56 protein-coding genes and 4 tRNA genes (2 of these 60 cut by a window edge) are annotated in these 57,531 nt (G+C 42.3%); 35 read left to right on the top strand and 25 right to left on the bottom strand.

What is annotated here, in order from left to right:
• A protein-coding gene (uvrA, locus tag WA352_RS01675) for an excinuclease ABC subunit UvrA (RefSeq protein ID WP_005201547.1) crosses the window boundary here: on the bottom strand, positions 1-2,331 show its 5' portion. Its footprint begins 501 nt before the window's first position; the window shows 2,331 of its 2,832 coding nt (coding positions 1-2,331); its start codon is at positions 2,329-2,331; its stop codon lies beyond the left edge, outside the window.
• Positions 2,332-2,575: 244 nt separating this feature from the next.
• Here uvrA and WA352_RS01670 point away from each other — a divergent pair, with 244 nt between their 5' ends.
• The 3 genes from WA352_RS01670 to WA352_RS01660 all read left to right on the top strand — a co-directional run bounded on the left by WA352_RS01670 (position 2,576) and on the right by WA352_RS01660 (position 4,584).
• Positions 2,576-3,178: a TetR/AcrR family transcriptional regulator gene (locus tag WA352_RS01670; RefSeq protein ID WP_004803684.1), complete on the top strand. Its 603-nt coding sequence runs from the start codon at positions 2,576-2,578 to the stop codon at positions 3,176-3,178.
• Positions 3,179-3,181: 3 nt separating this feature from the next.
• Positions 3,182-4,165 carry a zinc-binding dehydrogenase gene (locus WA352_RS01665; RefSeq protein ID WP_005317429.1) on the top strand — a complete coding sequence of 328 codons (984 nt, stop codon included), beginning with the start codon at positions 3,182-3,184 and terminating at the stop codon, positions 4,163-4,165.
• Positions 4,166-4,230: 65 nt separating this feature from the next.
• Complete coding sequence (locus tag WA352_RS01660) at positions 4,231-4,584, top strand: DUF1304 domain-containing protein (RefSeq protein ID WP_005317432.1); 354 nt, start codon at positions 4,231-4,233, stop codon at positions 4,582-4,584.
• A 158-nt stretch (positions 4,585-4,742) separates the two neighbouring features.
• On the opposite strand, the gene tenA is transcribed toward WA352_RS01660, so the two are convergent.
• A complete protein-coding gene (tenA, locus tag WA352_RS01655) occupies positions 4,743-5,417 on the bottom strand; it encodes a thiaminase II (RefSeq protein WP_005201544.1) in 675 nt (224 codons plus the stop codon).
• Positions 5,418-5,586: 169 nt separating this feature from the next.
• Here tenA and WA352_RS01650 point away from each other — a divergent pair, with 169 nt between their 5' ends.
• From WA352_RS01650 to ssb, 3 genes are all read left to right on the top strand, one after another.
• Positions 5,587-6,669, top strand: coding sequence for a DUF475 domain-containing protein (locus WA352_RS01650; protein WP_004657231.1), 1,083 nt, complete (start codon positions 5,587-5,589; stop codon positions 6,667-6,669).
• Between the two features lie 158 nt (positions 6,670-6,827).
• Positions 6,828-8,189, top strand: a complete 1,362-nt coding sequence (locus WA352_RS01645) for an MFS transporter (protein WP_005317435.1) — start codon at positions 6,828-6,830, stop codon at positions 8,187-8,189.
• Positions 8,190-8,240: 51 nt separating this feature from the next.
• Positions 8,241-8,813: a single-stranded DNA-binding protein gene (gene ssb, locus WA352_RS01640; protein WP_005317438.1), complete on the top strand. Its 573-nt coding sequence runs from the start codon at positions 8,241-8,243 to the stop codon at positions 8,811-8,813.
• A 66-nt stretch (positions 8,814-8,879) separates the two neighbouring features.
• Here ssb and WA352_RS01635 read toward each other — a convergent pair whose 3' ends face one another.
• A complete protein-coding gene (locus tag WA352_RS01635; RefSeq protein WP_005317441.1) occupies positions 8,880-9,557 on the bottom strand; it encodes a hydrolase in 678 nt (225 codons plus the stop codon).
• Positions 9,558-9,693: 136 nt separating this feature from the next.
• Between WA352_RS01635 and WA352_RS01630 the strand changes: the two genes are divergently transcribed.
• Entirely contained in the window at positions 9,694-10,614 is a 921-nt protein-coding gene (locus WA352_RS01630) for a LysR substrate-binding domain-containing protein (RefSeq protein WP_032859490.1), read from the top strand.
• Positions 10,615-10,621: 7 nt separating this feature from the next.
• On the opposite strand, the gene WA352_RS01625 is transcribed toward WA352_RS01630, so the two are convergent.
• Positions 10,622-11,548 (bottom strand): LysR substrate-binding domain-containing protein, encoded by a 927-nt coding sequence (locus tag WA352_RS01625; RefSeq protein WP_004803710.1) that lies wholly within the window; start codon positions 11,546-11,548, stop codon positions 10,622-10,624.
• A 337-nt stretch (positions 11,549-11,885) separates the two neighbouring features.
• A complete protein-coding gene (gene ycaC / locus WA352_RS01620) occupies positions 11,886-12,512 on the bottom strand; it encodes an isochorismate family cysteine hydrolase YcaC (RefSeq protein WP_004657244.1) in 627 nt (208 codons plus the stop codon).
• A gap of 285 nt (positions 12,513-12,797) precedes the next feature.
• Here ycaC and WA352_RS01615 point away from each other — a divergent pair, with 285 nt between their 5' ends.
• From WA352_RS01615 to WA352_RS01600, 4 genes are all read left to right on the top strand, one after another.
• Entirely contained in the window at positions 12,798-13,664 is an 867-nt protein-coding gene (locus WA352_RS01615; RefSeq protein WP_005317449.1) for a pirin family protein, read from the top strand.
• A gap of 432 nt (positions 13,665-14,096) precedes the next feature.
• Positions 14,097-15,395, top strand: coding sequence for an FAD-dependent oxidoreductase (locus WA352_RS01610; protein WP_004803715.1), 1,299 nt, complete (start codon positions 14,097-14,099; stop codon positions 15,393-15,395).
• Positions 15,396-15,397: 2 nt separating this feature from the next.
• Complete coding sequence (locus WA352_RS01605) at positions 15,398-16,225, top strand: SAM-dependent methyltransferase (RefSeq protein WP_005317452.1); 828 nt, start codon at positions 15,398-15,400, stop codon at positions 16,223-16,225.
• Positions 16,226-16,232: 7 nt separating this feature from the next.
• Positions 16,233-16,655, top strand: a complete 423-nt coding sequence (locus WA352_RS01600; RefSeq protein ID WP_005317455.1) for a GFA family protein — start codon at positions 16,233-16,235, stop codon at positions 16,653-16,655.
• Positions 16,656-16,664: 9 nt separating this feature from the next.
• On the opposite strand, the gene WA352_RS01595 is transcribed toward WA352_RS01600, so the two are convergent.
• A tRNA-Thr gene (locus WA352_RS01595) sits at positions 16,665-16,740 on the bottom strand.
• Between the two features lie 100 nt (positions 16,741-16,840).
• Positions 16,841-17,167, bottom strand: a complete 327-nt coding sequence (locus WA352_RS01590) for a gamma-glutamylcyclotransferase family protein (protein ID WP_005317459.1) — start codon at positions 17,165-17,167, stop codon at positions 16,841-16,843.
• Between the two features lie 386 nt (positions 17,168-17,553).
• On the opposite strand from WA352_RS01590, the gene salA reads away from it, so the two are divergent.
• From salA to WA352_RS01575, 3 genes are all read left to right on the top strand, one after another.
• Complete coding sequence (salA, locus tag WA352_RS01585) at positions 17,554-18,831, top strand: salicylate 1-monooxygenase (protein ID WP_005317461.1); 1,278 nt, start codon at positions 17,554-17,556, stop codon at positions 18,829-18,831.
• A gap of 42 nt (positions 18,832-18,873) precedes the next feature.
• Complete coding sequence (locus tag WA352_RS01580) at positions 18,874-20,229, top strand: MFS transporter (protein ID WP_005317464.1); 1,356 nt, start codon at positions 18,874-18,876, stop codon at positions 20,227-20,229.
• An 89-nt stretch (positions 20,230-20,318) separates the two neighbouring features.
• Positions 20,319-21,209: a LysR family transcriptional regulator gene (locus tag WA352_RS01575; protein ID WP_005317472.1), complete on the top strand. Its 891-nt coding sequence runs from the start codon at positions 20,319-20,321 to the stop codon at positions 21,207-21,209.
• Positions 21,210-21,322: 113 nt separating this feature from the next.
• Here the strand turns inward: WA352_RS01575 and WA352_RS01570 are convergent.
• A tRNA-Ser gene (locus tag WA352_RS01570) sits at positions 21,323-21,409 on the bottom strand.
• 125 nt (positions 21,410-21,534) lie between these two features.
• Here WA352_RS01570 and WA352_RS01565 point away from each other — a divergent pair.
• The 3 genes from WA352_RS01565 to WA352_RS01555 all read left to right on the top strand — a co-directional run bounded on the left by WA352_RS01565 (position 21,535) and on the right by WA352_RS01555 (position 24,962).
• Entirely contained in the window at positions 21,535-23,415 is a 1,881-nt protein-coding gene (locus WA352_RS01565) for a potassium transporter Kup (RefSeq protein WP_004657295.1), read from the top strand.
• Positions 23,416-23,573: 158 nt separating this feature from the next.
• The gene (locus WA352_RS01560; protein ID WP_005317525.1) at positions 23,574-24,647 is read left to right on the top strand and encodes a DNA/RNA non-specific endonuclease; all 1,074 of its coding nucleotides are present in this window, start codon (positions 23,574-23,576) and stop codon (positions 24,645-24,647) included.
• Positions 24,648-24,719: 72 nt separating this feature from the next.
• The gene (locus WA352_RS01555; RefSeq protein ID WP_005317528.1) at positions 24,720-24,962 is read left to right on the top strand and encodes a hypothetical protein; all 243 of its coding nucleotides are present in this window, start codon (positions 24,720-24,722) and stop codon (positions 24,960-24,962) included.
• Between the two features lie 48 nt (positions 24,963-25,010).
• Here WA352_RS01555 and aqpZ read toward each other — a convergent pair whose 3' ends face one another.
• Both aqpZ and WA352_RS01545 read right to left on the bottom strand, forming a co-directional pair.
• On the bottom strand, positions 25,011-25,700 hold the full coding sequence (gene aqpZ, locus WA352_RS01550; protein ID WP_005317531.1) for an aquaporin Z: 690 nt from the start codon (positions 25,698-25,700) through the stop codon (positions 25,011-25,013).
• Positions 25,701-25,876: 176 nt separating this feature from the next.
• Positions 25,877-26,884, bottom strand: a complete 1,008-nt coding sequence (locus WA352_RS01545; RefSeq protein ID WP_005317534.1) for an AraC family transcriptional regulator — start codon at positions 26,882-26,884, stop codon at positions 25,877-25,879.
• Positions 26,885-26,999: 115 nt separating this feature from the next.
• Here WA352_RS01545 and WA352_RS01540 point away from each other — a divergent pair, with 115 nt between their 5' ends.
• Positions 27,000-27,653, top strand: coding sequence for a sterol desaturase family protein (locus tag WA352_RS01540; RefSeq protein ID WP_005185684.1), 654 nt, complete (start codon positions 27,000-27,002; stop codon positions 27,651-27,653).
• A 306-nt stretch (positions 27,654-27,959) separates the two neighbouring features.
• Here the strand turns inward: WA352_RS01540 and hisF are convergent, their stop codons facing one another.
• Positions 27,960-28,718, bottom strand: coding sequence for an imidazole glycerol phosphate synthase subunit HisF (hisF, locus tag WA352_RS01535; RefSeq protein ID WP_004659983.1), 759 nt, complete (start codon positions 28,716-28,718; stop codon positions 27,960-27,962).
• Positions 28,719-28,819: 101 nt separating this feature from the next.
• Here hisF and WA352_RS01530 point away from each other — a divergent pair, with 101 nt between their 5' ends.
• From WA352_RS01530 to WA352_RS01520, 3 genes are read left to right on the top strand one after another with little or no spacing between them, the layout of a single operon-like run.
• Entirely contained in the window at positions 28,820-29,770 is a 951-nt protein-coding gene (locus WA352_RS01530) for a homoserine kinase (RefSeq protein ID WP_005317537.1), read from the top strand.
• 9 nt (positions 29,771-29,779) lie between these two features.
• Positions 29,780-30,397 carry a DUF1294 domain-containing protein gene (locus WA352_RS01525; RefSeq protein ID WP_005317540.1) on the top strand — a complete coding sequence of 206 codons (618 nt, stop codon included), beginning with the start codon at positions 29,780-29,782 and terminating at the stop codon, positions 30,395-30,397.
• 33 nt (positions 30,398-30,430) lie between these two features.
• The gene (locus WA352_RS01520; RefSeq protein ID WP_005185677.1) at positions 30,431-30,826 is read left to right on the top strand and encodes a DUF4870 family protein; all 396 of its coding nucleotides are present in this window, start codon (positions 30,431-30,433) and stop codon (positions 30,824-30,826) included.
• A 33-nt stretch (positions 30,827-30,859) separates the two neighbouring features.
• Here the strand turns inward: WA352_RS01520 and WA352_RS01515 are convergent, their stop codons facing one another.
• The gene (locus tag WA352_RS01515; protein ID WP_005317543.1) at positions 30,860-32,260 is read right to left on the bottom strand and encodes an LLM class flavin-dependent oxidoreductase; all 1,401 of its coding nucleotides are present in this window, start codon (positions 32,258-32,260) and stop codon (positions 30,860-30,862) included.
• A 352-nt stretch (positions 32,261-32,612) separates the two neighbouring features.
• On the opposite strand from WA352_RS01515, the gene WA352_RS01510 reads away from it, so the two are divergent.
• On the top strand, positions 32,613-33,863 hold the full coding sequence (locus WA352_RS01510) for an SfnB family sulfur acquisition oxidoreductase (protein WP_005317546.1): 1,251 nt from the start codon (positions 32,613-32,615) through the stop codon (positions 33,861-33,863).
• Between the two features lie 12 nt (positions 33,864-33,875).
• Positions 33,876-35,135 carry a hypothetical protein gene (locus tag WA352_RS01505; RefSeq protein WP_005317548.1) on the top strand — a complete coding sequence of 420 codons (1,260 nt, stop codon included), beginning with the start codon at positions 33,876-33,878 and terminating at the stop codon, positions 35,133-35,135.
• Between the two features lie 56 nt (positions 35,136-35,191).
• Here WA352_RS01505 and WA352_RS01500 read toward each other — a convergent pair whose 3' ends face one another.
• Positions 35,192-36,097: a DMT family transporter gene (locus tag WA352_RS01500; protein WP_005317551.1), complete on the bottom strand. Its 906-nt coding sequence runs from the start codon at positions 36,095-36,097 to the stop codon at positions 35,192-35,194.
• Between the two features lie 96 nt (positions 36,098-36,193).
• On the opposite strand from WA352_RS01500, the gene WA352_RS01495 reads away from it, so the two are divergent.
• Entirely contained in the window at positions 36,194-36,745 is a 552-nt protein-coding gene (locus WA352_RS01495) for a helix-turn-helix domain-containing protein (RefSeq protein WP_005317554.1), read from the top strand.
• A 66-nt stretch (positions 36,746-36,811) separates the two neighbouring features.
• Here WA352_RS01495 and WA352_RS01490 read toward each other — a convergent pair whose 3' ends face one another.
• The 6 genes from WA352_RS01490 to hisB form a co-directional block, all read right to left on the bottom strand.
• Positions 36,812-38,269, bottom strand: coding sequence for a SulP family inorganic anion transporter (locus WA352_RS01490; protein ID WP_005317556.1), 1,458 nt, complete (start codon positions 38,267-38,269; stop codon positions 36,812-36,814).
• 227 nt (positions 38,270-38,496) lie between these two features.
• Positions 38,497-39,228, bottom strand: a complete 732-nt coding sequence (hisA, locus tag WA352_RS01485; RefSeq protein WP_005317559.1) for a 1-(5-phosphoribosyl)-5-[(5-phosphoribosylamino)methylideneamino]imidazole-4-carboxamide isomerase — start codon at positions 39,226-39,228, stop codon at positions 38,497-38,499.
• Between the two features lie 66 nt (positions 39,229-39,294).
• A complete protein-coding gene (locus WA352_RS01480) occupies positions 39,295-39,963 on the bottom strand; it encodes a 3'-5' exonuclease (protein WP_005317562.1) in 669 nt (222 codons plus the stop codon).
• Positions 39,964-40,054: 91 nt separating this feature from the next.
• Positions 40,055-40,597, bottom strand: a complete 543-nt coding sequence (locus tag WA352_RS01475; protein WP_004803811.1) for a DUF805 domain-containing protein — start codon at positions 40,595-40,597, stop codon at positions 40,055-40,057.
• A 153-nt stretch (positions 40,598-40,750) separates the two neighbouring features.
• The gene (hisH, locus tag WA352_RS01470) at positions 40,751-41,368 is read right to left on the bottom strand and encodes an imidazole glycerol phosphate synthase subunit HisH (RefSeq protein WP_004803814.1); all 618 of its coding nucleotides are present in this window, start codon (positions 41,366-41,368) and stop codon (positions 40,751-40,753) included.
• The gene (gene hisB / locus WA352_RS01465) at positions 41,368-41,961 is read right to left on the bottom strand and encodes an imidazoleglycerol-phosphate dehydratase HisB (RefSeq protein ID WP_004803817.1); all 594 of its coding nucleotides are present in this window, start codon (positions 41,959-41,961) and stop codon (positions 41,368-41,370) included. The genes hisH and hisB overlap by 1 nt, the downstream gene beginning before the upstream one ends.
• Before the next feature lie 104 nt (positions 41,962-42,065).
• On the opposite strand from hisB, the gene WA352_RS01460 reads away from it, so the two are divergent.
• From WA352_RS01460 to WA352_RS01435, 6 genes are all read left to right on the top strand, one after another.
• Positions 42,066-42,443: a GNAT family N-acetyltransferase gene (locus tag WA352_RS01460; RefSeq protein WP_004657331.1), complete on the top strand. Its 378-nt coding sequence runs from the start codon at positions 42,066-42,068 to the stop codon at positions 42,441-42,443.
• Positions 42,444-42,543: 100 nt separating this feature from the next.
• A tRNA-Phe gene (locus WA352_RS01455) sits at positions 42,544-42,619 on the top strand.
• Positions 42,620-42,759: 140 nt separating this feature from the next.
• A tRNA-Phe gene (locus WA352_RS01450) sits at positions 42,760-42,835 on the top strand.
• 184 nt (positions 42,836-43,019) lie between these two features.
• Positions 43,020-43,472, top strand: coding sequence for a hypothetical protein (locus WA352_RS01445; RefSeq protein WP_005317565.1), 453 nt, complete (start codon positions 43,020-43,022; stop codon positions 43,470-43,472).
• A 39-nt stretch (positions 43,473-43,511) separates the two neighbouring features.
• Positions 43,512-44,264: a hypothetical protein gene (locus WA352_RS01440; protein WP_005317569.1), complete on the top strand. Its 753-nt coding sequence runs from the start codon at positions 43,512-43,514 to the stop codon at positions 44,262-44,264.
• A gap of 80 nt (positions 44,265-44,344) precedes the next feature.
• The gene (locus WA352_RS01435) at positions 44,345-45,082 is read left to right on the top strand and encodes a class I SAM-dependent methyltransferase (protein WP_005317574.1); all 738 of its coding nucleotides are present in this window, start codon (positions 44,345-44,347) and stop codon (positions 45,080-45,082) included.
• Between the two features lie 31 nt (positions 45,083-45,113).
• Here WA352_RS01435 and WA352_RS01430 read toward each other — a convergent pair whose 3' ends face one another.
• The 4 genes from WA352_RS01430 to ompR form a co-directional block, all read right to left on the bottom strand.
• Positions 45,114-46,316, bottom strand: coding sequence for a hypothetical protein (locus WA352_RS01430; RefSeq protein WP_005317575.1), 1,203 nt, complete (start codon positions 46,314-46,316; stop codon positions 45,114-45,116).
• 158 nt (positions 46,317-46,474) lie between these two features.
• Positions 46,475-47,989: an acetyl-CoA hydrolase/transferase family protein gene (locus WA352_RS01425; protein ID WP_005317576.1), complete on the bottom strand. Its 1,515-nt coding sequence runs from the start codon at positions 47,987-47,989 to the stop codon at positions 46,475-46,477.
• A 301-nt stretch (positions 47,990-48,290) separates the two neighbouring features.
• Positions 48,291-49,745, bottom strand: a complete 1,455-nt coding sequence (locus WA352_RS01420; RefSeq protein WP_005317579.1) for an ATP-binding protein — start codon at positions 49,743-49,745, stop codon at positions 48,291-48,293.
• A 17-nt stretch (positions 49,746-49,762) separates the two neighbouring features.
• Positions 49,763-50,527 (bottom strand): osmolarity response regulator transcription factor OmpR, encoded by a 765-nt coding sequence (gene ompR / locus WA352_RS01415; protein WP_004657337.1) that lies wholly within the window; start codon positions 50,525-50,527, stop codon positions 49,763-49,765.
• A gap of 339 nt (positions 50,528-50,866) precedes the next feature.
• Between ompR and WA352_RS01410 the strand changes: the two genes are divergently transcribed.
• From WA352_RS01410 to WA352_RS01395, 4 genes are all read left to right on the top strand, one after another.
• Positions 50,867-53,221 (top strand): Tex family protein, encoded by a 2,355-nt coding sequence (locus tag WA352_RS01410; RefSeq protein ID WP_005317581.1) that lies wholly within the window; start codon positions 50,867-50,869, stop codon positions 53,219-53,221.
• A gap of 228 nt (positions 53,222-53,449) precedes the next feature.
• Positions 53,450-54,280 carry an AraC family transcriptional regulator gene (locus WA352_RS01405; protein ID WP_336141023.1) on the top strand — a complete coding sequence of 277 codons (831 nt, stop codon included), beginning with the start codon at positions 53,450-53,452 and terminating at the stop codon, positions 54,278-54,280.
• 77 nt (positions 54,281-54,357) lie between these two features.
• Complete coding sequence (locus WA352_RS01400) at positions 54,358-55,071, top strand: AzlC family ABC transporter permease (protein ID WP_032859502.1); 714 nt, start codon at positions 54,358-54,360, stop codon at positions 55,069-55,071.
• Entirely contained in the window at positions 55,068-55,385 is a 318-nt protein-coding gene (locus WA352_RS01395; protein ID WP_005317589.1) for an AzlD domain-containing protein, read from the top strand. The genes WA352_RS01400 and WA352_RS01395 overlap by 4 nt, the downstream gene beginning before the upstream one ends.
• Before the next feature lie 49 nt (positions 55,386-55,434).
• Here the strand turns inward: WA352_RS01395 and WA352_RS01390 are convergent, their stop codons facing one another.
• A complete protein-coding gene (locus WA352_RS01390; protein WP_005317592.1) occupies positions 55,435-56,190 on the bottom strand; it encodes an SDR family oxidoreductase in 756 nt (251 codons plus the stop codon).
• A gap of 106 nt (positions 56,191-56,296) precedes the next feature.
• On the opposite strand from WA352_RS01390, the gene WA352_RS01385 reads away from it, so the two are divergent.
• Positions 56,297-57,181 carry a LysR family transcriptional regulator gene (locus tag WA352_RS01385; RefSeq protein WP_005317594.1) on the top strand — a complete coding sequence of 295 codons (885 nt, stop codon included), beginning with the start codon at positions 56,297-56,299 and terminating at the stop codon, positions 57,179-57,181.
• Between the two features lie 90 nt (positions 57,182-57,271).
• On the opposite strand, the gene WA352_RS01380 is transcribed toward WA352_RS01385, so the two are convergent.
• A protein-coding gene (locus tag WA352_RS01380) for a CitMHS family transporter (RefSeq protein WP_005317596.1) crosses the window boundary here: on the bottom strand, positions 57,272-57,531 show its 3' end. 1,048 nt of this gene lie beyond the right edge of the window; 260 of the gene's 1,308 nt are visible here — the last part of the coding sequence; its start codon lies off the right edge, out of view; it ends in the stop codon at positions 57,272-57,274.

Below are 57,531 nucleotides of genomic sequence, written 5' to 3'. Positions count from 1 at the left end.
GGTTTCGCGGTTATAACGCTTGCCATGACAGGCATCGCATGGCACATACATATCAGGTAGGAAGTGCATCGCGACCTTGATCATACCGTCGCCTTCACAGGCTTCACAACGCCCACCTTTCACGTTAAACGAGAAACGACCTGCGCTATAACCACGCGCTTTGGCTTCAGGCGTTTGCGCAAATAATTCACGAATCGGCGTGAATAAACCCGTATAAGTTGCAGGGTTTGAACGAGGGGTACGCCCAATTGGACTTTGGTCAATATCGACCACTTTATCCAAATGTTGTAAGCCATCAATCGAATCAAACTTTTCCGCAGTCAGCGTGGTTGCACCATTCAGCTGAGTCGCAGCCAAAGGTAATAAGGTACGGTTAATCAGCGTTGATTTACCTGAACCTGAAACCCCTGTGACACAGGTCATGATGCCTAATGGAATGGTCAAATCCACATTCTGCAAGTTATGCCCGCTTGCACCAGACAACTTGATGACTTCATCTGGACGTGGCGATTGAGTACGTTGTTTTGGTACTTCAATCTTCAATTTACCAGACAGATATTGACCTGTGAGAGAGTCAGGATGATTGGCCAACTCATCATAAGTACCTTCAGCAATCACGGCACCGCCATGAATACCCGCACCTGGTCCGATATCAATAATATGGTCAGCAGCACGAATCGCATCTTCATCATGCTCAACCACAAGCACGGTATTACCCAAATCGCGTAGGCGAATTAGGGTTTGTAATAAGCGATCATTATCACGTTGATGTAGACCAATCGATGGTTCATCCAGTACGTACATCACGCCCATGAGGCCTGCACCGATTTGTGAGGCCAGACGGATACGTTGTGCTTCACCCCCTGAAAGGGTTTCAGCTGAACGTGCCAAGCTGAGATAGTTCAGACCAACACTGACCAAGAAGTGTAAACGCTCACGAATCTCTTTAAAGATTTTATCGGCGATTTCACCTTTGGCGCCTTCGAGGTTCAGGTCTTGATAATAGTTTTCCGCATCGCCAATTGACATCTTAGTGATTTGGGCAATGGTTTTGTCTTTGACCCGCACATGGCGAGAAATTTCATTCAGACGTGACCCACCACAGGCATCACATGCTGCATTGGATAAGTATTGCGCTAAATCATCACGTACATAATTCGATTCAGTTTCGCGGTAGCGGCGTTCCAAATGCGGCAAAATCCCTTCAAAGGCTTGCACACGGCTGTGTTTACGACCACGTTCATCGATATAGCTCAGATCGATTTTCTCTTTGCCTGAGCCTTGTAAGAATTTTTTCTGGGTGTCTTTATCTAATGTGTTCCACGGTTGATCGAGGTCAATATTGAAATGATCAGCCACTTTTTGCAGCATGGTGTAGTAATACGGGCGCTGTCTGTCCCAGCCGCGAATTGCACCTTGGCTGATTGAAACTTCAGGATTTGGAATCAGTTTATCAGCACTGAAATGGCTACGCGTTCCTAAACCATCGCAGACAGGGCAGGCACCGAATGGGTTGTTGAATGAGAACAGACGTGGTTCAAGTTCAGCCACGGCACGATCGCACTCAGGGCAAGAATGTTTTGCTGAGAAGACACGCTCGGGATGCTCGCCGTTCATCCACGATAACACCGCAATATCACCACCTAGACGTAATGCGGTCTCAAACGATTCTGCAATACGGTTACCGAGATCATCACGTACTTTAAATCGATCCACCACCACTTCAATGGTATGTTTTTTCTTCTTGTCCAGCTCAGGTGGAGTATCGATATCAATGATTTCACCATCGACACGCGCACGCACAAAGCCTTGACCTTGCAGCTGTTCAAACAGTTGGGTGTATTCACCCTTACGCTCACGTACCACAGGAGCGAGCAACATCAGGGCTGTACCTTCTTCAAGGCTTTTTACTGCATCGACCATTTCTGAAATGGTTTGTGCCACCATCGGCAGATCATGTTCAGGGCAGTAAGGTGTACCGACACGGGCATAGAGCAAACGTAAATAGTCGTAAATTTCAGTAATGGTACCGACGGTTGAACGTGGGTTATGACTAGTCGACTTTTGCTCAATCGCAATTGCAGGCGATAAACCTTCAATCGAATCGACTTCTGGTTTTTCCATTTGTGACAGGAATTGGCGCGCATAAGCCGAAAGCGATTCGACATAGCGACGTTGACCTTCGGCATACAAGGTATCAAAGGCCAATGATGATTTACCAGAGCCAGAAAGTCCCGTAATCACCACAAACTTGTCACGTGGAATATCGAGTGACACATTTTTTAAATTATGGGTACGTGCGCCTCGAATACGGATATGACTTTGACTCATAAATACATCTCAATAAGCTGAATATGAAAACGTGTATATGATAGCGATTTAAAATCGTTCAAGTGGTATAAAAATAATTAAAACGACAAATTGTGACGGTTAATGAACTGGTTCACATTTATCGCACGCTAAGCGCCTAGTATTTTTAGCATTCAATGCCTCAGATTACCATGTAAAAATTGATCACTTATTAAAATACATAATTTACTAGACGACTGGTCTAATATTGATTTATAGTGTGACGATGAAACGATCAAATAAAAGTGAAGCCACGCGACAACATATTTTGGATACCAGCTTTGAATTGGTATTACGTAAAGGTTTTGTTGGTGTTGGCTTGCAAGAGATTCTCAAAGCCTGTGATGTCCCGAAAGGGTCGTTCTACCATTATTTTGCTTCTAAAGAGGCATTTGGTTGTGCCTTACTGGAACAATACATGGCGGATTATAAAATCCGTGTCGAGCAGCTTTGGCAGCAGACCGAACAAAGTGCTTATGCGCGTTTGATGGCGTTATGGCAGGCGTGGATTGATGACCCTGTTCATGGTAGTTGGGCAGAGAATTGTTTGATTGTGAAATTGGCCGCAGAGGTTTCAGATTTATCTGAAGACATGCGCCAAATTCTCAACCTCGGTGTGCATCGATTAACACAACGTGTGGCGTTGTTATTACAAGAAGGGCAACAACAAGGCTCGATTCCTACCCATCTTGACCCACTCAAAACGGCCCAAGTGATGTATCAACTGTGGCTGGGTGCCGCCTTGATGACCAAGTTGGCTCAAGACAAAGCACCACTACATTTAGCTTTAGAAACCACTCAACAACTGCTCCAGCCGATTAAGGAATAAAACATGCAAAGTATTATCCATCACAGTTTTGGTGAACCCGTCGATGTGTTGCAGTTGGGTGATATGCCTCAGCCTGAGCCGAAAGCAGGTGAAGTTCGTATTAAAACCATCATGTCTCCTATGCATAATCATGATGTTTGGACCGTACGTGGTAGCTATGGTTATAAGCCAACCTTGCCTGCGATTGGTGGCAGTGAAGCGGTGGGTATTGTCGATGCAGTGGGTGACGGTGTCGATGCAAGTAAATTAGGACAGCGCGTTGCGGTCGCAGGGGTACATGGCAGTTGGGCAGAATATTTTATCGCACCAGCAGCAAGTATCATCCCTTTAAATGATGCGATTGATGATCAGACCGCAGCACAGCTAATTGGGATGCCGATCAGTGCTTTGATGTTGCTCGATTTTGTTAATGTACAAGCAGGTCAATGGCTGATTCAAAATACGGCTAATGGTGCGGTAGGGAAAACGGTTGCCATGATTGCTCAAGCACGTGGACTACAAGTGATTAATTTGGTTCGTCGTAGCGATGCGATTGCGGAAATGCAGGCCTTGGGGATTCAGCATGTGGTTGCGACGGATAAGCCAGATTGGAAACGACAAGTAAAAGCGATTCATGCGGATCAGCCATTAATTGCTGGGGTGGATTCAATTGGTGGCAGTGCCAGCGGGGAAATGTTGAATTTACTCAGTGAAAATAGTCTATTGGTTTCGTTTGGTAGTATGACTGGCGAGACTATGCAGATCTCATCGGGTGATCTGATTTTTAAACAAGCCACGGTTAAGGGTTTCTGGGCCAGTGTGGTCAATAAAGAAATGCCAGCAGAGCGTAAAAAGGCTTTGTTTGTAGAACTACTGACACTTGCGACGCAGAAAAAACTGATTTTACCTGTTGAAGGCATTTTTAGTTTCGATCAGATTGAAACGGCGGCATTGAAAGCAACTCAAGGCGCGCGTCAAGGTAAAGTGTTGTTAACACCATCATTGTAAAAATACGGGGTCAGTTTTGCGACTGATCCAATTAAATTCAAACACAATAAAAAGGAAAAAATCGCATGTTGGGACAAGTATTGATCGGGCTAATTGCAGTATTGCATGTTTATATTTTGGTGCTGGAAATGTTTTTATGGGACAAGCCCTATGGTTTAAAGGCCTTTGGCAATAGTCTGGAAAAAGCACAACTGACCAAAGTGTTGGCACAAAATCAGGGGTTGTATAATGGTTTCCTTGCAGCAGGCCTCTTTTGGTCATTACTAGCACCTGTAACATATGCCATTGCGATTGCCAATTTCTTTTTAGGTTGTGTCTTGATTGCCGGGATCTACGGTGGGCTCACCGCGAGTAAAAAGATTATTTATATTCAGGCTGTACCTGCATTGATTGCTTTAATCGTGGTGAATGTTTTTTAACCCAGCAATAAAAGTAGGCATTTAAACTGATTTATGCTTTAATGCACTCAGTTTGAGATGAGCCTCATACAGTATATCGGACGATACGATATACGACTAAGCCCCTTAATTGGGGCTTTTTTATGTCTGGATAAAATACGACTCAGGGTGCTAGGTGTTTAGGCTTGATCCAGACCTAACCATTGACGTTGTTGATAGGCACTGTCCCAGAACAACCACTCCAGTTTTGCACCCATGCTATAGGCTGCATGCATTTTGGCTAAGGTATCTTCATCACAACGGGCTGCCACTTTATCAACCGTCGCAATCACATTACGTACCGCGGTATTAAATTCCTCTCCTGCATAGGTATCGATCCATGCTTGGTAAGGATTGTTGGCAACGGATTGACTGACGATATCTTTACCCACTTCGGCATAAATCCAGAAACATGGCAGTAAGGCCGCCAAAATCACAGGATAGCTTTCTGACCATGCCGTTGCCGTCAAGAATGAGGTGTAATGATGGCAGGCCAAAGTCAGCGGTGTGCTTTCAAACTCGGTTTTGCTGATCTCAAATTCCTGCATAAAATCACTGTGCAAGCTGCGTTCCACAATAATGGCGATTTTTGCTGCTTCAGAAAATTGAATCACATCATCAGCTTCATAAGCTTTTGCGGCAGCCACAGCAAGGGCACGTCCATAGGCCAATAAGTAATGTGCATCTTGAATCACATAATGACAAAAGGCTGAACGATCGAGTGTGCCCGCTGCAAGTTCTTGATTAAACGGAAGCGCTAATATTTTTTGATATAAATCTTGATTACGTTGCCAAACTTCTTGAGAAAACGTCATGGATTTGAACCTGTTTAAAACACGAAAATAAATCTGTTCGTACTATAGCAGAGTCTGGTCTGGATGGTTTTTTTGCCAAACAAGTCCAACAATCTTTTCTCTTTTTGGGGCAAAACTCGCCTACAATAAGCACATTTTTATCACTCTACATTTGGATAAAAGGCTGCTCATGAAGCATTTCCGTTTCTCAATATTTTTTACGATTGTGTGTTTAGCACTTTCGGCTTACTGGGGCTATACGCATGGCCCTGAAGCGGGTGTTGCCACCATGCTAAAAGCACTGACCATTACTGCCATTTTAGCGGTGATGGAAGTGTCTCTTTCTTTCGATAATGCGGTGGTGAATGCCTCAGTGCTGCGTGGTTGGGATCATTTTTGGAAAATGATCTTCTTGACCGTGGGTATCCTGATTGCCGTATTTGGGATGCGTTTAATCTTCCCAGTGGTGATTGTCGCGGTAACCGCCGATATGGGCATGGTTGAAGTTGCTAAAATGGCTCTGAATGATCCGAAGACTTATTCAGAGCGTTTGATGGCCCATCATGCTGAAATTTCAGCCTTTGGGGGTACCTTCTTGTTGATGGTGTTCTTAAACTTCTTCTTTGACGATGGTAAAGAAACCCATTGGTTTAAATGGTTGGAAGCAAAATTAGCCCATTTGGCTAACGTGCCTGCCATGTCGGTATTCTTGGCCTTGATCGCGATGATCATCATGGCGGCGAATGTCGATGAGTCTGCTCGTTTGGCTGTGACCATGGCCGGAATCTGGGGCATCGTGGTGTATATCGGGGTACAGGTCTTGAGTCATTTATTGGGTGGTGAGCCTGAGATTGATGAAAATGGCAATGCTATTGGCCATGACTCAAGTGGTGCAGCTTCGGGGGTGGTAAAAGCTGGTTTTGGTGGTTTCCTCTACCTTGAAGTGCTAGATGCATCGTTCAGTTTTGATGGTGTGATCGGTGCATTTGCGATTACCAGTGATGTGGTGATCATCATGCTGGGTCTAGCAATTGGTGCGATCTTTGTCCGTTCAATGACCATTTATCTGGTGGAAAAAGGCACTTTGGATGCGTATATCTACTTAGAGCATGGTGCACATTATGCGATTGGTGCACTGGCATTTATTATGATTGCCAGCGGTACAGGCTTACATGTACCTGAAGTGGTTACGGGGTTGATCGGTGTAGCCTTTATTGTATGGGCGGTGTTGGCTTCGATTCAGTATAGCAAGCGAGAACAACAAGCCTCTTAAGCTTGTTTTCAGCTTGATCAGCTAGTGTAAATAAAGGAGCGAACATCGCTCCTTTATTTTTTCTCTGCAGAAAGATTGTGTTTTTCATGATCTAACTTACAACCTTTGTAGGCGAATGGCTTATAATTCGCTGAGCCAGTTATAGTGTCTTATCAACAATGAATGCTTTAGAACGTCGTTCAACCTTTGCCTTAAGTAGCATTTTTGCCTTGCGCATGTTGGGCTTGTTCATGATTATTCCTGTGTTTTCAGTCGCAGGACAATCCTATCAATATGCCACACCTACCTTAATTGGTCTTGCGGTTGGGGTATATGGCTTAACCCAAGCAATTTTACAGATTCCGTTTAGCTTATTGGCCGATCGCTTTAGCCGTAAGCCTTTGGTTGTTTTGGGCTTATTGTTATTTGCAATTGGTGGTGCAATCGCAGGTTTATCCGACACGATTTATGGCGTGATTATTGGTCGTGCGATTGCAGGCGCAGGTGCGGTATCTGCGGTGGTGATGGCATTACTGGCCGATGTCACCCGTGAAGAACAGCGAACCAAGGCCATGGCTGTAATGGGCATGAGTATTGGTTTATCTTTTGTGGTGGCCTTTAGTTTAGGGCCGTGGCTGACCAGTTTAGTCGGCATTTCGGGCTTATTTTTTGTGACCACGATTATGGGCTTGGCTGCGATTGCAATGCTCTTGCTGGTCCCTAAAGTTACGCGACACCATCGCAACTATCAGCAAGGTTATCTGAATCAGCTCAAGCAAGTCATCCAAATGGGCGAGTTAAATCGTCTGCATGTCTCGGTCTTTGCACTGCATTTATTGTTGACTGCGATGTTTATTTATGTGCCTTCACAGCTGATCGAATATGCAGGAATTCCTTTAGCAAAGCATGGCTTAGTCTATTTACCATTATTGGTAATCAGCCTGTTTTTTGCCTTCCCAAGCATTATCATTGCGGAAAAATATCGCAAAATGCGCGGTATTTTTCTTACTGCGATTGCAGGGCTTATCGGCGGTTTGCTGATTCTAATCTTTGGTTATGAGTCTAAATATGTATTGCTGGCAGGACTCGGTTTATTCTTTGTCGCCTTCAATGTCATGGAAGCATTATTACCCTCTTGGTTATCCAAAGCAGCTCCGATCCAATCCAAAGCCACTGCGATGGGCGTCAATGCCAGTAGCCAGTTCTTGGGTGCCTTCTTTGGCGGGACCTTGGGTGGGCAGCTTTTGATGTTACAGAATACTGCACTCGGGTGGAGTGTGCTGACGGGGATTGCTATAATATGGCTGCTGATTAGTTTTGGTCTGGCTCAGCCGAGATATTTGTCTTCTATTGTGTTGCCTTTACCTCAGGCAATACAAACAGATGAATGGACTTCAAAACTGTTGGCGATTCGTGGTATTGAAGAAGTCGTGGTGATGCCAGAACAGCAAGTTGCGTATATTAAAGTCGATAAACAGTGCATTGATGATGCTGGGCGACAAGATTTAACGCACTTGATTGGCAAAGAGGTAGCCATTTAATCATAACTCTTATAAAGTAAAACATAGAAATATATAGGATGAAGACAGCTAATGCGTGGTGTGAATAAAGTTATTTTAGTAGGTACTTTAGGTAAAGATCCAGAAACTAAAACCTTTCCAAATGGTGGATCATTAACTCAATTCTCGATTGCAACCAGTGAATCGTGGATGGATAAAAGTACGGGTGAGCGTAAAGAGCAAACAGAATGGCACCGTATCGTGTTGCACAACCGTTTAGGTGAAATTGCACAACAGTATCTCCGTAAAGGTTCAAAAGTATATATCGAAGGTTCATTACGTACTCGTCAATGGACAGACCAAAATGGTCAAGAGCGTTACAGCACTGAAATTCGTGGCGATCAAATGCAGATGCTGGATAGCCGTCAACAAGGCGAGCAGAGCGGTGGCGACTTTAACCAACCACGTTTTAACAACAATAATAACCAAGGTGGTGGTTACCAAAATACTGGTTATAACAATAACAACAACCAAGGTGGTTATGGTCAAGCTGGTGGCAATTATGCAGGTAGCCCTCAAGCAGGTAATGGTTTTAATACACCAAAAGCAGCACCACAACCAGCTGCGGCAGCACCTGCTGATTTAGACGATGATTTACCGTTTTAGATCGAAGTAACAGACATAAAAAAGGCATAAAACTGAGTTTTATGCCTTTTTTGTTGGGGAAATTTTTTATCGTGCAGAGTCCAAGGTTTCGTGGTTGGTCACCACTTCTTGGGCTTTACTATAGCTTTCAATCAGAAGCTGATAAGCTGGGAAAATCTGGGTATAGATCTGCGCCCATTCCAATGCATCGTCACGGTTCCACGTGCGCTGGATTTCTGATGCCACTGCTGCGGTATCCATCGGGACCACACCGGCTTGCACCACACGGGCTAGGGTAATTTCTTCTGCCATTTTGCTATAGGTTCCAGAAGCATCAATCACGGCAAAGACTTTATAGCCTTCCGCAACAGCACTGATGGCTGGGAAGGCCATACACACGCTGGTAATGGTTCCTGCAATAATCAGGGTGTTTCGGCCTGTCGCTTTAACTGCATTGACAAAGTCTTGGTTATGCCATGCATTGATTTCACCTTTACGTGGCACATATTGGGCATGAGGTGCATTGGCATGGATTTCTGGAATTAAAGGGCCATTGGGGCCTTGTGGTACAGACGCGGTGGTAATCACAGGAATGTTGGCTAAACTGGCAATCTTAGCCAAGGCTGCTGCGCGTTGACGTAATTCAGGCATTGGCATATCGCCGACGGTTTGGAATAAACCACTTTGGTGGTCAATCAATAACATCACGGCATCATTGACATCGATAACAGGTGCTTGACCATTGAAGTTTGCTGGCATTGTCATTGTTGTATCCTCATCTTGTCTTAGGGGGTATAATTGATAATATAGACAGGACGATGGCTGAAAAATATCTGAAATAGGATATATTGTCATGTCAAAAGAACAATTATGGTTATCATTGACGGGTCGAGCAAATAACATGAAAGATTTAAATGACTTATATTTTTTTGTGAAAGTGATCGATAGTGGTGGCTTTTCAGCAGCCAGCCAAGAATTAATGGTGACCAAGTCTTTACTGAGCCGTCGTATTGCCGAATTGGAAGATCGACTCGGGGTGAAGCTGATCAATCGAACCACCCGACAGGTGTCGATTACCGAGGTGGGTAAAATCTATTATCAGCATTGCAAGGCCATGTTGATTGAAGCTGAAGCTGCCGAAGAAGCAATCGAATTTTTAACGGCCGAGCCGCGTGGATTGATCAAGCTGTCTTGCCCGACCAATTTGTTGCATATCAATATCAGTCAAATGTTGAATGAGTTTTTACGGCTGTATCCGAAAATCAGTCTGCATGTCGAAGCGACCAATCGCCGTGTGGATTTAATTAATGAACGATTTGATTTGGCTGTGCGGATTCGTCCTTTACCTTTGCCGGACAGCGATTTAATTGTGCGCGAGTTGGCTTTGGCACGGCAGTTTATTGTTGCAAGTCCAGACCTATTACATCAGTTTTATTCAATTAGCGAGCCGCAACAACTGATCCAATTTCCCGTGCTCATGATGGAATCCTTTGCGCCTGAATATTATTGGCAATTATTTTCAAAGGATCAGCAAGAACAAAAAGTCCAGTGCCATCCGCGTCTCACCACCACGGATTTAACCGCACTCAGAGAAGCCACGCTGCAAGGTTTGGGCGTGTCAAAATTACCAGAGTTGCTGGTGGCTGAAGACATTAAACAAGGGCGTTTGATTCATGTATTGCCTGAATGGCAGCCTAAACCCGAGCTGATTCACTTGGTCTATACCTCTAGACGTGGATTGTTGCCATCAATGAAATTATTGATCGATTTTCTGGTGCAAAAATTTGCCAAAGTGAAACAGCACAATTCGGTGCTTTACTAATACTGCACTATAAAGAATAACCACTGTCAGTTTTTGCCAACTCTCTCAGGCCTTCCATCAGGGTCTCGATCAGCTTTTCCACCACCAAGCGTTGACCTTTGCGCGAGGCATAGACTAACTGTACGGTGCCCCGATTGGACTTCCATTCGGGTAATAAGTGAATGAGTTTACCTTTTTGGATATCTGCTTGCACCGTGAGATAAGGTAGATCTGCAATGCCTAAACCATCATGGACCGCATAATAAACCCCAGCCAAATCATTGCTTTTGACCCGCGGTTGATAAGGTACATCCACGCTTTCATCACTGTGGACATGACATAAATGCCAATAATATTGATGTTTTTGAATACCCAAGGCCACGCTCGGATAGTGCTGTAATTCTGAATAATGCTGAATGGTTCTGTCTTGTAGTAATTCTGGTGCCGCCACCAGACAATGCTCGGTTCGAATCACATCGCGGACAATGAGACTGGAATCTTGATTCGGTTCAAAACTGGTACGGATCGCGATATCAATATCATCATGTAGCACATCGACACGACGGCTGGTCAATTCTAAAGAGATTTCAACTTTGGGATAGGCTTTTAAAAACTGATTGAGTAATTTCCGAATTTGGAAATGCATCATTAACGGTGGGCAGCTGATTTTGACCATACCTTGTGGTTCATTTTTCTGCTTGAGCAGGACATTCTCGGCACATTCGACTTGTGCAATCACTTTGCAGCATTCTTCATAAAACTCTTGACCTAAATCCGTGACTTTAAAATGACGGGTGGTGCGTTGGATCAGGCTGACATTAAATTTATGTTCAAGTTCAATGATGCGACGGCTAAGTTTGGATTTACTGATATTCTCAGCTTCGCTAGCCGCACTAAATCCGCCGTGTTTCACCACCAAATAGAAATAATGAAAGTCATCAAATGAGTTGATCAAGGCAAAGCGAATCCGATAAATATGACAAGATTAGAATAGCATTAACTAGGGGGCTGTTGACATTTCACAGATGCTTGCGACAGAAGACATTTTTTAGACGATACAAGGCATGCCTTATGAGATTTAGTTATTCTAAATGAATAAGGCATAACACAGTAGCGGCAAAAAGTGTCTCTGTCCCGTAGGGTTATAGCTAAAACTTCCCTAAACTGCGTTATGAAACTTGGTAAGGGGAAGACCATTACCTGCATTTCATGCCTTGTTTATGTCGTTTTAGCTGATAACGCAAGACATGGCGGAAATATCAACAGACCCCTGCTAATCTTGATATGACGGTTTATTTTTCTGCAGTGTTGGTGAAATAACTGGTCATCAAGTTGCGATAATCAGGAATATGATTCGAGAATAAAGCACCTAAGCCTTCGATATCATTGCGCCAATCACGGTGCAGTTCACAGGCCATACCAAACCAGGTCATCAGTTGTGCACCTGCTTGTGACATACGATCCCACGCCGCATCGCGAGTGAGCGCATTAAAGGTACCTGACGCATCGGTAATCACAAATACTTCAAAGTCTTCTGCCAGTGCAGATAAGGCTGGGAATGCGACACAGACTTCCGTGACCACACCGGCAATAATCAATTGTTTTTTACCTGTAGCTTTGACCGCTTTAACAAAGTCTTCATTGTCCCACGCATTGATTTGGCCTGGACGAGCAATATAAGGGGCATCTGGGAACAGTTCTTTCAGTTCAGGAACCAGTGGACCATTTGGGCCATTTTCAAAGCTGGTGGTGAGAATTGTAGGTAAGTTGAAGTATTTTGCGGCATCTGCCAATGCCAAAACATTGTTTTTAAATTTGTCTGGATCAATATCCCGAACCAATGAAAGGAGGCCAGCTTGGTGGTCGACCAAAAGTACGGCTGCGTTGTCTTTGTCTAGGCGAATATAATCTTTAGCCATTGTTGTATCCTCGTGTTTTTGTAAAAAGAATACGGAAAAGAAAGTGAATTTCCGTAGTGCTTGAAATTATGCTAGTTAAATTTTTCATGTAGATGAAGCGCAAAAAATGAGATAAACAATATCAAAAATAGGATGATTGATAAGGTTTAGGGATTGATTCACTTTTTAATTTTCAATTGTCCTATATGTAGAATAATGTGTTGCCATTCTGAGGCTATAAGCACACCTGCTTGAGGCGTAAAATAGATCCCAAGAACAGAACTTCTACTCTATAGGAGAAACCAAATGAAAAGAATTCTGGGTGTGTATCAAAATAAACACATGCACTGGGTCGGTGATGGTTTCCCAGTGTATAACTTGTTTTCCTATGACCGTTTAGGCCAAAGCCTCAGCCCATTCCTCTTGTTGGACTATGCTGCACCATACCGTTTTGATCCAACCACAGCACAACATGGAGTCGGTTCGCATCCACATCGTGGCTTTGAGACCGTGACCATTGCTTATCAAGGTGAAGTGACGCATAAAGACTCAAGTGGCGGTGGTGGAACCATCAAAGCTGGTGATGTGCAATGGATGACTGCAGGTGGTGGTATCTTGCATCAAGAGTTCCATTCGCCTGAGTTTGCCCATGAAGGTGGTTTGTTTGAAATGGTTCAGTTGTGGGTTAATTTGCCAGCGCATTCCAAAATGACGCCAGCAAAATATCAAGCCATTGAAGCCGATCAAATTCAGCACATTAAATTGGATGATGCGGGTAGTGAGATGCGAGTGATTGCAGGTCAATACCAAGACACCGCAGGTGCAGCAACTACCTTTAGTCCAGTCAATGTCTGGGATGGTACGATTGTAAAAGATCAGGAACATAGCTTTTATGCGACCGAAGGCCATACCGCATTGTTGGTATTGCTCTCTGGTCAGGTGGTCTTAAATGAGAACCAAAGCATAGAAGCACCGAGTTTGGTGGTGCTGAGCCGTGAAGAAATTGACTTTAGCATCAAGGCCGAACAGGACAGTAAATTCCTGATTTTGACTGGTCAGCCACTGAATGAACCGATTGAAGGTTATGGACCTTTTGTCATGAATAGCAAAGCGGAAATCGTTGAGGCTGTTCGTGATTTCAATAGCGGTAAATTTGGTTCAATGCAAGCTTAATTGCAATTTAAATCAGTTGCTTATATAAGAAAGCCTATCACTCCGTTAAAGTGATAGGCTTTCGCTGTAAGGATCCTCTATTGATTTTTTTAATATTATGTCACTTATAATTATTCAGCTTGTTATGTGACTTTGTTCTCGTTATTGTTTAATAAAAATAGCACTAATATTGGGCTTTGCAAAGGCTATAAAGCGCTGAAAATGAAAAAATATAGAATGTTCTGTATGTTTTTATGTCCTAAAATGTAATAAGTCTAATTTTTTCATTATGTTAAGATACAAACGCAATTTGTGATAAAATGTAACAAGAATCCAACAACGATATTACGACAAAAGTCTGGCAGAAGCCTTCAATCTGGTATTTTTTAATACCGCGTTTCGCTTAACTATCGGTCATAATCAAGAAAAATCATCAACTGATGGGACATAATTTTGGATATTGCAATTATTGGCAGTGGAATGGCAGGACTTGCCTCAGCCAGAATCCTACATGATGCAGGGCATAAGGTAACTATATTCGAAGCACTCGCAGGGCGAGGCATGGATAGTCATAGTATTGATTTTGATGGTGGTATTATTGATGCCCCACTACGCGTAATGAATCCAAAGCTTTGGCAAAATACTTTAAGTTTGGCAAGCTACTTGGGCATAGAAACTTTCCCTGTCCGTACTTTTATGGCTTGCAGTTGGTTGTTTGAAGATAAAACAGATACATGGCTCACCACTTCACGTAGCCGTATCGGCAATTTCCCGATTATTAATAACCGCAAAGGCATTCAGCAATATGGCTGGCGCTTGGTCAAAGGCATGTTGCAACTGAAGACTGCGGTACATCAATTCTTTAAATCGGATAATCAAGACATCACACTAGCTGAATTCATGAATCAATATCATATTGAGGAAGTGTTTTGGCATGGCACAGTAATGCCAGTGCTGTATACCATTTGTACTTGCCATCCTAAAACCATTGGTGAATGGCCAGCCAAACCTTTATTGGAATTTATTCGTCAGTTGACGGAAGGTGAAGCCTTATTACGAATGAAAGGTGGAACGCCTGCACTGGTCAATCGCTTGATTGAAGGCATTGAAATTCATAGTGGTTCGCCTGTTCAAAAAGTTGAAGAGCAGGGCGAAAAAGTTTTGGTGGAAAATGCACAGGGTGAAAGCCAATTATTTGACCGTGTGGTGATTGCGACACCAACCCCAGTGATTGAAGATTTTCTCAAGCAGCCGCAATTTGCCGATGATATTGCCTTACTGAAAAAATTCCGCTTTGAACAGGGCGATTTGGTGATTCATACCGATCCAATTGTGATGCCACAACGCCGTAAAGATTGGGCAGTATTGAGCTATATGATGGATCGTAAATTTACCCGTCAGCAATTTACCGTGTGGATCAATGCGATTGAACCAAGCTTGGTGGGTAAAAATGCCGTGTTCCAGACGTGGTGTCCGGTGATTGATATCGATCCGAAGAAAATCATTTCTAAAGTCAAACTCACCCGTGCGGTGGTTGACTCAGAAACGGTCGCTCTGAATAAACAAATTCAGCAACGTCATTTGGATTTAAACCGTAAAGTATTCTATTGCGGTTCATGGTCGTGTGATGGTTTGCCGATCTTAGAATCTGCTGTGACCTCTGCGATGCATATTTCTGAAATCTTAGGTGCAGCCGTTCCATTTGTTGGATTAAAACCAAAAGTCAAAGTTGCACCTGAACTCGGTTATTAAGCATGGCCACCTTCAAGCAAGCGCTGATCGAGAAAGTCATAGGGCATAAATATGCGATTGATGCTAAAAGACTCGGTGATGATGCATGGCTTGCTTGGAGTAATTTAGGTTTTTGGCAAGGCCAACATGATCATTATCCACAGGCCTGCCAAAGTCTGGCCGATCAAATTGCGCAATCGATTCAACTGAAATCCACAGATCATGTTTTAGATCTAGGCTGTGGACAAGGTGCCAGTTTGTTGCACTGGACCCAGCATTATCAGATTCAACAACTCAGTGCAGTTGAGTTGCAGCCTGATTGTGTCAAACGAATTCAAAAACAATTACCGCAGGTTCAAATTCATTGTGGCTCTTTTTTGAATTTAAAAGCACTGCAACTTTTGAATTCATTTGATGTGGTGCTGTGTATAGATGCGGCTTATCACAGTGATTTGAATTCATTTCTCAATTCAGCATCTGCAGTTTTGAATTCAAAAGGTCGGATCGCGTTTCACACCCTGATGTGGTCGGATAATTGGCAGCAGTGTTCTGTTCTACAAAAACAAAAATATCGCTATCTGTTAAAAAGTGCCGATGTGAATTGGCAGCATGTGATGGATCAGCAGCAGCTGGGGCAGACTTTAGCGCAGCATGGTTTTACTGATATTCAAATTCAGGATTTTTCTGAGCCGGTGTTGAATGGTTTTGCGGAATATATCGAAACACGAAAAATTGAAAAATCAGCATTTGATTTGGCTCAACTCAAAATAAATATGACTGCCAAGTTGTGCCGAAAACTCTACCAAGATGGATTAGTACGTTATATTCAAATCAGTGCAGTAAAAAAGTGAGAACAAGATGCCAAATGAATATAAAGGTTCATGCCTGTGTGGGGCAGTGAGCTATCAGGCGGAAGTTGCGCCACGTTATCGTTTTAATTGCCATTGTCGTGATTGTCAAAAAGCCACAGGCAGTGCTTATGCACCGATTGCCTTCTTTCACCAATCTGAACTTAAAATCGAAGGTGAATTAAAATATTTTGAGTCTTTGGGTTTATCAGGCAAGCCGATCCGCCGTGCATTTTGCCCAAACTGTGGTTCGCAAATGTTTGGCCTACCAGAACTCGTGCCTGAGATGATTTCAATCCGTGCAGGAACATTGGATGATCCAAATTTGTATCAACCGCAAGCAGAATGTTTTGTGAGCCATGCAAATGAATGGGATTTATTAAATCCGGATATTTCGCATTTTGAAAAAATGATGGGGAAAAAACGAGAGTAAAGCGAGAAATGGTGCCGGCACACGGATTCGAACTGTGGACCTACTGATTACAAGTCAGTTGCTCTACCAACTGAGCTATGCCGGCAACGTGGCGAGAATTCTACAGAATCTAATTAAAAAAACAAGCGAAAAAATGAGCAATCAGATAAATTTAATTTGATTGTCGAATTTTCGCCAATTTCAGCTTAAGTATTGAGTGCATAGACAAAGGAATCAATCACTTCACCTGTGTTTAAGTGTGCTTTAACAGGGACACGTTGATAACCTGTACCTTCGAATTCATCCAGTGCTTGCCAGTGTTGTTCTAGGTTATCTGAGAAAAAGACAAAGCCAGATACCTTTTGATCTGTTTGATCGAGCACAATGCCCGGAAAGCCGAGTTCAGCTCCCCAGCCTTGTTGTTTGAGTGTGCCAAATACATGTGCTTCTGCCCACATACCACCAATATTTTCCATGATATGGGCATTGGGACGGTTGGGCCCTAGAGTCCCGTAAACAAATAAACTGAGCATAGTGAAAAGTAGGAATGTAAAAGAGGTAGGGTAGCAGATATAACGGGCTAATCGTAAATACTGCGAGCTAAGCAGCGAAAATCGTTATTTGTTTAATTGATTATTCTTCTTGAGAGCAATTCCTTGGAAATAAAAAATCTATTTAAATAAATACTTGGAGTAAATGGAAAATTAGTGAATATTAACTGATAGAGGATGAAGTCATTTTTACCATTAATATAAAAAGTAAGAGGATTACAATCGATTTCTAACATAACTTTCTTATGAAAGAAGGGCGTTATTTAATTTTTAAATAATTGAACAAAAAAAATACTAATTGGACTTTATAAGCTAACTTCTCAAAAATGAATATGTGAAAACGATAATGATGTTTAAGGAACAAACACATGAATACACATATTCGAGTTGCCGTGGTTGGTGGTGGTATTGCTGGTCTGGCTTTAGCAAGTAATTTAAGTAAATACGCTCATTTAGATGTCCAGATGTTTGAATCAGCACCTCAGTTTTCTGAAATTGGGGCTGGGATTTCTTTTGGTGCCAATGCAGTCAAAGCGATTGAACTGCTAGGTTTAGCCAACGAATATCACGCAATTGCAGATAAGGTATCGCCACCCTTTCAAGATGTTTGGTTTCAATGGCGCAATGGCTATACCGATGAATATTTATCTGCATCTATCGCGACAGGTGTAGGGCAGTCATCTGTTCATCGTGCTGACTTCCTTGATGCCATTATTCCTCACATGCCTACGCAAAATGTTCACTTTTCTAAACGCCTTGAGGCGATTGAAGAACAAAATGATCAGGTGATTTTGCACTTTAATGATGGCAGTCAGCATGCATGTGATTATTTAATCGGGGCTGATGGTATCCGCTCTGTGGCTCGCCAATATGTTTTAGCTACTCACGATTTACCATCAGTTCATCCACGTTTTTCAGGAACTTGGGCATATCGTGGCATTATTTCTCACGCTACATTTAAAGAAGCTTTGCAGCAAATAAATGGCGATACAGAGTTAGCAGATATTCCGCAAATGTTATTGGGCAAAGAAAAACATATTTTAACGTTCCCTATTCGTAAGGGGGAGCAAATTAATATCGTTGCTTTCTGTTCAAACCGTGAAGATACGATGTTACCAGCCGATACACCGTGGACTAAGCCTGTCGATACAGCTCAAATGCTTTCCGATTTTTCAGACTGGAGTGAAAGCTGCCAGACATTACTCGGTTTAATTGAACAGCCCACCATTTGGGCCTTACATGAAATTGAAGAACTTTCGACTTATCAAAGTACCTCTGGTCATGTCATTGTCATGGGTGACGCTGCACATGCCATGTTACCTCACCAAGGAGCAGGGGCAGGGCAAGGTCTTGAAGATGCATTAATCCTTGCTGCCTTATTGTCGACAAAAAACTTACAAACAGATCAGTTAACTGATGTGTCTTCAGTTTATGAAAAGCTCCGTTTAAAACGTGCTTGTCGTGTTCAGCAAACTTCTCGTGAGTCTGGCGAAATTTATGAGTGCTATTCGAATCAGTACCCCACATTTGCCGAAATTGGTGAACATCTTGAACATCGTTTTGACTGGTTATGGCAACACGATCTAGAACAGGATGTTGCAGATGCAAAGCAACAACTACATCAATTAGTAATGGCGATCATTTAAATAAGTTTTTGTTTTACACACAATTTGCTAAGGAAAGCAATTATGGAAAAACTAAATGCAAATCAATTGATTGATGATGCAAGATTAACACCCTTGCATTGGCGTGTAATCTTGCTGAGTGCACTGATTATTATTTTTGATGGCTATGATTTAGTCATTTATGGCGTTGCATTACCCAAGCTTATGCAACATTGGCAGTTAGATAGTATGACTGCTGGATTGCTGGGCAGTGTTGCATTATTTGGCATGATGTTTGGTGCCATGATTTTCGGTAGCCTGGCCGACAAATTAGAGTCCTATGGTTTTAGTCGTAAGCGTTTAATTATGCTTTGTGTTCTCATTTTTAGTGGTTTTACCGTGTTATGTGGCTTTGCCAATAGCCCTAAAGAGTTTGCCATTTATCGTTTTATTGCGGGCCTTGGTTTAGGCGGCGTAATGCCAAATGTTATTGCTTTAATGACTGAGTTTGCCCCAAAGAAATTACGTTCAACTTTGGTATCGCTCATGTTTAGTGGCTATGCAATTGGTGGTATGAGCTCAGCGCTTTTAGGCATGTGGTTGGTTCCTAAATTTGGTTGGCAAATCATGTTTGTTTTGGCGGGTATTCCACTCATTTCATTACCTATTATTTGGAAATTTTTACCCGAATCAATTGATTATCTGATTCGCCAAAAAAAATGGGAAGAGGTCCGTAATTTACTTCAACAGTTAGCACCAGAACACAACATAACTGATCATACGAGCATCGTCTTACACCAAGAAAATCAACAAACAGCCGCTCGACCTCTGGTTGCTCTATTTACCGAGAATCGTGCTTTAGTCACTGTATTTTTCTGGCTGAGTGTATTTATGGCTTTACTCATGGTTTACGCGCTCGGTAACTGGATACCAAAACTCATGGTTGAGGCTGGATATGATTTATCAACCAGTCTAGTCTTTTTACTAGCGCTAAACTTGGGTGGGATGCTGGGTGCCATCGGTGGTGGTTACTTTGCTGATCGTTTTCATCTGGGCAAGGTCATTTGTTTACTCTTCTTGGCGGGTGCAATTTCACTTTACTTGCTGAGCTATGCTTTACCCATGGTCATTTTATATCTCTGTATTGCCATTGCAGGAGCCGCGTCTATTGGTGGGCAAATTTTATTGCTAGCTTATATGGCTCAGTTTTATCCTTCACCAATTCGCAGTACGGGGATTGGTATGGCTCTAGGTATAGGTCGTATTGGGGCGATTTTAGGCCCAATCTTATGCGGCTGGCTTTTAAGTTTGCATTTACCCATCGAGTATAATTTCATCGCGCTCGCCATTCCTTGTGTGCTAGCAACCTTAAGTGTTATTGCCATCGGTATTTGTAATCGAACTAAAGGTGTAATGCTAAATTCAAGTATATCTTCATAAGAATTAAGCATTTTTATTCCTATAAAAGGAACTAAACGCTAAACAAAGCAGTTAAAGTTTTTGTTTAGTATATTTAAAGGATCAGAACCATGGATTTAGGTTTGATTAAAGTTTTTGTCTGTATTTATGAGTCTCGTCATATTAGTAAGGCTGCTGATAAATTAAATTTGAGTCAGCCTTCTGTAACGTATAATTTGAACCGTTTACGCCGTCAGTTAAATGATGAATTGTTTACTCGAAGCCGAAGTGGGGTCGAACCGACAAAAGTTGCGCATGAGCTTTATCCGATTTTTCATCAAGCAATTTTTAATATTGAGTCAGCGATTGCTCAAGCACAGGAATTTCATCCCGAAAATTCAAATAAAACGTTCAGAATTGGGCTGTCTGATGCAGGGGAGATTTGTCTTTTACCAAGTCTTATGGCTTTTTTGCAGAAAACAGCGCCCTATATTCAAATTGAGATTGAAGAGATTCAGTCGTCTAAAGTCGAACAGTGGCTTATTGATGGCTTTTTAGATCTGGCCGTATTTAATAGTACGCAGACCATAATGCCTAAAATAGAAACACGTACTTTATTTGAAGAAAGATATGTATGTATTGCGAGAGCTGACCATCCAAGGCTACAGCAGCAACTAACGTTAGAACAATATTTGCAGGAAGATCATGTTGCCATTAAATCATCAACAGGGCATATCCAGGTTGAGCAGTATTTAAAAACAATGAATTTAAAGCGACGCATTCGTTTAGAGGTTCCACACTTTAGTGTTTTACAAGGCGTTTTGCAGAGTTCAGATATGTTGGTGACATTACCATCGCGAGCAGCTCGGCACTATCTAGCGCATGGTAATGTCCAAATGTTTGAATTACCTTTTGCCATTGACTCTTTTAAAGTGAGCTTGAACTGGTTTAAGCGTAGTGATGATATAGTGGCTAGGAAATGGTTAGTTAGCTCTGTTAAAGCTATATTTCAACAGTTATAGGAGGATGATGCTTTTTATTTCAGGCTATATCAAAAGAGATATAATGTAAAAAAAAAGCCTAAACCCTTCGATTTAAGCTTTCTCATTTCATGCAATCACATGAATAAAAATTCTGGCGAGAGAGGGATTCGAACCCTCGATACGCGCAAACGTATACACACTTTCCAGGCGTGCTCCTTCAGCCACTCGGACACCTCACCAAGGTGTGCGATAGTACCCAAAAAAATGCACGCTGCCAAGTTGTAGTCGAACAGATTTGCAGAAAAACTTTTTGGCTAGTGATAATATTGCGCCATATAACGTTCAATTTTGAAGACAACATCATATGCAAAGTACTGCAAAAAAAGCCGCATTGCCCGCGATGACGCTGGCAGCATTAGGGGTGGTATTTGGGGATATTGGAACAAGCCCACTCTATGCAATACGGCAATGCTTTGTCACAGGACATGTTGATATCAGTGAAGGTTCGATTTTAGGTATTCTTTCACTGATCTTCTGGTGTATGAACCTAACGATTAGTTTTAAGTATGTCTCAATGATCATGCGTGCGGACAACAATGGCGAAGGCGGGATCATGTCACTGCTCGCACTCAACCTGCGTTCCTCGGTTTTTAGTAATAAAAATAAAATCTTTCTGATTGCATTGGGCTTTATCGGAGCATCACTGTTCTTTGGTGATGGGATCATTACCCCCGCAATTTCAGTACTGTCTGCGATTGAAGGTTTGAGTCTGGTGACGCCTGCTTTAGATCGTTGGTTGGTTCCGATTGCTTTAGGTATCCTCACGGCATTATTTATGGTGCAGCGGCATGGTACCGCCACTATGGGGAAATTCTTTGGTCCGATTACACTGTTATGGTTTGCATCTATTGGTCTGATTGGCCTCTGGAGCATTATCCAGACGCCTTATGTCTTGATGATGGTCAATCCGTATTGGGCGTTCCATTTTGTCTTTGATCAACCGACAGTTGCTTTTATCACGATGGGTGCGGTGATTCTGACCATGACCGGTGGTGAGGCGTTGTATGCAGACATGGGACATTTTGGGCGCGTGCCAATTAAACTGGCGTGGTTCTTGGTGGTGTTACCATGTTTATTGCTGAATTATGCAGGTCAAGGTGCATTGCTATTACGCGATGCCAAAGCCATTGAAAACCCGTTCTATTTATTAGTACCAGATTGGGCTTTATTCCCAATGATTGGCTTGGCAACTGCAGCAGCAGTGATTGCCTCGCAAGCAGTAATCACAGGTGTATTTTCGATGGCGAATCAAGCCATTCAATTACGCTATTTACCGCGCTTAACCGTGCACCATACCTCGGATGTAGAACAAGGTCAGATTTATTTGCCTTTTATTAACTGGGTGCTGTTTATCTCGGTAGTGATCTTGATTTTACTGTTTGAAAGCAGTGCAGAATTGGCAAGTGCTTACGGTGTAGCGGTAACGATGACCATGCTCTGCGGAACGATTTTAATCTCGACTTTGGCCTATGGGGTGTGGCGTTGGCCATTGTGGAAAGTGGCGTTATTTGCGGTGCCATTCCTGATTATTGATTTAATTTTTGTGGGTTCAACCTCATTGAAAATCCTCTCAGGCGGTTGGGTGCCGATCTTGATTGGTGTGGTGGTATATACCATTTTGATGACGTGGAAGCGTGGTCGAGAAATTGTCTATAATCGTATGGAAACCAATGCTTTGCCAATTGAATTGTTTATCAAAAGTATTGGTATGAGCAAAGAAACCCATTTCGTACCAGGCGAAGCGATTTTCTTAACAGGTACACCGAATATTGTGCCGCATGCGATGTTACACAACATCAAGCACAATAAAGTGCTGCATGAACGTAATGTGATGGTCACGGTCTATACTCAAGATATTCCGTATGTAGCTGAAGCAGATCGCTTAAAAGTTGAAAAACTGGATGAGCATTTTTATCGAATTTATATGTACTACGGATTTAAAGATCAGCCGAATGTACCAAATGCATTAGAACAAGCCTATAAGGAGCTTGGTTTTGAATTCGATATGATGCAAATGAGTTTCTTCATTTCACGTGATCGTATTGTGCATACCGTGGGTGATGGCATGTCACCATGGCGTGAAAAGTTATTCATCTCGATGCAGCGTAATACCAGTCCTGTCAGTGACTTCTATCAGATTCCAACCAACCGTGTGGTGGAGTTAGGCAGTCAGATCGAAATTTAAGAAAAACGTATAAAAAAGGCACCTGAGCGTGCCTTTTTTATTGTCTGTAGATCAAGTGTACAGATTTGCGACATAAAGTGTCGCTCTGGGCTGAAACTCAATATACACAGGGCTTTTGAGTTGTTAAGCTGCGCGTTCATATTGATTTTGATGTAGTTATGGCAAAGAGACCAACTCGAAAGAGTAAAACACCATTTGCTTTTTTGAGCCAAAATATTGGAAAGATGGTGTTGGCTTTGGTCGCGACAGGAAGTTTTGCGATCGCATTTGGTAGTGAAAAAATTTCGAAGTTGATGCCATTTCAATCCAGTAATGGTGCTTGTTTAAAGCAATTTTATCGTGATGTTCCACCGTTATTAAGCAAAGACAGCTTAAAAAAAGACAGCTATGCCTTGTGTTTTAATGATTTTAATGTGATGTATTCAGGTATTTCCAAGACACCACTTTGGTCGGCAGAATATCTGACACCTGAACGTTTAAGTATCAAGATTAAACGTGAAGATAATTTTCATGAAGAAACACGAGTAAAGCCCGCTCATCGTGCTTTGTTGTCTGACTATCGCGGTTCGGGCTATGACCGTGGGCATATGGCACCCAATGGTGATATGAATAATACTGCGGCACAGTACGACAGCTTTTCTTTAGCCAATATGGTTCCGCAAGCACCTAAAAATAATCAGGAAGTTTGGCGTAAGTTAGAAGAAGCGGTACGTTCAATTGTGACCAAACAACATAAAGATGCCTATGTACTGACAGGGCCAGTATTTGAAGGTAAACGCCTGAAAACTATTGGTAAGGGCGTGATTGTGCCGACTGCGGTATATAAAGCGGTGTATTTACCCAAGCAAGGGATTATTGGTGCTTACTATGCGCCAAATAATAATTCTCAGCAGGTCAAAGTGGTCAGTGTTTGCTATTTGGAAGAGAAACTTGGCATCAACTTGTTCCCTCAATTGACGGAACAACAGAAGCGTAATGTTTATCAATTGCCACTTTCTGCAGTGCAAGTGAAGCCGAATAAAGACATCAGTTATTCGCATTGGGATGGACAGAGTCAGTGTGTGGAAGAAGCTAACACGGATGCCATTCAAGTGCAGCAACGTGAATTTACTTCACAGCAAACTGAGGCCGCTGAAAGCAAATTCCCACAAATTGATGAAGAGACCAAACAAGCCTTGATCAATCAATTGGTAAATGCATTGCTGCAGTATTTCTTACAAATGTTGAGATAATGTAGAACATCTTGCAAAGTCATCCTGCATGGATCATGTTGTGGGATAGACAACAACAATGAGAGAAAAAAGATGTTTAAGCCTTTTGAACAGGGTGATGAATCTTCAGCAATTTATGATCTGACTTTGGAAAATCAGGTCGATTGCGTGAGCTTATATGGCAATTTACAGATTACCAAAGATCAGGCAGGGCTGAAAACGGCAAAGGCATTGCAAAGCTTTATTAATGATGTGGTTTCCGCTTTGGAGAAAGAACAACTTCCTGAACAAATTGACAGAAAGCCTGAGCAGGACATTGAAAATCCGTTTCTATAAATAAAAAACCAGCCGTTAGAGGCTGGTTTTTTTTGGGGATGTATGCGCTTAGTCTTTCTCGCTGCCCACGAATTTGTAGATCACTGCACCAATGATGGCACCGATGATTGGTGCAACCCAGAACAACCAAAGTTGGCTGATTGCTGCAGTCTCAGCAAATAACGCAACTGCCGTACTACGTGCAGGGTTAACAGATGTGTTGGTGACTGGAATACTGATCAAGTGGATCAATGTTAAAGCTAAACCGATTGCAATTGGCGCAAAACCAGCAGGTGCACGACGATCCGTTGCTCCCATAATCACGATTAAGAAGAACGCAGTTAAAACAACCTCAATCAGGAATGCTGACGCAACAGAGAAATGGTTTGGAGAGAGTTCGCCATAACCATTGGTTGCGAAACCGCCTGTACCTGCAAAGCCTGCTTGACCTTGTACGATGATATACAGCACGAATGCTGCAAGCGCACCACCAATCACTTGAGACACGATATAAGGAACTAAGTCTTTTGAGTTAAAACGTCCACCCACCCATAAACCTACACTGACAGCAGGGTTAAAGTGACCACCAGAAATATGACCGAAAGCGTAAGCACCTGTTAAAACAGTTAAACCAAATGCCAATGCAACACCTAAGAAACCAATGCCAAGTTCAGGGTATGCAGCTGCAAGCACAGCACTACCACAACCACCAAAAACAAGCCAAAAGGTCCCGAGAAATTCTGCTAAATATTTGTTCATTGTTATCACCACATCAGTTATAAAAAATAAAAAAAGCAAACATCCAAAATTTATTATGGATATGTTTAACCCTCGTGAAAAAATTGTGAACTAATTCACATAGGTATATAGGCTCTTATATAAAACGGGCAAAAAAATCGGTCAGTTGCGAAACCGTTAGTTCGTCAGTATTTTTATTACGAATTGTAAGTTATGTTGTTGTTTCGCCACTGTTGCGGGGTTTGCCCCGTCCAAATCTTAAAAGCTCGCTGAAAAGCACTTTGTTCAGAATAACAGAGCAGTAGCGCAATTTCTTGCAAACTCAGATGAGGATCTTTTAAATATTCGGTCGCCAGCATAAAACGTACTTGCTGCACCCGCTCCTGAAAGGTGGTGTTTTGTTGTTGTAAATGTCGCTGTAATTGGCGTACGGACAGACCCAGTTTTTCGGCGATAAAATCGATTTGATATTGGTTTTTTTGTAGGCCTGTCAAAATGGCATGTTGTAGCCGCTGATCCAATTGGGTTGAATTGGGCAATTTATCTAGCAAGGCTTGGGCTTGCTGTAACAACAGTTGTTGTAAGGTGTGATCACCTGTTTTAAGTGGCTTAAAAGCTTCGCTGACGGGCAATAATAATTGGGTTTTGGGCTGTTCAAAACGGACTTTACAGTGAAAATATTGCTCATAAATGCTGATGTTTTTGGGTGCGGCATTGACGAAATGCACTTCATGCAGATGAATCGTGTCACCCGACATAAACAGTTTCAGGAACTGCACCATCAAGGCAATCGCGATTTCATCGGTCAACTGGGTCGGATGTGGTTCAGGGGCTTCCCAACGAATCGATGCATAAGGGTGATTAAATTCAACCACCAAAGGGCTGCCATCATAAATCAGGCGATGGAAGTCATGGTAGCGTGCCAAAGCTTCACCTAGATTTTCACAAGATAAAGCCAAATAGGCAATGATGCCTAAGTGTTTGGGTTGTACATAGGCTGCGATTTCCAAGCCTAGACCACTATTTGGATGTAGTCGATTTAGATCTTCTAACAGATCCCGCCAAATCACATAATCAAAGCGCTCTAGGTTTTGAACCTGTTGTAATTGTTCAGGAATATGGATGTTCTCTGCTTCACAATAGGCTTTTAATAAATGCCCCAAACCACCAAAAACAGAGCCTGTATAGTTCTTGAGTTGAGACATCCTGTCCACTCCTGATATTGTCGTGTTTTGTCAATATAAATATATCGTATCGTCAATACTTCGCCTACAAAAATTTATATCTTTAATAAAAATAAGGAAACATTTGGAGAAAACCATGATTAAGGGTTTTATCGCAGGTTTGGCTGTTGCAAATGCCTTTGAATGGTTTGCACATAAATACATTTTGCATGGGGTACATCGTCCGGGGCAGCCACGTTATAGCCCTGTGCCGAAAAGCATGGAATCGCACTGGGCGCACCATCGTGAAGTACGTAAACAGCAGTTTTCGGATGATTGCTATGTTGAGGGTGTGGAGCATTGGCGTACCCGTAATGAAATCATGTCCTTAGCTGTCGTGGCAGGCGTTGCCAGTGTGGCGTTTTATCCAATTTCAAAAGGCATGTCTTTGGCGGCGCTGTATAGTGCAGGCAACTATTATTATGTACATCGTCGTGCGCATTTAGAGCCTGATTGGGCAAAACGAACCATTCCTTGGCATTATGATCATCATATGAATTCAAACCAAGATGCCAACTGGTGTGTGACGCGTCCATGGTTTGATTATGTGATGGGTACTCGTGTGGTGTCTTCTGCGGATTTAAAAGAGGCAAATCCATTAGGTATTGCTTTGCCAGCAGCTTTGTCTAAAGCATTGACGCAAGCGATTGAATCCGTTTTTCCTGCAAAATGGGTCGAGCAAAAACCAAAATTGGTGGAAGCACCTGTAGCTGAGCAACCGCAAAAACAATCGCAAGAATCGGTGGCTTAAATTCGATTGATCTAGTGGGCTGAGCAGGCTTTTATTGACAAATCATGACGACAAAAATAGGGGTATGTCGTGAATTGTCAATAAAATTGGTTTTTAATGTCAATATCTTTGCACATTTTCTCGCTAATTTAGCTCAAGCATTTTAAATGCTCAGAATTTGTTCAAAATGATGATATTGTGCTTACCCTCTAGCGTTGTATAACGCAGTTTCCATACCTTGCTCAGCAAGGTATTTTTTTATCTGTATACAGCTATTTTTAAATAAAAAAACCTCTCGCTTGAGAGGTTTTTTTATGGCTCATCTAATTAAAGACGCATCTCAATGCCTTGTTCAGCAAGATATTGTTTTGCTTCTGGAATGGTGTGTTGACCAAAGTGGAAAATAGAAGCAGCAAGTACTGCATCTGCACCGCCTTTTAAGATGCCATCGGCCAAATGCTGTAAGTTACCTACGCCACCCGAAGCGATGGTCGGGATATTGACGCGATCATTGATCTGACGCATTAAGGCAATGTCATAACCTGCTTTAGTACCATCGGCATCCATACTGGTAATCAGCAGTTCGCCTGCACCGAAGTCGGCCATTTTCACCGCCCATTCAATCGCATCGATGCCTGTTGGTTTACGACCGCCGTGGGTAAAAATTTCCCACTTGTTCTCACCGGTTTTTTTCGCATCAATCGCAACCACGATACATTGTGCACCAAAGCGTTGTGAAGCTTCTTGGACAAACTCAGGAGTAAACACGGCAGCCGAGTTGATACTGACTTTATCGGCACCTGCATTCAACAATAAACGGATATCTTCAACTTTACGGACACCACCACCCACAGTTAAGGGCACAAAAACGCTTTCGGCCATGCGTTCTACGGTACGGTAAGTAGTGTCGCGTCCATGATGGGTAGCAGTAATATCTAAAAAGGTAATTTCATCGGCGCCTTGTTCGTTATAACGACGGGCGACTTCAACAGGGTCACCTGCGTCACGAATATCAAGGAATTGAACGCCTTTGACGACTCGACCATTATCAACATCTAAGCAAGGGATAATACGTTTTGCGAGCATAAAATTTTCCAAAAAATCGCCAATAAAGAAAGGGGTGCTACACCTTCATGGAGGGAACAGGTATTCTATCAAACTTCACAGCTATTTTTTGCAGGTTTTCCATGTCGGTTTATACCCCGTTGAGTTTAGAAGAAGTTCAAGCCTTTGCTGAGCCTTATGGTTTAGCGGTGATTGACCTGATTCCAATCCAAGGCGGTATTCAAAACACCAATTATTTTTTGGTGGATCAATCACAGAAACAATATGTTTTAACGGTTTTTGAAGAATTAGATGCTGAAGGCGCAGGTGAGTTGGTACCTGTACTGGATTGTTTGGGTGAGGCAGGTGTGCCTGTGGCGGTGCCTTTAAAGCATAGTGGTCAGGCCATTCATAGTATTGCAGATAAACCTGCGCAAATTGCGCCGCGCTTGATGGGTGAGCATCCGGAAGACGCCAGCATTATCCAAATTCAGGCGATTGCACAAGCACAGGCAAAATTGCATTTGGCCTTACAAGGCTTTCCTTTAGAACGTGATTTTAATCGTAATCATCAATATTGGTCAGATGTCGCTGAGCAACTTAAGCCACAAATGAATGCGCAAGATCAGGAATTATTAGCTCAGGTGTTTCAGCAGTTTGCGGCAATTACCCAACAGCATCCAGACCGTCCTACGGGCTTTATTCATTCAGATTTATTCAGAGATAACACCTTGTTTGAAGGCGATCAACTACAGGGTATTCTTGATTTTTATGAATTGAATCAAGATGAATGGTTATTTGATATTGCGATTAGTATCAATGATTTCTGTACTGCCTATCCACAAGCGCATTTAGATTCAGCCAAGGCCGATGCCTTTCTTGCAGCTTATCAAAGCATTCGTCAACTGACCGTTGATGAGTTAGCTTGTTTAAATATCTTCTTGGCGATGGCGGCGTGCCGTTTCTGGAGTATGCGTTTACAAGTGGCGCAGAAAAATGCCGAGCAAGGGCGCACAGGTGATGATATTTTGCAAAAAGATCCGCTGGAAATGCGCATGATGTTACAAGACCGTTTACAACGAATCACAGCTTAGGAAACAGACATGCGAGATCAAGGTCGTTTAGTTGAGTGGTTTGATGATAAAGGCTATGGCTTTATCCAACCCAATGACACAGCAAAAGATCGTGTCTTTATCCATATCAAAGACTTTGCTCGCACAGGGCCGCGACCCTTGGTCGGTTGTGCCTTGGAATATGTGGTGATTCTGGATGAGCGCGGCCGTTATCGCGCTCAACAGGCGACGTATTTAAAAGCATCGCAGGTGATTGAACATCGTGCTCGTCCGAGTCAGCCTCAACCGTCGAAACTCTGGTCTGCGATGCAGATTGGTATCGTGATTTATATTGTCTTTATGCTGATCGCAAGCTTTAGTAAATTGCTGCCGCCGTATACTTTATTATTTGTTAGCTTGATGAATGTATTGAGTTATTGGCTCTATGCACAAGATAAAGAAGCAGCTCAGTTGGGCAATCGACGTATTCCAGAGCAGACTTTGCATATCGTGGATTCTTTGGGTGGATGGTGCGGTGGTTGGCTTGCTCAGCAAAAACTGAGACATAAAACACAAAAACAACCGTTTCGTAAGATTTATTTCTGTACCATAGTCTTCCATATACTATTGATATGTTGGTTAATTTCTCCGCTCAATGTGTTTTATTGATTGAGGGAGTTTGTTTCTGGAGATTAAATAAAAATGAATTATTCCGTTGATCAAGATCCAAATCGTACTTTGACTTTGGTGCTGTATGTACTTTATATCATTGCGATTTTTACTGGTGGTCTGTTGGCAATTATTGCCTTGATCATTAACTATGTAAAACGCAGTGATGTACAGGGTTCGATTTTTGAAAGCCACTTTACTTGGCAAATCCGCACTTTCTGGTGGTATTTGGCTTGGAATATTATTGCCTTTATTCCGTTTTCGTTCCTGTTCTTTACCGGTGATAACGGCACGGCTTTTGCCGGCGTTGCGGTTTCTGCAACCACTTTTGCCTTTGCGGTAATTTTTGGTGCATGGATCTGGATTGTTTATCGTGCCATCCGTGGTTTGATTGCCTTAAATGACAATAAGCCGATGTATCAAGACTAAGGCCGGCCAGAACTCGCTGGGTGGTGTATTAACCTAAGCGAGTTCTCTATTGTTATTGGTTTTCGCTGTTGCATGATAGCGATAGCTTGCTCCTCGATGCTGTTCTGTCAGCAATGGACCTTGTCCAAATAGTTTCTCACGCAACGTCCCTTCGGTATATTCAGTTGGATACACGCCACGTTGCTGTAGTTCCGGCACCAGATATTCCACCACATCCTCAAAAGTCTGATGCGCCAAAATATAGGCCAGGTTAAAGCCGTCAATATCGGTTTCTTCCGTCCATGCCTGTAGTTGATCGGCCACAGTTGTGGCTGAGCCCACCAAGATTGGGCCATTGCCACCGATACTAATAAATTTGGCAATCTCTTCAATGGTCCAGATTCGATTCGGATCGGCTTTTACATAAGAGTCGAGCATGGATTGAATCGCATCAGTATGAATATATTCAACTTTGTCCTCTGCATGGAATTGCGAGAAGTCGACCCCTGACCAGCCTGATGCCAAGGTTAAGCCGCCATGATAGCTGGCGTAGCTTTGATATTCTTTGAATTTTGCTTGGGCTTTTGCATCGGTTTCATCCACCACAATCGACAGCATGGTGTAGATCAAAATCGAATGAGAATCTTTGCCTTGTTCAACGAGGTTGGAGCGAATGCCTTGTACCAGTTTTTTCACCGCGGCTTTGGTCGGTGCAGAAATAAACACACATTCAGCATTTTGGCTGGCAAATAACTGCCCACGACTAGATGCACCTGCTTGATAGAGCACAGGGGTACGTTGTGGTGAAGGTTCGCAAATATGAATGCCGGGAACGCTAAAATATTGACCTTGATGATTGATGGGATGGACTTTGCGATGGTCTGCAAAAATGCCTTTTTCTTTATCACGCAGCACAGCATCTTGTTCCCAAGAACCTTCCCAAAGTTTATAGAGAACTTCTAAATATTCATCAGCGATGTCATAACGTTGATCATGACTGACTTGGGTTTGAAGACCTAAATTCTTTGAGCCACTTTCCAAGTATGAGGTGACGATGTTCCAGCCAATGCGGCCTTTGGTCAAATGGTCCAAGGTGCTCATGCGCCGTGCAAAGGGATAAGGATGTTCAAATGAAATTGAAGTCGTCAGACCGAAGCCTAAGTGTTTGGTGACTGCCGCCATAGCAGGCACAATCTGTAGGGGATCATTGACGGGAACTTGTACGGCACCTGTGAGCGCATGTTGTGCTGATTGATGATAAACATCATAAATGCCTAACACATCGGCAATAAAAACCCCATCAAACTTGCCACGTTCTAATATTTTGGCCAAATCGGTCCAGTATTCGAGGTCTTTATATTCAGTCGAGCGATCTAGTGGATGACGCCACAACCCAGGCGATTGATGCGCAATACAGTTCATTTCAAAGGCATTAAATCTAATTTGCTTGCTCATTGCTCTTTACTAAATTAAAGATTTTTATTGATCTTAATTAAAAAAGATTGAATTGATTAATCATAAAAAAATAAATGTTTATCATGAATCTATTTAACGTGATTTTGGATTGTAGTTTGAAAAATTATTTTTTATTAAATTCAAAACTTTATTCTTTAATTGAGAGAAATTTGTTGGTGCCTAAGTCAGGCTTAGAGGATTGTTTCTTTTTGATTTTAAATTGTTTTTTAAATAAATAAGTAATGGTCTGGGTTTATTTTAAATAAAAAGATTAGGTTCTAAATTTAACTTATAAATATGCAATAAAAATAGTGCTAGTTTATTTTTTATAACTGGAAAATGAGTATTTATAATGACCTCAAAAATAGAAATAAAATTGGAAGATGCACAGAGTATTCCGCAAGATTTTTACTTGAATAATACGCCAGCACATGTGATTGCTTCAGATCAAGAAGCCATCGCTGTGGCCCATCGCCTAGCAGCTGCTTTTGCCAAAGAGGCAGCAAAACGTGACCATGAGCGCAAGCTGCCCTTACAGGAAATTCAACAATATTCTGCCTCTGGTCTGTGGGGGATCAATATTCCGAAACAGTTCGGTGGTGCTGGGGTGAGCTATAAAACCCTTGCTGAGGTGGTGACCATTATTTCCAGCGCAGATTCATCTTTAGGGCAAATTGCACAAAATCATTGGGCCTTTTTAGAACATATCCGTTTGGATGCGTCATTGGAACAGCAGCAATTCTTCTTCGAACAAGTACTGCAAGGCAAGCGTTTAGGCAATGCATTCTCTGAAAAAAACTCGAAAACCGTCGCAGATTTGACCACTAAAATTGAATTTAAAGAGGATTATGCGCTAATTAGTGGTCAGAAATTCTTTGCCACAGGTGCTTTATTGGCACATTGGATTCCAGTGGTTGCTGTGAGTGACGATGGCAAAGTATTTGCAGCATTGGTCCCGCAACATACGCCTGGTTTGACCATTGTGAATGACTGGAGCAGCTTTGGTCAGCGCACTACGGCCAGTGGTAGCGTGCAGCTGGATCATGTTCGAGTCGATTTAAAATATGTAGTGCCGATCCATCAGGCTTTTGAACGTCCAACAGCAGCGGGTGCAATTTCGCAAATTATTCAGTCCGCTGTCGATGCAGGTATTGCGCGTGGGGCCATTGAGGAAACCATCCGCTATGTGCGTGAGTATGCCCGTCCTTGGATTGATTCAGGTGTGGAACACGCCAGTGAAGATCCCTATACCATTAGCAATATTGGCGAGCTAAAAATTAAATTGCGTGCCGCAGAGGCAGTTTTAGCTTTGGCAGGTGAGGCGATTGATCGTGCTTTGGCGAATCCAAACGAAGATACCGTAACAGAAGCAACTTTACTCACGGCTGAATCGAAAGTATTAACCACTGAAATCGCACTCTTGGCAGCCAATAAATTATTTGAGTTATCTGGTACCCGTTCCACCTTATCCGAGTTGAATCTAGATCGGCACTGGCGTAATGCACGCACGCATACCCTGCATGATCCAGTACGTTGGAAATACAATTTAGTGGGTAATTATTATTTGAATGGTGTGGCACTGCCACGTCATGCGTGGAGCTAGGAGGGTAGTATTATGACCAGTCAAACGAATCAAAATCTCTCCTTGGGTGCGCATTATGAACAGGTGGCGGGCAAGTTCCGTCCGATCTTCGAACGAATTGCGGAAGGTGCTTTAGCACGGGAAAAAAGCCGAACCTTGCCCTATGAACCGATTCAATGGTTAAAACAGGCTGGCTTTGGTGCAGTACGTGTACCTGTGGCTTTTGGTGGTGATGGTGTTTCGCAAAAGCAGCTATTTCAGTTATTAATTGAACTTGCTCAAGCAGATTCCAATGTGGTTCAGGCTTTACGGGGGCATTTTGCCTTTGTCGAAGACCGCTTAAATGCACAAAAAACTGAAGCACAGACACTCTGGTTTGAGCGCTTTGTCCGTGGTGAGATTGTGGGGAATGCGTGGACAGAAATTGGTAAAGTTGAAATCGGAGATGTGGTGACTCGTGTCAAGGTAACGCAAGATGGCAAACTCCGTATCAATGGTCAGAAGTATTATTCCACAGGCACGATTTTCGCAGACTGGATTGATCTTTTTGCTTTGGATGAAACCACCAATCAGCATGTGATTGCTGCGGTGTCTACGCAAGCAGAAGGCATTGATATTGTGGATGATTGGGATGGCTTTGGGCAAAAAACCACGGGCAGCGGAACTTTGACCTTAAACAATGTAGAAATTCCCCGAGATCACATTTTGGTGTTTGAAAACCGATTTAAATATCAAACTGCATTTTATCAGGTGGTACATCTCGCGACTTTGGCGGGGATTGCACACAGTGCAGTGCAGACCTTTAAGCAGGAAGTGCGTCAGCGGACGCGGATTTATAGTCATGGCAATGCCAGTTTGGTGCGTGAAGATGCACAAATCCTGCAAGTGATTGGCAAAGCGTCTGCACAAGCTTATGCGGCGCAAAGTATTGCATTAACTACTGCTGAAGCTTTGGATGCTGCGTATTTACAACATTTTCAGAATGATGAGCAGGCTGAGTTGGAGGCTAATGAGCGTGCTGAATTAGTATCGGCACAGGGGCAAGTGGTGATTGCGGAGTTGGTCTTGAATCTGAGCACCGAGCTGTTTAATGCCCTGGGTGCATCGGCAAGTAGCAGCGACAAGCAGTTGGACCGTTTTTGGCGCAATGCTCGTGTGGTCGCATCACACAACCCATTGGTCTATAAACAGAAAGTGATTGGAGATTGGGAAGTCAATCAAGCGCCTTTGCCGTACGTGTGGCAGATTGGCAATAGTCCTGTTGCTGCGAATCAAAAAGAAATTCCAGCTTAGTGATCTCAGCGCACAATAGATTTTATTGAACTAAAACTGTTGTGCACTTTTATCTATTAATTTTCTGGTCGTTGTTTCTTCGCAAAGAATTTAAATTTTAATTCGCTGACGAGTACTCCAAGCACCACCAATGCTCCTCCAAACAAGGCCAGTAATGGTAAACGTTCTCCGGCAATACGCCCGATCACACCTGCCCAAACGGGTTCACCTGCATAAATAATCGCTGCGCGCGTTGGGTCCACCATGCGTTGCGCCCAGTTCATCACAAATTGAATTAATGCACTGGCTAAGCCGAGTGCCACTGCAATAATCAGCAATCCCCATGAAAAGTTAGGAATACTGTGTTCACCAACCAAAGGCATACTGGCAAAAGATAAGCATGAAGCGACCGCCAGTTGAATGACCGTGACTCGTCTTAGATTGACTTTCCCCGCGAAATAACCAATCAGGATAATTTCGAGCGCAATCACAAAGGCACAAATTAGGGTAAGTACTTGTCCATAACTAAAGTTGATGCTGGAAAAGCCGTTGCCTGTTAACAAGATTAAACCAGTAAAAGCCAGTGCTGTACCGACCCAAGTCATCACTGAGGGCATCTTTTGGAAGATCACCCACATTAAAATGGGCACTAAGGGCACATACAGTGCGGTAAGAAAGGCGGATTCGCTACTCAGAATACTTTGTAGACCAATGGTTTGAGTGCCATAGCCAATTGCGATCACAATTCCGATGGCTGTACCTGCCAAGCCCTCTTTTAGGGTTAGGCCACGCATGGATTTGAGCGAGATTAAGAAGATTGCCAAAGCCGCGACTGCAAAACGGCAGCCAACAAAAAACATGGGGCTACTAAAATTCAGGGCATATTGCACCGCTAGAAAGGTGCCACCCCAAATCATGGTAATAAAAATAAGCGCGAATTGTGCGGCTTTAGGAGATTGAGACAAAGCGGTCAACGCAGCCATCCTCATGAGTAACGTGCAATATACTGCACATATTGCATTGCTTGTTGGCTTTGTGCAATATATTACACATATTTTTTATTTTCACTGTAGGAATGCATGAGTCATTCAGAGACGGTATTGCAAGATGTGGGACAGAATATTCGTCTGTTTCGTACCGAACGTCAGCTTAGTCAGCAAGATTTGGCAGATCGAGCAGGTGTCAGTCGCCGTACCATTGCTGCTTTGGAAACAGGACAGGTCAATATTAGTCTGGCTAAACTTGATGCGATTGCAACGGCTTTAACAGTCGATTTTAAAAAGCTGGTCAGCCCATCTGAGCTGAGTGAATCTGCCATCGTCAATACCTTGGCTTGGCAGGGTCAACAGGCTGAAAGTCATGCCACGCTGTTGGCTGCTGTGTCAACCCAGACACAAGTCGAATTATGGACATGGTCTTTGGCTGTGGGTGAGATCTATCAGGCTGAACCAGATCAAAAAGGCTGGCAAGAGTTGATTTATATTGTCGATGGCGAATTGACGATTTCGTTTGAACAAGAAAATCGAGTGCTTCTAGCAGGTGAGTCGCTTTTATTTGAGAGTTCTGTCAATTATCGTTATCTCAATCAAGGAAGTAGCACTGTTCATTTTGTCCGAAACGTAATTTATTAACTCTAAAAAAAGCGCTTAAGCTGGATTACTTAAGCACTTTTAGAGTTCGTGGCTATTTATGCAGACTTAGCTTGAGCTTTGATGAGTTCCATATTTATCAATCATGATCGAGCTGGCTTCATTCAAACCTCGCACAATAACGTGTACGCCTTTGCGCTGGAATTTTTGCACCACACTGTCGATCATTGCCACTGAAGTGACATCCCAAATATGTGAATGGGTCAAATCAATAATGACTTCTTTTACATCCTCTTTGAAATCAAAACTTTGCATAAATTTTTCTGAAGAACTAAAGAAAATTTGACCTTTCAGATTATAAACGCGTGCCTGATTTTCAAAATATCGCTCAACTCGAATATCTTGCTCTAATTTATTGGCAAGGAATAAAGCAGACAGTAACACGCCTGTAAGCACGCCTAAGGCTAAATTATGGGTTGCAACGACCACAACCACTGTTGCAAGCATCACGACATTACTGCTGATTGGATTCTTGCTAAAACTACTGATGGATTTCCATTCAAAGGTACTGATCGAGACCATGATCATCACGGCAACTAAGGCAGCCATGGGAATCACCTTTAACCAGTCGCTGATAAATACGACTAAGATGAGGAGGAATATTCCCGCTGAAAAGGTCGATAATCGAGTCAATCCACCTGATTTTACATTAATCATCGATTGCCCAATCATGGCACAGCCTGCCATGCCACCCATAAAACCTGAGGCGATATTGGCAATACCCTGACCTTTGCATTCTTGAAATTTATCGCTTGGAGTATCGGTCATTTCATCAATAATCGTCGCCGTCATCATCGACTCAAGCAAACCGACTGCAGCCAAAGCAACAGCATAAGGAAAGATGATTTTTAAGGTTTCAAAGTTAAGGGGAATATCAGGAATTAAGAACACGGGAAGCGTATCGGGTAATGAACCCATGTCTCCTACTGTACGAATATCAATGCCGAAGTAGATTGCCAGCAAAGTCACCGTGATGATGCAGACCAAGGGTGAAGGCAATAATTTACCGATTTTCGGAATCAGCGGAAATAGGTAGATAATGATCAGACCCAATAACACCAAGGCATAGACCTGCCATGTGACATTGACCAGTTCAGGCAGTTGCGCCATAAAGATCAAAATCGCCAATGCGTTGACGAATCCAATCACTACAGATTTAGACACGAAACGCATAAGTTTCGCTAGCTTTAGATAGCCCGCGATAATTTGCAATACACCCGTGAGCAAGGTGGCAGCCAGCAGATATTGTAAGCCATGCTCTTTAACCAAACTGGCCATGAGCAAAGCCATTGCACCCGTTGCGGCTGAAATCATGGCGGGGCGACCACCAACGAAAGCAATCACCACGGCAATACAGAATGAAGCATATAAACCGACTTTGGGGTCGACCCCTGCAATAATAGAGAAGGCGATGGCTTCTGGGATCAGTGCTAAACCGACAACCAGTCCAGCCAAAATATCCGCACGGATATTGGAGAACCATTGCGCTCGAATATTGGAAAACATAGAAATAGCCTATTTTTTAGGAATTTTTAAAGGCTAGTGATGTGATATACAGACACACGACTACACCACATCACTAGACAGTGATGAGTTAATACATAGGAAATGTAAAACTTAAGGTGGCGTAAGCATCATGTAAGAAGATAGGGGTTTTATTTGAACTGGGGCAAGCATAGCACCCAAGGAAAAAAAGCTCTAGCGATTGTTACAATAACTAGAGCCTGAAATGATTAGAGTGATTGTTGGTCTAACAATAACTGCGCTTCACGAAGACTTAAAGTACCTTCATAGATGGCACGACCTGTAATCGCACCGAGGATTCCTTTTTTGTCTTTTAGATTGCGTACATCATCCAGATTGGTGACACCGCCAGAAGCAATCACAGGCAGGCCTGAATAGTTGGCCAAGTTCACGGTCTGTTCAACGTTCACACCTTGCATCATGCCATCACGTGCAATATCGGTATAAACAATGCTGGATACGCCTGCATCGGCAAAACGTTTAGCCAGATCCGTCGCTTTTACGTCAGTCACATTGGCCCAACCATCGGTTGCCACCATGCCATTGATGGCATCAATCCCGACAATGATATGACCTGCGAAGCGTTTACATGCTTGGTCAACAAACTCTGGCTCTTTCACGGCTTTGGTACCGATAATCACAAAAGAAACGCCAGCTTCCAAATAGTGTTCGATGGTTTCAAGTGAACGGATACCACCCCCAATTTGAATTGGAAGTTCAGGTTGTGCACGCGCAATCGCTTCAACCACTGGTTTATGAATTGGCGTACCTGCGAAAGCACCATTTAAATCGACTAAATGTAAACGACGTGCGCCTTCATCCACCCAATGTTGTGCAGTTGCCACAGGGTCTTCAGAGAAAACGGTATCGTCTTCCATACGTCCTTGCTTCAAACGGACACATTTACCATCTTTCAGGTCAATTGCTGGGATGATTAGCATGCTTTCGCTCCTTGCATCATCATAGAGTTTAAATTGGCTACATATTAGCAAAATATTGATCAATCGCTAAGCCTTGTCTGCTAAACCTGCCAGTATTCTCCTGATTTGTTGCAATAATTGTGTTGTGAGTAATTGTTGCTGATACAGTTGCTCGAAACAAAGCAGTGCTGCATAGGCATCTGCGGCGGCATAATTGATTTGTTGTGGACTAAGATTTTTAACCGACCAGTTGGAAGTACTGATTTTTTTACTTTTGGCGAAATAACGCTGAAAAAGCAGCGCGATTGCCGTTTGAGTACCGACTTGGCTGCGATAACCAAAACTTGCAAAGCTCTTGGACAGGTCAATCATGGCATTAGGTTGAATACCTTTACTACGAAAGATATGCGCATCATTCTTCAGTCCAAAACCCACTTTGAGTTGCTGTTCATTTTCGAAAATCGGTTTGAGAAAATCTAATATTTCATTACAGACTTGAAATAAATAAGCCTTGTTTGGCGTTGCGAGCTGGATCAGGTGGGGTCCCGTCGATTTTTCTCCAACTTTGAACGTTGGCTTGGATTCAGTATCAAAACCAAAAACTTGAATAGACGCGAGTTCAGCTTGAATTGTCTTACATTGTTCAAGCGTTTGGATCACCAAGATACGATCTGTGCTTAGATTTTGAAATACAGGCAATGCGCGGATTTGTTCTTTGCTTAAAAGGGGAGTGTGTTGAGGCGTATCCATTTGCATTAAAAGCTCAAAGCGTTTGATTGAGCTTAAAGGGTTTTGTCACAATAAAAAAGCCAAGTCGAAACTTGGCTTAGTAACAATGATGTATTTATTAAGCTTGACTGATCTGTTGCTCAATCTGAGTTTGTTGCTTTTCTAATGTGATTTCTTGATTACTAGGTATTGCAATCACAGTAACAATAGCAATAACCAAACTAGCGACTATTAATAAAATATAAATCCAGCCTAAGATTTTTTCCCATCCAGCTGTTGTTCTAACTGGGCCAAAATTATTCGTTGCTTCTGTACCTTTTACACAGAATAAATAGATCATAAACAAGATGTTCAGAAAAGGAACGATATATAATAGTGATAACCATCCGCTAAGATTTCTATCATGTAGGCGGCGAATGATAAAAACGAAAGATAAATATAAAAATATAATATAAATTATTCCGAATATTATCATCGCAGCTAATGGGAAATCTGGAATTTCAGCGTTTTGACCATTTAATATCCCAGAAGAGAATCCAATAATTACAATGATAATCATCGCGATGATTGAGCTTAAAAATGTCCAAGCTGCATAGGATAGTCGGCCAAAACGACCTTTGGGACTCAGTGGGTGATCCACGCTTTGTGTAGATAAATTCATTGTTATTCCTATCTAGGTGTTTTTATGGGATTGTAAAAATTGAAAAATGTATCGTTTAGAATAATAAAGAAAAAATTGCAAAATTAAAGCTTAAATTATTTTATGAGTTGCAGACCAAGTGATAACGAAAAACTTGATCTGCATTAGGTGGACTTAAATCTTCCATTCCACAAAGTTCTTTAACAGCTGTAGGCCAGCGGTATGACTTTTTTCAGGATGGAACTGCGTTGCAAACAAATTATCTTTGTGAATCGCCGTGCAGAAATTCACGCCATAATCACAGGTCGCTGCAATAATTGCTGAATCGGTTGGCTCCACATAATAGCTATGTACAAAGTAGAAACGTGCATCTTGCTCAATGTTATTCCACATCGGATGCTCTGGATCAAGTTGATGTACTTGATTCCAACCCATATGCGGTACTTTTAAATTTGGGATTTGAGGAAAGTGTTTTCCCACTCCCTCAAAAATACCCAGTGCTTCGACGCCACCATTTTCTTCCGAACTTTGTAGTAGCGCTTGCATACCGACACAAATTGCGAGCACAGGTTTGTTGAAAGCAGCCTGACGTACCACCTCATCAATTCCAGCTTCACGCATGCCTTGCATACAGTCACGCATGGCACCGACACCAGGGAAAACGATTTTATCCGCTTTGGCAATCAGTTTAGGGTCGTTGGTGACATCAACCGTCGCACCAACATGCTCTAGGGCTTTTGCCGCAGAGTGTAGATTGCCCATGCCATAATCAAGTAAAGCAATACGGGTCATTACAAACTACCTTTAGTCGAAGCGATGGTGTTTTCTGCGCGTGGATCAATTTCACAGGCCATACGCAATGCACGTGCCAAAGCTTTAAACACACTTTCAATCTGGTGGTGACTATTTTTGCCTTTCAGGTTATCAATATGCAATGTCATCAGCGCATGATTGACAAAACCTTGGAAAAATTCTGAAAATAAATCGACATCAAAGGTTCCGATGCGGGCACGTGTATATGGAATATCCATAAACAAACCCGGACGGCCAGATAGATCAACCACAACACGAGACAGTGCTTCATCTAATGGCGCATAAAAATGCCCATAACGACGTAAGCCTTTTTTATCACCTAAAGCTTGTGCAAACGCTTGCCCCAAGGTGATTCCACAGTCTTCGACGGTGTGATGGTCATCAATTTCTAGGTCGCCATCGCAATGAATGTCGATATCAAATAGACCATGACGCTTGATTTGATCAATCATATGGTCTAAAAATGGAACTCCAGTGTTGAGTGTGCCTTGACCAGTACCATCGAGATTGAGACGAACTCGAATTTTTGTTTCGTTGGTATTTCTTACCACTTCACTGATACGTTGCGTCATGGACACGTTCCTCAAAAAACGTCAAAAATGATTGAATTAAAAACCAATAGTTTCGCTGTGACGAAAAAGTGACAGCATCATAGTTTGCTCAGGAGGGTTAATCAATGCCTATTACCGTACATGCTTACAGTTCTCTGGATAATCTAGGAATTCGTACTCAGCTAGAGCGACTTTACGATACCAGCCCAGAGTTTGGCGATGGGCAAGATGCAATGGAACAACTTGAACAAAATCTCCAGCAATATACCACAGTTTACACTGCTGAATTTAACACCAAAATTATAGGTGCAATTTGGGCGACAGGACAAGGTGAAAGCCGTGTTTTGGAATATATTGTGGTACATCCAGCCAATCGCGGGCGTGGGGTTGCAGAACGCTTGGTTGAAGAGGTATGCCGTATGGAAGAAGAGCAAGGGGTTAAACAGTTTGAACCAGGTTGTGGGGCAATCCATCGCTGTTTATCACATCTTGGCAAAATCTAAGCTTTAGCGTACTGCTTTGGAGCAAAATTAAGCGCTTAAGAGAAAAATCCACAAATTTGCTTGACGGGCTTAGACAAACATTGTTTAATACGCCCACTTTGGCGTGATAGCTCAGTAGGTAGAGCAACGGATTGAAAATCCGTGTGTCCCCAGTTCGATCCTGGGTCTCGCCACCATAAATTTGTATTTTCAATCCCTGATCCCATCAGGGATTTTTTTTGCCTGAAAATTGATTGCCTGAAAAATGTGCATTCAAATCAAAAGCTCATGATAATTATTGACTATTCAGCTGAGATACGGCTTAATACACCCCATTGGCGTGATAGCTCAGTAGGTAGAGCAACGGATTGAAAATCCGTGTGTCCCCAGTTCGATCCTGGGTCTCGCCACCATATTCAAAAAGCCTCAAACGAAAGTTTGGGGCTTTTTTTATTGTTTGTTCAAATGATTTGATTCATCTCAGTACTTTAAGCTAAGATTTGTGCGTTTGCATTTAGATGTAAATCATTAAATATAAAGTCAAAAATAAGGCTTTTAAATACATTAAATTATTAATAGAACGATAAGGGTTTTACGATGTTGAATAACATGAAATTAGGGTTTGCCTCATTACTTTGTATTTTACTCAGTGCTTGTGGAGGAGGTGGTGATGGTAATATCAGTACGAATTCCTCTTATTCTAAAACGATTATTAAAAATGGTGTGACCTATACCTGTAAATCAGACTCCACTGCAAATGCATGTGAAAATAATAATAACTGTTCTGCGTGTGAATCATCGAATACCCCAACAACCGTAATTACGGCTCAATGTGCACTTAGTAGCAATAATATTGTAAAAGTGACGGCAGATGGTTGTATTGCGAAAGTCGGTACTAATATTTATACCAATGTTTGCCAAGGAACAACAACATTGAGAATGCTCACTGGGACGGGCTTTACTCAACAAAAAGTACTGAGTGAAGGTGGGGCGTTTACAACCAAGAATGGTAGTTTAGATATGAATGGGACTTTGTTCAGCTGTAATTAAATTCTTAAATCTAAGGAATTAATAAGATTAAAGGTGGCTTTGTCACCTTTATTTTTGGAAGAAGATATTGTGGAAAAGTGGCTTTATTTACTTTTTTTAATGCTTGGATTCGGGTTGGGGTATTTGATTTCTGATTACAAACAGGTGATGTCACCTTCTATCGCGCCAGAAATAACGAAAACAGCAAAACCTGACGTAACCTCAATAAATCATCCTCAAGATGTCGCGGTTTTGACGTCGCAAGGGCTTGCTGCAAATACTGAACATTTAAATACATTTTCTGAGCATCAACATCAGCAGATTGCAAAAATCATTGAAATGGCATCCGAGCAGCAGGTGGGTGATTATTTGAAAAAGGCTTTTCCGAGACAAGACTTTTCAATGATTCAGAATAAAAAGGTATTTGCTCAGCGTGCTTTAGAAGAGTTAAGCTCAAAAAATGATGAGCAAGCATTGTCTGGTAGGCTGGTACTTGCCTTAACGCCAGTAATGCCACAGCTTTCAGAAGATCTGCATCAAGTACATCAGTTCCAAGAGGTCTTTGCTCATTTCGATACGATGGGGCAATCACCCACGGATGAGCAAATCTTTATTCGTTGGCTCAATCGAGATACAGGGGAAGTGCTGTTATTTACACCGCGTCGAGTCACTCAAAATGTTACTCAAAATTGGGTCAGCACAACACCATCGAATGGATGGCAAGCGGGAACATATGATGTCAAAGTCTATCAGATGCGTGATCAGCTCACACCAATTGCACAGGCCAGCTACCGAATTGTACAAGTGCTATAAGATTGAACTTTTACTGAACAATTCTAAGTCAAAAAGTTTGTTATGTTGGGGGATGTCAAAAATTTTAAGAATAGACCAGTATGAAAGATTTATTTTCTGAGCAAAGTGAACTTTATCAACAGGCACGGCCAACTTATCCGCAAACGTTAGTAAACTGCTTAATAGAGCAGCTCAATGGCTTGGACTCTACGTGGGATTGTGGGGCAGGTTCGGGGCAACTGACTCAACTGATCGCTCCTTATTTTCAGCAAGTGGTTGCAACTGATCTCAGTCAAAATCAACTAGATCAGGCCCCAGCATTACCCAATGTGCGGTATTTACAACAAGCCGCAGAGCAGACCTCATTTGCAGATCAGTCTTTTGATTTAATTACTGTTGCCCAAGCGATTCACTGGTTTGATTTTGAAAAATTCTATGTAGAAGTGAAGCGAACTCTGAAAGCAGATGGTCTTTTTGCCGTAATTGGTTATGGCTTAATTCAGTTAGATGATACAGATTTAAATCAGCGAATTGATCAGCTCTATCATCAGACTTTAAAGGGCTTTTGGGATGCAGAGCGACGTTATATTGATGAACATTATCAAACGATTCCATTTCCCTTTGAGGAAATCGCGATGCCGCAGTTGCAGATCGAGTTAGGTTGGACAGGGCCGCAGTTGTGGGACTATCTCAATACTTGGTCTGCAGTAAAGCATTATCAAGATCAGTTGCATGTCAATCCTTTGGCGAGCTTACAAGACATTTTACAGATACAGCAGCCGATTGGGATTAGCTTTCCAATTTTGCTGAGAGTTGGGCGCTTAGCTGCATCAGAATAGGAAAATAAAAAAATCATGTCGGAATAAGCCGCTATAAAACGCCAGCGATAAAAAGACTTCCATTCAACAGATGCGACCCTAATTTAACTTGATTGAATAAGAAAGTTTGTTTGCTTGGCTCAATGGTTAAACCTGGGCAGGCTGTTGAGGTATTACCACAAAAGTATTGTTCTCCATCTTCCGTAATGAATTTTAAACTGAAATTACCCTGCATTTCTTCAATGAGCTCGAGTGTAAGTAGCTGATGTTGTTGTACAAAGCTGAGTTGGTAAATCTTTTGTTCATTTCTAGCTTCAGCCAGTAATTCAGAGTTGGTAGGAATGAGCTTTGCATCTTGATGATTTATGCTGAGGTGAGCGTAATTTTTAGGAATAACAAGATTGATATTTAATGATTTAGTTTGCCCGGACTTGGCTTGAAGCAAAATATTCTTGGCATGAATCACAATCTTTTTATCATCTTCGTGCCAAAGGTTTTGGGGTGCTGGGGACTTAAGTTGATAAAGCTGATCGTGAGTTGTGATTTGTACCAGTGGTTGAGAGGATGTGCTGTCTTGTTGAAAAGTGAAATCAATCCATTGATCTTGATGTTTTAAGCTGAATTGATAAGAAATCGGGTCATGAAGAGCAGAGTGCTGAGAAACGGCACTATTCATACGAATCAGCTGATAAGGTTGTTCATCGAAAATAAATTGTCCTTGTATGGGGAGTTGAGGGAAACGCTTGGATTTTAAAACAGGCCAGTGTGAAGGGAGCTTAAATTGTAATTGACCAGAGAGTTGTACGATTTGTTGTTCTGAATCCTCAAGCTGGTAACGAATAGGCGTATTGTGAAACTGAAGATTTAAGTTCTGCTGTGATGTTTGCTGATCAATTTGATAGCTTCCAATAGCTTTCTCTGACGTAGAGGTCGTATAAACAGACCAAGGAACGTGGTCTTGTTGAACGTCGAGCCGTTGAAAAATGGCAACATTTGAGTTTAGGTTGAGATCAATCCAACCAGTAATATTTTTATTCTTGAGTTCAAAAGAGATACTCGAGATAGGATCATTGCCTTTGGCAATCATATCAAACCAAAGTTGATCGGGAGCTAAGTCTACCCGTTCCTGTAATTGATTACCTGAAATGGTGATGAAATAAGGGCTTGTATGCGGGCTTTTGATTAAGGTTGTGAATATTACAAGGCTGATCAGAATGAGTGATATAACGAATAGCCATAGCGTAATTTTTTTCATTGTATTTGGTTTGATTTTTATTGGATGATCGATTTTCTATAATTTTAATTAAAATAACAAGATGGCTTGATATTCAGGCAATAAAAAAGGTCTTTGCGTGATGCAAAGACCTTTTTGACTTACCAGAGAAGGAAGGTCCATAAAAAATAATATGGGCGTTAAGCAGACTTCGCCACAGCTGCAGGTGCTAACATATTGCCTGTTTCTTCAAAATTGGCATGCCAAGATAAGGCTTCACGAAGAATGTGTGGGGTATGGCCGCCACGTTCGCATGCACGGTCAAAGTAATCGTTAAGTGCACCTTGATACAGTGGATGTACACAGTTGTCGATAATCACACGGGCACGTTCACGTGGTGCTAAGCCGCGAAGATCAGCAAGACCGACTTCGGTCACTAAAATATCAACATCATGTTCGTTATGATCGACATGGCTGACCATTGGCACGATTGATGAGATATCACCACCTTTGGCAATCGATTTAGTCACGAAGATCGCTAAGTGTGCATTACGGGCAAAATCACCTGAACCACCGATACCGTTCATCATCTTGGTACCGCAAACGTGGGTTGAGTTCACGTTACCGTAAATATCAAACTCAAGCGCCGTATTGATGCCAATAATCCCTAAACGACGCACGATCTCTGGATGGTTAGAAATCTCTTGAGGACGAAGTACTAATTTATCTTTGTAGTGTTCAAGATTACCGAAAACGCGCTCGCCACATTGTGCTGATAAGGTGATTGAGCTACCAGAAGCAAACTTCATTTTGCCCGCATCAATCAGTTCAAAAGTACAGTCTTGAAGAACTTCTGAGTACATGACTAAATCTTCGAAATTCGAATCTTTAAGTCCTGTTAAAACTGCATTGGCAATTGAACCAATCCCTGCCTGTAATGGACCTAAGTTTTTCGCTAAACGGCCTTCTGCGACTTCTTTTTCAAAGAATTTAATCAGGTGATTGGCGATGCCTTGAGTTTCAGCATCAGGTGGAGTCACAGTTGATGGTGAATCTGCTGTGTCATTGAATACGATACCCACGATTTTTGCTGGATCGATTGGAATCGCGGTTGAACCAATACGGTCATCCACTTGCGTTAAAGGCAATGGTGTACGGGTAGGGCGATAGGTCGGGATATAAATATCGTGTAGCCCTTCGAAATTTTCGCTGAGCGAGGTATTAATTTCGACAATTACTTTTTCTGCAAAAATCGCAAAACTTGCTGAGTTACCGACAGACGTGGTTGGCACGATATGACCATCTTCGGTAATGGCAACCGCTTCGATCACCGCAACATCAGGACGTTTTAGTTGCTGGTTACGCATTTGTTCAACGGTTTCAGACAAATGTTGGTCGATAAACATCACTTCGCCGTTATTAATAGCACGACGTAAAGTATTGTCGACTTGGAATGGCATACGACGAGCAAGGACCCCTGCTTCCGTCAATTGTTTGTCTAAGTCATTGCCGAGACTCGCGCCCGTAATTAATGTGATTTTTAACGGATTTTTTTTGGCTTGTTCAACCAATGCTTGTGGGACTGCTTTCGCTTCACCTGCACGGGTAAAACCGCTCATACCAACCGTCATATCATTTTTAATAAACTGAGCTGCCTGCTCTGCACTCATCACTTTGTCATGCAGTGCTGCAAGACGAATACGACTTAAAGACATCATCCATTCTCAATATTGCTTTTCATTGGATATGGAGTTTAGCGCTAAAACATGAAAAGTGAATTGAAATAAGGCTAAGGTCTAATACAGCTGCATACGCTTTATTCATCTGCTTTCCAGTTGCTTATTTTCTGTGTGATATTTGCTTGAATTCATACAGAAAAGGAACATTAGGGAAGGACAATTTTTGGGCTTGAATCAGTGTGAAACCGAACGAAAGCAATCATTCCAACATCAATTGGGCTGAAGACTTTAGTCGAAGAGTCCTGCATAGATGATAAGAGGATGCTGATTGATCACTTTAAAAATGCCCTGTTAGGGTTTGCTTTATTTTGTCGATAGCATTGTTTTGTGGTTCGTCACTGGGCGCTGGAGGAATGGGGAGGGAAATCACCACTTCCAAGCCACCTTGCTCACGGTTACGAATGTTAATCTGCCCTTGATGGATATCGACAATACGTTTCACAATTGCTAAGCCTAAACCACTGCCTTGAATCGTTCTTGCCGAATTACCACGAACAAAAGGTTGCATTAACTCTTCCACTTGATCAGGTGGAATGCCATCACCATGGTCGGCAACCGTAATCATAATATGATCATCGACATGGCTGGCAGATAGTTCAATCGGTTCTGCACCATAACGTTTGGCATTATTAATTAAATTGGCAATCAAGCGTTTTAAAGACAAGCTTCGTGCTGGAATGATGGGCAACTCTTGCGCTTCAAAACGAATGTCCAGCGGTTTGAATTGGACCACCAGTTCTTGCAACAGCGTATTCAGGTTGGTCTCTGTCAGTTCTTCATCAGAGCCATCCCGCATATAGGAAATAAACTGGTTTAGAATCGCGTCCATGTCATCTACATCGTAGATCAGACCTTCACGGAAGAACTCATCAGGGAGCATTTCTGCGGTCAAACGAATACGCGTCAATGGTGTGCGCAAATCATGGGAGATACCCGCCAACATAATCTGACGATCACGTTCGGTTTGTTCAAGCGTATACACCATATGGTTAAAAGCTTGGTTCACTTGACGGATTTCGAGTGGCCCATGATTGGTGTCGAGATAAGGCGCCTTGCCGGTTTTACTATAATTGTTGGCTGTATTTTGTAAGCGACGCAAAGGTCGGTTCATTTGCCGAACCAAAATTAAGATAATGATGGATGATACAATTGGAACACCAAACAACCAGCCGGCAATCAGTTCAACACTATAGTTGGTATAGGTTTTTAAAGGTTCTCTAACCCAGTTCCCGTTCATCTCTGGCGTTTGAATCCAGATGCGTGGAATCGGTTTAAATTTAAAATAAACCGTGACGTTTTCTACACCTAACTCTTTAGCCAGTTTGGACTCAATTTGATTGGTAAACAGTTCCGCTAAGAATTTATCTTCAACTCGAGGAAATTCGTTTGGGTCAGTTACATATTCGATGCCAATACGATTCTTTAACCAAGTATCGACATCAACTTCACTCTCGCGATGTAAAATTCGAATATCTGGATTATTGACCAATTCTAATTCAATCGCGAGGTAGCGGGCGTGTTGTTGTAACTCAGGAAGATAAAGTGTGCGCCAAAAGAACCACAAGGACATAAACAGACTGAAAAACACCATGAACAACACGAGAATGGTGGTGCGCATGGCTGCGGAACGCGGTTTAATTTTATCTAAAAAACGTTCCCATTTGGTTCGTGGTCTTTCAGAATAAGCCGCGAAATCCGTAAATTCTTGTGGATCAATTGGTTCAAGTTTCAACGTTTAATTTCCTAAGCTTATTCAGCACCATCTGGAACAAAAACGTAGCCCACGCCCCATACGGTTTGAATATAACGTGCACGAGCAGGGTTATCTTCAATTAAACGACGTAGACGAGAAACTTGGACGTCAATCGAGCGCTCCATTGCACCCCATTCACGACCACGTGCCAAGTTCATCAACTTATCGCGTGTCAGTGGCTCGCGAGGATGCTGAACCAGTGCTTTCAGTACCGCAAATTCACCAGTCGTTAAAGTAACGACTTGACCTTCACGAGTTAAAGTACGGGTTGATAAATCCAAAGACCAAGGACCAAAGCTCACCACTTCAACTTGTTGGCTTGGTGCACCAGGTACTTCACGCACTTGACGACGCAATACTGCACGGATACGTGCCAGTAATTCATTTGGGTTGAATGGTTTTGGTAAATAATCATCTGCGCCTGCTTCAAGACCTGCAATACGGTCAGAGTCACTACCACGTGCTGTCAGCATAATAATCGGTGTATCGATATTTGACTGGCGCAAGCGACGGCAAATGCTTAAACCATCTTCGACAGGGAGCATAAAGTCGAGCACGATAAGCGAGAACAATTCACGTTGCAGTAAACGGTCCATTTGAGTTGCATCATGGGCAGTTTTTACCACAAAGCCTTTGTCTTCTAAAAAGCGTTGTAACAGCGTACGCAAGCGCACATCGTCATCGACCACTAAGATGCGTTCGACCCGGTCTGTCTCATGGTGTACAGTTTCCGTCGATTCGGCAGGTACAACTAAACTCATGATGTGCTCCTTTATCGTTTATTGTCATCGTCTTTATGCAATGCGATTGTGAAATATCAATAGACCTTTGAGTATACGATTCATTGCACAGTTTTGGCTATGTTATAAAGCAACAAATATTGCCAATAAAATCAAGAGATAGATACCAAATATATACAGGCAAAATGATGACAATCAATCTATTTTTCAATATTTAGGCGAAAAAATCTTGGTATTTTAGAAACATTCAGCGATTTGCATAAACTACTTGCACAATATTCAAAAAAACAATGGTGGATTTTATAGCCATGAACTTTATAATCAGTGCTTTTAGACTTAACCCTTGTGGAATCAATCACGATGACTGACTTAGTTCAGCAGTTGGCAAATGAACTTGCCGTACGTCCAAACCAAGTAGAAGCTGCTATTCGTTTAATTGATGAAGGTGCTAGCGTTCCTTTTATTGCACGTTACCGTAAAGAAGTCACGCAAGGCTTAGACGATACGCAATTACGTCAACTCGATACACGTTTAACTTATTTACGTGATTTATTTGAGCGTCGTGAGAAGGTGATCCAATCTTTACAAGAACAAGATAAATTAAGCGATGATTTATTGGCGCGTGTAAATGCAGCTGAGACTAAAAATGCATTAGAAGAAATTTACGCACCGTATCGCCCGAAACGTACCAGTAAATCATTTAAAGCAAAAGAAGCAGGTCTTGGCGCTATTGCTGAAAAAATTATTGCAGACCAAGTTGATCCAACTGAAGCCTTGGCTGGTTTTAGTCATGAAGACTACCCAGATGCAGAAAGCCAACTTGATGCGATTCAGCATATCTTGATTGATGACTGGGCACAAAATATTGCATTAACCACTGAATTAAAAAAGACTTTTGCTAAAACTGCGGTATTGAAAAGCGCGGTGGCTTCTGAAGAGAAAAAAGAAGTTGGTAAAAAATTCCGTGATTATTTCGAATTCTCAGAAAACTTTAATAAAGTCCCTTCACATCGTTTATTGGCGATGCTACGTGGTCGTCAAGAAAATGTATTGGGTTTGAAAGTGGATGGTGAAGATGATGCACCATTGGCTCGTATTGAAACTGAATACAATCTTGAACAAATTCAACCACAAACGCGTCAAGATTATTTAAAGCAAACAGCTAAACTGTTTTGGTTAGGCAAGATTCGTCCACAAATCGAACATTCCTTATTAACCGATAAACGTTTGGCTGCTGAAGCTGAAGCAATGGATGTATTTGCTGAAAACTTACGTCATTTATTACTTTCAGCACCTGCTGGTGGTCGTACGACTTTGGGTGTTGACCCTGGTATTCGTACAGGTGTGAAGCTAGCAGTGGTAAGTAATGCAGGTGATGTTCTTGCGCATAGCACGATTTATCCATTTGCACCGAAAGAAGACAAAGAGGGTTCTATTGCAGAACTTGCTCGTTTATGTCGAGAGTTCCACGTGGAACTTATTGCGATTGGTAATGGTACCGCAAGCCGTGAAACTGAAGCTGTGGTTGCAGAAATGATGGCCGCTAATACTGATCTGCAACTGACACGTATCACTGTAAGTGAAGCGGGTGCTTCTGTTTACTCTGCAAGTGAATTGGCTTCACAAGAGTTACCTGAGTTGGATGTTTCAATTCGTGGTGCAGTTTCAATTGCACGTCGTTTACAAGATCCGTTGGCCGAGTTGGTAAAAATTGACCCTAAATCGATTGGTGTAGGTCAATATCAACATGATGTGAACCAAGCTGGTTTGGCAAAAACATTGGATGCTGTGGTTGAAGACTGTGTGAATGCTGTAGGTGTGGATGTGAATACCGCTTCTCCAGCGATTCTGGCCTATATTGCTGGCCTAAATAAAGCGATTGCGCAACAAATTGTTGAATACCGTAAAGAAAATGGTCGTTTTGATAACCGTCAAGCTTTGAAAAAAGTGCCGCGTTTGGGCGAACGTACCTTTGAACAATCTGCAGGTTTCTTACGTGTTCAAGATGGTTCTGAACCATTAGATGCGTCTGCAGTTCACCCTGAAAGCTATGGCTTGGTGGAAAAAATTGTTGCGGCAAAAGCAACCACGGTAAAAGACATTATTGGTAACACTGAAATCATTCGCCAAGTGAAGGCTGATGAGTTTGTAGATGACAAATTTGGTTTACCGACTATTCAGGATGTTTTGGCTGAATTGGAAAAACCGGGTCGTGATCCACGTCCAGAATTCCGTACTGCGAAATTCCGTGAAGACATTACCGAAGTTGCGCAATTGACTGAAGGCATGCAACTTGAAGGTGTAGTCACCAATGTGACCAACTTCGGTGCCTTTGTGGATGTGGGTGTACACCAAGATGGTCTCGTGCATATTTCTGAACTTGCCAATGAGTTTGTTTCTGATCCACATAAAGTGGTGAAACCAGGTCAAATTGTGCAAGTACGTGTGATGCAAGTGGACGTGGAACGTAATCGTGTTAACTTGAGTATGCGTGCTGAAGGTTCTGCACCGGCGAAAGCACCACGTCAGCAACGTCCGCAACAAGATCGTACTGAACGTTCAGATCGTAAACCACAAGGCCAACGTCCTCCGCGTAAAGAGGGTGACTTTAAGCGTCCACAAAATAACAAGCCAAAAACTGAAAAACCACAAGAGCAAAAAATTGGTGGTTTAGGTGCCTTGTTATTACAAGCCGGGATTAAAGGTTCTAAGTAATTAATTAAATGAATAAAAGCCTCTTCGGAGGCTTTTATTTTGAGCATATTATTGTGTTTTGTTCAGAGCGTGGAGATCTGTATGTCACTTAGCTCAATCATCGCATTCTTTGTAAATTAAGAAAGTATGTAGGAATTCAGATAAAATCAACAAAAAGCAATTTTGTTCTATACATCTATCTGAATCACGTTAATCTGACCAGATGCAAAAACTTCAAAGGAGGTCGTGATGTCGCGAAGACCTCGTGAACAAGTCGATTACTTACATCTAGAAGAACTAGGTGGTCTAGAAATGCTGAAAGCAAGTTACTATCAGCAGGAATTCTCACGGCATGTTCATGAAGGATTTTGTATCGGCGTGATCGAAGAGGGAGCACAACGTTTCTATCGCACAGGGGGCAATCATGTTGCACCACAGGGCGATATTATTTTGGTTAATGCCGATGAGGTCCATACCGGATCTTCTGCTGTAGAAACGGGATGGCGCTATCGCGCCATCTATCCAACCCCAGAAGTATTTCATGAATTGACACGAGATCTCACGTCTATACATGGCACAGCACCGTGGTTTAGAGAGGCAGTATTGCATGATGAAGGGTTGGCGCAGCAATTCCGCCTGTTATTCGATTTATTGGAACAACCGCATAACACTTTATTAAAACAGACCTTGTTTCTTTCGACCATTGCCTGGTTGGTATCGAAATATAGTCAGGTGAAACCGCAGATTACTGATCTGAGTAATGCCAAGCAACGTATCCTCAATATCAAAGAGCTGATGGCGAGTATGCCTGAGCAAGAGTTTTCATTGGCTACACTTGCAGAAATGGCTAATCTCAGCCAATGGCATTTCTTACGCCAATTTAAAAAACACGTCGGGCTATCACCGCATGCATGGTTGGTACAGGCTCGGTTGCAAAAATCACAAAAACTGTTAAGACAGGGGCTGCTGTTATCTGAAGTTTCACAACAATGTGGTTTTTCGGATCAGAGTCATTTTAGTCGTCATTTTCGTCAGACATTTGGTATTACCCCTGGTGGTTATATTTCTTATCTCAAATAAAACAGCAATTTTATACAATTCTCTCTTATCAATTTTTGGCATAGTGATAGGGTCTTTTATGAGCAATTGTGATTTTGATGTTAAGTGAAAGCATAACCGATGATAGGCCAATGACGGTATCACGGGCATTTCTCAATGGGGTGATTAAAATACTACCGCTGTGTTTTGCAGTATTGCCGTGGGGGCTATTGGCAGGCTCGATGGCGATTCAGGCTGGGCTGAGTACTGCACAAGCGATTGGTATGTCGGCTTTGGTGTTTGCAGGTGCAGCGCAGTTGATGACCTTAGGTTTAGTAATGGCAGGAACGCCTGCATTGACCATCATTATTTCAGTCTTCCTGATCACCACACAGCATTATCTATATGCCCTGTACCTGCGTGAAGATATTTCCAAACAACCTTTAAAACATCGCTTGCTATTGGGCTTTTTGCTGACTGATGAATTATTTGCGGTAAGTATTAAAAAGCAACAACACTATATTTACTATTTATTGGGTGCAGGAAGCTGTTTTTATCTGTGTTGGGTCTTGTTTAGCGTTTGTGGCGTGCTGCTTGCCTCATCGGTGCCGAATCTTGATCAATATCATTTGGACTTTTCTATTGTTGCGACTTTTATCGCCATCGTGATTCCGTTTATTAAAAACATAAATACGTTGGTCGGTGTGTTGGTATCTGTGCTGTTGACCTTAGTTTTTCTGAGTCTAGGGATTAAAAGTGCCGCGATCTTGGCAGGGGTAATCGGGATGCTAACCGCGACGTGTTTACAGAATTTACGGGAGCGTGTGGCATGACTTGGTTCCTTTTGATTATTCTTGCTTTAGTGGTGTTTATGAACCGCTATATTTTGCTAGAACCGAATATTCCGTTGCGCTTACCGAAATGGTTTCAACAATCTTTACAGTATTCTGCCCCATGTTTATTGACTGCGATTGCAACGCCGATCGTGTTTATGGATGAGCAGGGCGCATTCCGTTCGACGTTATTGAATCCGTATTTTTTGGCCACGATTTTAACTGTCATCATTGCGTATAAGGTGAAACATACCTTATTGACCATTATCCTGAGTTTGGCCTGTTTCTATGCTTTGGTGTTTTTCTTACCTTAATGGGTTTGGGCATTGCGCTTGAATGCCCAAACCGTTGTTAGTATCCGACTTAACGGGTGGTATAACCACCATTGGCAAAAATGGTTTGTCCAGTAATCCACCAGCCATCTGTCACCAAGAAGCGAATCAAAGGTTCAATATCTTCGATCTTGGTTAAGCCACCTAAAGCAGATGCTGATTTATGATAGGCCACGGCTTCTGGTGCTTCCTGACCGTAGAAAAATGGCGTATCCATCGGGCCTGGTGCGACCGCAGTAACGGAGATGCCACGTTGACCAAACTCTTTGGATGCGGCACGGGTATAATGCTCGACGGGTGCTTTTAAGCCTTCATAGGTTGAATAAAGTCCCGTATACGCTGCAAGTAAACTGGTTACGATAGTGCAGATCTTTCCATTGTCATTCAGATGGCGACCTGCCGATTGAATAAAGAAATAGGCAATTTTATTGTTGATGTCATTCATGCCATCAAACTCTTGTTCGGTGGTGTCTAAATATGGTTTTTTCAGCACACGGCCTACGGTATTAATCGCAATATCGACGCCACCAAAGTTTTCTTTAGCAGTGATAAACAACTGCTCAATAGTTTGAATATCGGATAAATCAGCTTGTACCAACGCTGCTTTTGCTCCGAGTGCCTGTACGTCTTTTAAGGTTTGTTCGGCATCGGCTTGAGTGGCAGCGCTGTTGTAATGAATCAGTAAATTTGCACCTTGTTCAGCAAACTTGCGTGAAATTAAACCGCCTAAGTTTTTTGCGCCGCCTGTGATCAGTACGGTTTTTCCATTTAAATGATGTTGTGACATGTATTTGTCCTGATGTTGTTTTGCATAAAAAACATACTAATTGAATTTATTTGTTTGAAATAGTTGTTAGTATTGAACTGATTGTGCAAAAAAGTTGAACAATAAAATGGATAAGATTGATCGTTTAAGAATCTTTTGTTTGGTGGCAGAGAAGCAGTCTTTTGCACAAGCTGCAGTACAATTGGGTTTGCCGCGTTCCAATGTGACTTATGCGATTCAAACACTGGAAAGAGAGTATGAGGTATTACTGTTTTATCGCACCACGCGTAAAGTGGCTTTAACCCATGAAGGGAGTTTATTTTACGATGAAGCCATGCGTTTGGTGGCACAGTTAAAAGAGCTGAATCGTTTTAAAACCCATGTGCGTAGTCAGGAAGGGAAGATCAGCATTGGTATGCCGAAACGCTTAGCTACACAAGTTTTGATTCCTCATCTATCTGAATTTTATCAACGTTACCCCAAAGTAAAAGTGTTGGTGAATGGCAGTGATGTTTTTTCTAATTTGATTGAGCAACAGCTGGATTGTGTGGTACGTGTCGGACAAGTTCAGGATGAATATCTGCTGATTCGTCCTATTAGCCAAACCGAAATATGGACTGTGGCAGCACCGCAATATTTGGCAGAGTTTGGCGAACCTCAACGTTTTGAAGAACTACAACAGCACTTCGCCGTGGATTACCATGTCGCTAAACATTATCGAGAGTGGAGTGAGCTTTTATTCCAAGCGCATCGAGTCAAAATGCCTTATCGTTTATTGGTTGAGAATACTGAGGCCTATATTCAGGCAGGTTTAGCAGGCATTGGCATGATTCAAATTCCTAAATTTGATGCAGCGCCTTATGTACAGCAAGGACAGTTACAGCAATTATTTACCGATATTCCAAGTTTACAGTTACCTGTCAGTCTATTGTTAACCGACCGCCAATATCGTCCTAAATATTTTCAGGATTTTATTGACTGGTTAGATGAGTTGTTAAAAACCAAACTGTAATCGGAAAGCGGATGCGCGATTTAGGTGGGTGATGAAGTATGCAGGCAATAAAAAAGCATACCTGAGTATGCTTTTTTATTTTGGTAAGGATTAATAAAGACCAAGTAAGAAGCCAGCGCCTAAGGTAAAGAAGCTGAATAACCAGATCCAGCCAAATGAATAGCGCAAATGGCGTCCCATATCGGTGCCTGTCAGTCCAACTGCAAGCCAAGTTGCTGGCGAGAATGGGCTTACAAAGGTTCCTGCATTGTTGCCAATCGCCATGGCGTACACGACCGAATCAGCATTCACCCCAGCGGTAGCGGTAACTTCTTGCACAATCGGTAATAGCGCAAAGTAATAGGCATCGG

It is taken from the genome of Acinetobacter sp. 102, from assembly GCF_037028485.1.
GTDB classification, from domain to species: Bacteria; Pseudomonadota; Gammaproteobacteria; order Pseudomonadales; family Moraxellaceae; genus Acinetobacter; species Acinetobacter higginsii.
Note: the sequence above shows the minus strand (reverse complement) of the source record. Positions and strands in the feature narration are given on the sequence as shown.

What these genes read in the sequence shown, in the direction of transcription:
- WA352_RS01520 (WP_005185677.1), top strand. Translation starts at nt 30,431, where the DNA reads ATGAATTATTCCGTTGATCAAGATCCAAATCGTACTTTGACTTTGGTG.
- WA352_RS01475 (WP_004803811.1), bottom strand. Translation starts at nt 40,597, where the DNA reads ATGAATTTATCTACACAAAGCGTGGATCACCCACTGAGTCCCAAAGGT.
- WA352_RS01615 (WP_005317449.1), top strand. Translation starts at nt 12,798, where the DNA reads ATGAAAAGAATTCTGGGTGTGTATCAAAATAAACACATGCACTGGGTC.
- WA352_RS01665 (WP_005317429.1), top strand. Translation starts at nt 3,182, where the DNA reads ATGCAAAGTATTATCCATCACAGTTTTGGTGAACCCGTCGATGTGTTG.
- WA352_RS01575 (WP_005317472.1), top strand. Translation starts at nt 20,319, where the DNA reads ATGGATTTAGGTTTGATTAAAGTTTTTGTCTGTATTTATGAGTCTCGT.
- hisF (WP_004659983.1), bottom strand. Translation starts at nt 28,718, where the DNA reads ATGCTCGCAAAACGTATTATCCCTTGCTTAGATGTTGATAATGGTCGA.
- WA352_RS01405 (WP_336141023.1), top strand. Translation starts at nt 53,450, where the DNA reads ATGTCGCGAAGACCTCGTGAACAAGTCGATTACTTACATCTAGAAGAA.
- WA352_RS01630 (WP_032859490.1), top strand. Translation starts at nt 9,694, where the DNA reads ATGAAAGATTTAAATGACTTATATTTTTTTGTGAAAGTGATCGATAGT.
- WA352_RS01490 (WP_005317556.1), bottom strand. Translation starts at nt 38,269, where the DNA reads ATGTTTTCCAATATTCGAGCGCAATGGTTCTCCAATATCCGTGCGGAT.
- hisB (WP_004803817.1), bottom strand. Translation starts at nt 41,961, where the DNA reads ATGACGCAACGTATCAGTGAAGTGGTAAGAAATACCAACGAAACAAAA.
- ycaC (WP_004657244.1), bottom strand. Translation starts at nt 12,512, where the DNA reads ATGGCTAAAGATTATATTCGCCTAGACAAAGACAACGCAGCCGTACTT.
- WA352_RS01510 (WP_005317546.1), top strand. Translation starts at nt 32,613, where the DNA reads ATGACCTCAAAAATAGAAATAAAATTGGAAGATGCACAGAGTATTCCG.
- WA352_RS01390 (WP_005317592.1), bottom strand. Translation starts at nt 56,190, where the DNA reads ATGTCACAACATCATTTAAATGGAAAAACCGTACTGATCACAGGCGGC.
- WA352_RS01635 (WP_005317441.1), bottom strand. Translation starts at nt 9,557, where the DNA reads ATGACAATGCCAGCAAACTTCAATGGTCAAGCACCTGTTATCGATGTC.
- WA352_RS01495 (WP_005317554.1), top strand. Translation starts at nt 36,194, where the DNA reads ATGAGTCATTCAGAGACGGTATTGCAAGATGTGGGACAGAATATTCGT.
- WA352_RS01480 (WP_005317562.1), bottom strand. Translation starts at nt 39,963, where the DNA reads ATGCAAATGGATACGCCTCAACACACTCCCCTTTTAAGCAAAGAACAA.
- WA352_RS01590 (WP_005317459.1), bottom strand. Translation starts at nt 17,167, where the DNA reads ATGCTCAGTTTATTTGTTTACGGGACTCTAGGGCCCAACCGTCCCAAT.
- WA352_RS01435 (WP_005317574.1), top strand. Translation starts at nt 44,345, where the DNA reads ATGAAAGATTTATTTTCTGAGCAAAGTGAACTTTATCAACAGGCACGG.
- WA352_RS01445 (WP_005317565.1), top strand. Translation starts at nt 43,020, where the DNA reads ATGTTGAATAACATGAAATTAGGGTTTGCCTCATTACTTTGTATTTTA.
- WA352_RS01555 (WP_005317528.1), top strand. Translation starts at nt 24,720, where the DNA reads ATGTTTAAGCCTTTTGAACAGGGTGATGAATCTTCAGCAATTTATGAT.
- WA352_RS01410 (WP_005317581.1), top strand. Translation starts at nt 50,867, where the DNA reads ATGACTGACTTAGTTCAGCAGTTGGCAAATGAACTTGCCGTACGTCCA.
- salA (WP_005317461.1), top strand. Translation starts at nt 17,554, where the DNA reads ATGAATACACATATTCGAGTTGCCGTGGTTGGTGGTGGTATTGCTGGT.
- WA352_RS01600 (WP_005317455.1), top strand. Translation starts at nt 16,233, where the DNA reads ATGCCAAATGAATATAAAGGTTCATGCCTGTGTGGGGCAGTGAGCTAT.
- ompR (WP_004657337.1), bottom strand. Translation starts at nt 50,527, where the DNA reads ATGAGTTTAGTTGTACCTGCCGAATCGACGGAAACTGTACACCATGAG.
- WA352_RS01530 (WP_005317537.1), top strand. Translation starts at nt 28,820, where the DNA reads ATGTCGGTTTATACCCCGTTGAGTTTAGAAGAAGTTCAAGCCTTTGCT.
- WA352_RS01670 (WP_004803684.1), top strand. Translation starts at nt 2,576, where the DNA reads ATGAAACGATCAAATAAAAGTGAAGCCACGCGACAACATATTTTGGAT.
- WA352_RS01605 (WP_005317452.1), top strand. Translation starts at nt 15,398, where the DNA reads ATGGCCACCTTCAAGCAAGCGCTGATCGAGAAAGTCATAGGGCATAAA.
- WA352_RS01425 (WP_005317576.1), bottom strand. Translation starts at nt 47,989, where the DNA reads ATGTCTTTAAGTCGTATTCGTCTTGCAGCACTGCATGACAAAGTGATG.
- WA352_RS01565 (WP_004657295.1), top strand. Translation starts at nt 21,535, where the DNA reads ATGCAAAGTACTGCAAAAAAAGCCGCATTGCCCGCGATGACGCTGGCA.
- WA352_RS01560 (WP_005317525.1), top strand. Translation starts at nt 23,574, where the DNA reads ATGGCAAAGAGACCAACTCGAAAGAGTAAAACACCATTTGCTTTTTTG.
- WA352_RS01505 (WP_005317548.1), top strand. Translation starts at nt 33,876, where the DNA reads ATGACCAGTCAAACGAATCAAAATCTCTCCTTGGGTGCGCATTATGAA.
- WA352_RS01650 (WP_004657231.1), top strand. Translation starts at nt 5,587, where the DNA reads ATGAAGCATTTCCGTTTCTCAATATTTTTTACGATTGTGTGTTTAGCA.
- WA352_RS01580 (WP_005317464.1), top strand. Translation starts at nt 18,874, where the DNA reads ATGGAAAAACTAAATGCAAATCAATTGATTGATGATGCAAGATTAACA.
- tenA (WP_005201544.1), bottom strand. Translation starts at nt 5,417, where the DNA reads ATGACGTTTTCTCAAGAAGTTTGGCAACGTAATCAAGATTTATATCAA.
- WA352_RS01500 (WP_005317551.1), bottom strand. Translation starts at nt 36,097, where the DNA reads ATGGCTGCGTTGACCGCTTTGTCTCAATCTCCTAAAGCCGCACAATTC.
- WA352_RS01540 (WP_005185684.1), top strand. Translation starts at nt 27,000, where the DNA reads ATGATTAAGGGTTTTATCGCAGGTTTGGCTGTTGCAAATGCCTTTGAA.
- WA352_RS01395 (WP_005317589.1), top strand. Translation starts at nt 55,068, where the DNA reads ATGACTTGGTTCCTTTTGATTATTCTTGCTTTAGTGGTGTTTATGAAC.
- WA352_RS01660 (WP_005317432.1), top strand. Translation starts at nt 4,231, where the DNA reads ATGTTGGGACAAGTATTGATCGGGCTAATTGCAGTATTGCATGTTTAT.
- hisH (WP_004803814.1), bottom strand. Translation starts at nt 41,368, where the DNA reads ATGACCCGTATTGCTTTACTTGATTATGGCATGGGCAATCTACACTCT.
- hisA (WP_005317559.1), bottom strand. Translation starts at nt 39,228, where the DNA reads ATGCTAATCATCCCAGCAATTGACCTGAAAGATGGTAAATGTGTCCGT.
- ssb (WP_005317438.1), top strand. Translation starts at nt 8,241, where the DNA reads ATGCGTGGTGTGAATAAAGTTATTTTAGTAGGTACTTTAGGTAAAGAT.
- WA352_RS01525 (WP_005317540.1), top strand. Translation starts at nt 29,780, where the DNA reads ATGCGAGATCAAGGTCGTTTAGTTGAGTGGTTTGATGATAAAGGCTAT.
- WA352_RS01400 (WP_032859502.1), top strand. Translation starts at nt 54,358, where the DNA reads ATGTTAAGTGAAAGCATAACCGATGATAGGCCAATGACGGTATCACGG.
- WA352_RS01460 (WP_004657331.1), top strand. Translation starts at nt 42,066, where the DNA reads ATGCCTATTACCGTACATGCTTACAGTTCTCTGGATAATCTAGGAATT.
- aqpZ (WP_005317531.1), bottom strand. Translation starts at nt 25,700, where the DNA reads ATGAACAAATATTTAGCAGAATTTCTCGGGACCTTTTGGCTTGTTTTT.
- WA352_RS01515 (WP_005317543.1), bottom strand. Translation starts at nt 32,260, where the DNA reads ATGAGCAAGCAAATTAGATTTAATGCCTTTGAAATGAACTGTATTGCG.
- WA352_RS01430 (WP_005317575.1), bottom strand. Translation starts at nt 46,316, where the DNA reads ATGAAAAAAATTACGCTATGGCTATTCGTTATATCACTCATTCTGATC.
- WA352_RS01545 (WP_005317534.1), bottom strand. Translation starts at nt 26,884, where the DNA reads ATGTCTCAACTCAAGAACTATACAGGCTCTGTTTTTGGTGGTTTGGGG.
- WA352_RS01645 (WP_005317435.1), top strand. Translation starts at nt 6,828, where the DNA reads ATGAATGCTTTAGAACGTCGTTCAACCTTTGCCTTAAGTAGCATTTTT.
- WA352_RS01385 (WP_005317594.1), top strand. Translation starts at nt 56,297, where the DNA reads ATGGATAAGATTGATCGTTTAAGAATCTTTTGTTTGGTGGCAGAGAAG.